Origin of the sequence: Roseovarius sp. 217 (genome assembly GCF_000152845.1) — a bacterium.
Taxonomy (GTDB): Bacteria; Pseudomonadota; Alphaproteobacteria; order Rhodobacterales; family Rhodobacteraceae; genus Roseovarius.
This window is the reverse complement of record NZ_CH902584.1, coordinates 1,851,815-1,909,485: the sequence shown is the minus strand read 5'-3', so window position 1 is coordinate 1,909,485 and position 57,671 is coordinate 1,851,815. Positions and strand designations below refer to the sequence as shown.

The following is a 57,671-nucleotide window of genomic DNA, read 5'->3' as shown; positions in this document are numbered from 1 at the left end:
GGAACTAACATTCAGACCCTTGCCGACTTCCACGCAACCAAGGAGATTTCCCACGCATTCCATAACGGCCAAGGGCCTTCCGCGCAGTTGCCGTGAAAGTCTGATCGCCGGCACCGCATTCGCAACAAGCCTGGCCATTCCATCGGGCTCGGCACTGGCTGCAGGGCCCGCCATTCACGATATCCCGCAAGGAGAAAACGCCATGGGCTATATCACAACTAAAGACAACGTCCGGATCTTCTACGAGGACTGGGGCCCTAAAGACGCCCTGCCGATCGTCTTTCATCACGGTTGGCCGTTGAGTTCCGATGACCGGGACGCGCAGATGCTGTTCTTCCTGTCAAAAGGGTATCGCGTCATCGCCCATGACAGGCGCGGTCATGGCCGCTCCGAGCAGGTCGATGACGGTCACGATATCGACCACTACGCCATCGATGCCTTTGCCGTGGCAGAAGCGCTGGACCTGCGAAACGCGGTTCACATCGGTCACTCCACCGGCGGTGGTGAAGTGGCCCGCTACGTGGCGCAGCACGGGGAACCGGTGGGACGGGTGGCCAAGGCCATTCTCATTGCCGCCATTCCGCCACTGATGCTCAAAACCAACGACAACTCCGAGGGCACGCCGATGAAGGTCTTCGACGGTTTTCGAAAAGCATTGGCCGCCAACCGTGCGTAATATTTCCGCGATGTCCCGGCGGGGCCGTTCTACCGCTTCAACCGCGATGACGTGGAGCCGCAGGAAGGCATGATCCAGAACTGGTGGCGGCAGGGCATGATGGGCAACGCCAAGGCGCATGACGACGGCAACAAGGCCTTTTCGGAAACCGACCAGACCGAAGACCTGAAGGCGATCACCGTGCCGACGCTGGTGATGCACGGCGAAGACGATCAGGTTGTTCCGATTGCCGCGTCGGCGGAGAAGTCGATCAAGCTGCTGGCGAACGGAACGCTGAAAATCTATCCGCGTCTGTCTCACGGAATGTTTGCCACGCATCCTGATCTCATAAACGCCGACCTGCTGACCTTCATAAAGGCCTGAGCCGCGGCGGCTCTGCAAAACCTGCTCGGCCTTATGCCCGCTCTTTCAAGGTGGCAAAGTCGAGCAGGACTCAGGATTTCACTTCAAACAGCGGTCGCAAAACGGTACCGAATCTATGCGATCCGTTCCCCTTCTCGCCCCGAATTTAAATCTCTGCCCGCGTCGAGCCCGGATTCATGTCGCGGCGAGCGACCCGGCCCTTTGGGGCCGAAAAAGGCCTGCCATGAGCGCAAGCACGGCGAATACCGTTACGGTCGGCCCCGCGCCAAAGGCTGCCAGGAAAACCCCGAAAATCGGTGCGCCGGCGGTTTGCCCTACGGCAATCGTCAAAAATCCCACCATCAGCCCTGTCGCCGGACGATGCGGCAGGACCCGTAGGCCCCAGACCAGGTAGACCCCCGTAAGCATCAAATAGGACGCCCCAGAAACCGCGCCGCCCAGCATCGCCGTCGCTGTGGATGCCACGGTGTAGCCAACCGCCGGGATGCTGGCCGCCATCATGGCAAGGAACGCGCAGTGAACGCGCTCCAGCCCTAAGCGGTCGATCAGGCTCCCGGCCCAGGCCCCGGCGATTCCGCCGGCACCGATGCAACTCCACAGGAAGCTCGATGCGGTTATGCCCCAATCCAGGCGCTGTGATATCAGTTGGCTGCCGAAAGACCACAGCGCCGTACTCGCCGCGCCCATCAGGAACGCTGCCGCGACCAGCCGGAACAATTGCCCCGTAATGGCCGGAACCCCGCCCGGCCGCGTACCGCCGCGGGATGCAGGCAACGAGATCACGGCGATTCCCGCGAGGATTGCCGCAAGGGCCGCGAAGCAGGCGAAGGCAAGCCGCCACTGCCCTGCCATTGCCAGCGCGATCGGCCCGGACAGGGCGACACCCGCGCTGGTCCCGGCATTGATCGTAGTATTTGTGGCGTCTTGCTGCCTCGCGCGAACGGTTGCCGCCACGGCTTCGGCCATCGGCGGAGAGGCCAATCCGGTGCTTAACCCGGCCACGATCACGGCGACAGCTAAAACCATCGGCGACGGCGCCAGCGCGATGCCTGCCATGCCGACGGCTGCAACGATGGCCGCCGTGGTGGCAACGGCCCGCGCGCCGATCCACTCGGTCAGCACGGCCGAAACGATGATCGCGACGCAGTAGCCGGCGAAGGACCCACCTGAGATCACGCCGCTCAATTCCGGTCCAAGGCCGAGATCGGCGTCGATCTGCGGCAGAAACAAACCAAAAGCGAAGCGGGCGAACCCGTAACAAACAGCGATCAGGCCAAAGCCCGTGGCGCCGATGCGCAGGGCCGGGCTTATGATCGTGCTTTTTCGACAAAGACAGCTGCCGCCGATCTCGCAGCTGTTATCGCCGCCGCGCCCCGATAAACCGTTGCATGTGTCGCACCCTCGCAAAGCAGAAGCACCTGCTCGGCCAGGTCGGGGTTGTCACGTCCAAGCTCTTCGGAAACGATTTCACGCACCCGCGCCCGGAAGGCTGTTTTGTGCGGTCGCAATGAGCTTGCGTGTCAAATCCATGGGGTCCCCTTTCCAGCGCTCGCGTGCCCTAATGTAAAACGATCGATTTACATTGCAAGTCCATTGACTGCCAGGGAGCATCCAGCTCTGTCCCGGTTTTCGCAAAACCGGGCATATCGGCTTCGGGATCATTGCAGGAAGAGTAGTCGCCTGCCGTCCTTCAAACCCCAATATTTCGTGTATTTTCGGTGGTCGCCCGACACCCGGACACCCGGTCTATCCGCACAGGTCACAGGGTTGTGTCCCGGATCGCTGCACACAGTGTACCGGCGCACGGCACTATCGCCGCCAGGTGGGAACCGGCAATACCGCCGCAGGCAGACGCGCAGTTTGCGCCCGCCACACTGAGAGAAACCATTGCTGAGTACAGCACATGAAAAGGAGGCACCCATGACCTTTCGCAACGGACTCGACTCACTTCTACGCCCCGAAGACTCCGTCCTCGTTCTGATCGACCACCAGCCCTATCAACTGGCAAACCTGAACAGCCATGATCCCCACATGGTGGTCAACAACTCGACGGCGCTGGCGAAAGCCGCAAAGGCATACAATGTCCCGACAATCCTGACGAGTGTCATCGCCAGTCGGGGCGGAGCAATCTTTCCGCAGATCACCGATGTATTTCCCGGCCAGGAGGTCATCGACCGGACCTTGGTCAACACCTGGCAGGACGAAAAGGTCGTCGACGCGGTAAAGGCCACGGGTCGCAAGCAACTCATCATCGCCGGTCTCTGGACCGAGGTCTGCGTGGCGATGCCAACAATCCATGCACTGGGTGATGGCTGGGACGTGACGGTCGTCACGGATGCGTCCGGCGGCACTTCAGTCGAGGCCCACGAGGTCGCCATCCAACGCATGATCGGCGCGGGTGCGAACATGATGACCTGGCTGGCGGTGGTCGCCGAATGGCAGCGCGACTGGGCCTGGACCGAGCACGCCGAAGAATTGGGGCAACTCCTGATCCAGCATTGCGGAGGCAGCGGCATCGCCCTCCTGTGGGAACAGCAATTGCTGAATACACCGGTTCCGAAAGAAGCCTGACCCAACCGGGATGGCGGCACGTGTCCACGCGCTGCCATCCCACCATGTCGGACCTTCACAGCGTTCAACACGCGGGAACCGATGCCGCCTGAACGGGTTCTTGCGCTGCGCCATCGGCACCTCCATCATCATGAACACACCAAACCTGCGACGACAGGTTAGTTAATGCAACAGACCCCCTGAAAGTCTGATAGGAAAGGCGCTTACGACACGCTCAAAGGCGAAATCTCTGCGGCCGCAGCACGGTGTTTTTCAACAGAATCCGCCCTCACTGCCCAGATGACTGGCGGGGCACCAAGTCCGGCATAGGGGAAATCAAATTCCTGCCGGTTTGTCCTTCAATTGTCTGGATCAACAGATCAACGGCCAGTTTGGCGAGCTCGTCCAAATGCAGATCCACCGCGGTCAGGGGCGGATCAGCCAACTTTGCACGTGAACCGTCATATCGAGTGGCCAAACGCAAAGTTTCCGGCACAGCCCGATGCAGTGATTTGGCTGCTTTGGTGGCGCCGGAGGCAAATGCGTCGACGGGCACATAGAGGGCATCAAGGTCGGGATGATCCGCCAGCAAGGCAGTACAACATTGTTCGGCTTCAGTTTCCCCTCCGGCTTCATCTACGCGGACAAGAGTTAGCGGGATGCTGTGGTTCTCACAAAAGGCGGTATAGGCCGCCTCGGTCTCCAGATAGGAATTGCGGCGTTGTGTGCCCGTGATCAGGGCGACCTTGGTGGCACCGGCATCGCGCAGGTGGTTCAGGACCATAAGGGCGGTCGCATAAGAGTGTAGATCGACGAAAGGAATGTCATCCCGCCCCGGCACGCGTCCGATTGAAACGACCGGGATACCGCTGTTAAAAAAGCGGTCCACCATGGGGTCGTCCGCAAAGGGTTCGACCAGAATGGCACCATCCATCGCAATGGCATCAAGCTCGCTGTCTGCCTCCATCGGCGGGATCAGGCAAAGTGCCTGATTGCGTGTCAACGATGCGACCGCAGCGGTCGCTGCGATTTCCATAAAGAACCCAAGCCGCGATGGCCCGGCTGCAATCGAGAAGGGCATCGAAGATGCAAGTGCGATCATGCCTGTCCGTCCGGTGCGAAGGGATTGCGCCGACCGATTAGGGCGATAGCCCATTTCCCGTGCCAAGTCCTTAATCTTCTTGCAAGTCTCGGGGTCAACATGCCGCCGACCACTGAAGGCGTGGGAAACAGTTGTCTTCGAGACTGCAGCCAGACGGGCCAGATCGCTTATTGTCGGTTTGCTCATTTCACCCCGAGATCAAGAACGCTTCTCTTTGACCAAAGTTAAACGAATGGCCGAGATTTGCAAATCGATTTGCACGAATCACATTTTCTGCTAGATAAAGCTCGTGCAAACCGATTTGCATCGCCACGTTTCGGGCTGCGTTCCTGAATTTTGCGACAACAGGGAGAAAAAAATGACAACACTTGATGAACCACACGACCCAACCGATGAGGTGCTGCCGTTGCGCAGCCTGATCCTGTTTGGTCTGCAACATGTGCTAGTGATGGCGGCATCGCCGATCACCGCGGTATTTCTCGTTGCAAAGGCGTTGAATTTTGATGATGCGGTAACCGTTTCACTGATCAGCGCGACATTCCTCATCTGCGGCTTTGGTACGATCCTGCAAAGCTTTGGCCCTGCGGGATTTGGTGCGCGCCTGCCTTTCATCATGGTGCCGGGTGGCGCGCCAATCGCGATCTTTCTGGCGATTGCTATGCAAACCGATGTCCAGACCGCTGTCGGTGCAGTGATCATGACGGCGATCTTCTATTTTATCGCATTGCCGGTGTTCCGCAGGCTGTTGGCCTATTTTCCGCCAATCGTCGTGGGAACCATGTTGCTTCTCGTTTCGATCAACCTTGTGCGGATCTACGGAGGCACGATCACGGGAAAACCCGGATCGGAAGGGTTTGCTGACCCCGTGAAGATCGGACTGGCCTTGGCCACCATTGTTTTGACAGTGCTCTTTGCCCGATTTTTCAAGGGCACACTACAACGCCTTGCGGTTATGCTGGGTCTTGTCGGTGGTACGCTGATTGCGATGGCGCTGGGACAGGTCAATCTGTCCGGTGTTCTAACCGGTCCAGCGATTGCCGTCCCTCAGTTGTTTCCCTTTGGCATGCCCACGTTCAACCTACTTGCCGCCCTGCCGCTGATTGTCTTTTCCATCATTTCGATGGCCGAAGCGACAGGGCAGACCATTGCAACAGCTGAGATTGTCGGTCGACGTGGGGATGCGCACGCAATCGTGCCCAAAACGATCCGTGGTGATGCGCTGACATCTCTGGTTGGTGGTTTGTTTGGCACATCCTTAATCATCACATCTGGCGAAAACATCGGTATCGTGCGCGCCACCAACGTGAAATCACGGTATGTGACTGCTGTTGCCGGCGTCATTCTGGTTGTAATCGCCTTGATCGCGCCAATCGGACGATTGGCGTCTGCCTTGCCGGGGCCGGTCGTCGGGGGCACTGCAGTCATCGTATTTGCCATCATTGGTGTTATCGGTATCGATCTGTTGCGCCGTGTCGACCTGCGTGAGCATGGCAATATGTTCACCTTGGCCACAGCCCTGTCATTGGGCTTGCTGCCCATCCTGGTGCCCGGCGTCTACAGCCAGTTTCCACAATGGTCCCAGATGATCCTTGGAAACGGTCTGGCGATGGGAACGATCACAGCCGTGATCATCAACGCCCTGTTCTACCATATCGGCGCAGGGACGTTGAGTGAGACCGAAAAGGCCGTGGCCGAAGCGGAGACAGGCGTATGACTGCCCTTCGCGAGCGTCTGGCCGCCCAAGGCGATCTGTTGTTGTTGCCGGGACAGCTCTATGCTGACGGCGCATGTCAAAGCGGGAAAGGGGTGCTTATCCGAAAGGGTAAGTACCACGAAATCGACGATGCAGCGGCGCTTGCCGCCTGTCATCCTGACCTGTCGCCGGTTGACCTTCCCGATCATCTGATGATGCCGGGTTTCATCGACACCCACACGCATCTGACACAGTCTCTTGGAAAGTCGCTGGTGTTTGGCGAGCCGTCCGAGATTTTCCGCCGTATCTGGGTGCCGCTTGAATCCAGCCTCTCCGAGCGGATGGTTTATCTATCGACAAAACTATCTGCGTTGGAGTGTTTGCGCGGAGGCTTCACCACCGCAGTAGATGCAGGTACCCGTTCGAGAGGATGCATCGACGCACTGGCACAGGCGGCACGGGAAACCGGACTGCGCAGTGTGATCGGATTGATCTGCAACGATCTGGGCGGTACTGCACATATCCCTGACCGGGCGGACATTCTGGATCGGGCGCAGCGCCATCTGGACGGGTGGCAAGACGATCCCTTGATCCACCCTTCGTTGGCAATTTCCATTCCCGAAGTCGGAACCGATGAGATGCTGTGTGATGTGTCGCAGATGGCTGGTCAGGCTGGGGCCATTTTCCAGACCCATGTCAATGAACACCTTGTCGCTGTCGAAAGGTCTCTTGTGGATCGTGGCATGCGTCCGCTGGAACATCTGGCGCACATCGGTGCGCTGGGACCGCATGTTCTGATTGCCCATTCGACATTGGTCACACCAACTGAACTGAACCTGTTACGCGACAGCGGAACAGCGGTTGCCTACAACCCCGTCGCCAGCGTCTGGAAGGGGAATGCCATTGCACCGGCCCTGCAGATGGAGGCCTTGGGCATTCGCTTTGGTCTGGGGACTGACGGCACACGGGCAGACGGGTTTCGCCTGATGGATGCCGCCGAAAGCCTTCAGCGTGCAGGCTTCGGTCTGGCGACTGGCGATTCATCCTGTGGCGGCGGCTGGCTTTGGCTGGAAGCTGTAACCAGCCGTGCCGCCGACAGTGCGGGATTGTCTAAGGTCACGGGGGCGGTGAAAACCGGCCTTGAGGCGGACTTTCTTCTGGTTGATCTGGATCGGCCCGAATTCACGCCGACCTATGATTTGATCTGGGAGTTGGTGCGTTACGGAAACCGCGACCAAATCGATGCGGTATTCACCCAAGGCAAGCTTCGGCTGTGGCAGGGCTGGCCTGTCGATTGGGATGCCCGCGCATTGCTGGCAGAGATCCGCGCGCATGCGGGCAACGCGATTGAGAGGTCTGACATCAAACGCATTCATCCGGTTGCCGCAGCACACAAGAAGGCACGCACATCGTGACCGTTGAATTGCTTCTCATTCTATCTTTGATCGTGTTTGTCTCTGCGTTCGTTCAAGGTGCAATCGGCATCGGTTTTGCACTGATTGTGGCACCGATCATCGGCCTGATGCGACCCGACCTGCTTCCTGTCACGTTGCTCATCCTGATGCTGCCGCTGAACAGCCTTGTCGCGTGGCGCGAGCGGCCACATGTGGACTGGAACGGCGCAAAGTGGATCACCGTCGGGCGGTTTGCGGGCACATTTGCCGGGCTCTGGCTGTTGGCCGCACTGTCTGCAAGTCAACTCGATCTGGCCGTTGGCTGGTTCACTATTATTGCGGCTGGTGCAGCGCTGTTTGCACGCCCCTTTGATCCAAACAAGCCTACCGCGCTTGGGGTCGGTTTGTTTACCGGCATCACCGAAACCTCGACAGGAATCGGGGGGCCACCGCTGGCCCTGCTATATCAACATGCGTCAGGACCGGTTTTGCGCTCGACCGTTGCCGTGTGCTTTCTGGTGGGCGAGGTTCTTTCTTTGATTGTGCTCGCAGGCGCGGGACGGATCGGTCAGGAGCAACTTCTTGCCGCCTTGTATCTGTGCCCCGCTGTGCTGCTTGGAAGTGGCCTGTCGCGGCTGACCCATAGCCGCATCAGCGGGCCGGGGCTTCGTCTGGCCGTGCTTGTCTTTGCAATTGTCAGCGGTCTCTTTCTGATCTTCAGGTGAGGCCGCACAGCACCCGGTATCGTCGTCGCCCGGGCTATGAAGCCGGGCGATGGCTGGCTTCATAGCTTGCGCGTCGACAATAGTAGTGGCCATTGGCGCAGAGCGCAGCGAACTTCCACTCTCCGCCGTCGATCGACTTCAACGGCCCTAACTGGACCTTCGCGAGGTTTGTCATCGCTGCTGCGCAGCTTCCCCGAACCGGGCCTTCGCGGCATCGTGCAGCATTATCGGCACCGTAAACTTAATGCACGGCCTCCATTGATGTGCGATGGGGCCGCATGATCACAACCAACACCGCACCGCTTTATCACCGCCACCGATTTCCACCTGAGGTGATCGCCCAAGCGATCTGGCTGTATTTCAGGTTTCCGCTCAGTTTGCGGATGGTCGAGGATATTCTAGCCGAGCGAGGTATCATTGTTTCGCACCAGACGATCCGAACCTAGGCTGAGAAATTTGGACGTCATTTTGCCGCCGACATTCGCCACAGATCGGCCGGTAAATTTGATGGCAAGTGGCACCTCGACGAGGTCGGGATCACGATGCGCGGCAAGAAGCATTGGCTGTGGCGCGCGGTTGATAAGGACGGATTTGTTTTAGACGTTTTGGTACAAAGTCGTCGCAATAGGGCCGCAGCTAAGCGCATCATGCAAAAACTTCTGAAGCGGCAAGGGGCAGCCCCGCGTGTCATGATAACGGACAAACTCCGGTCATACGGAGCGGCAAAACGCGAAATCATGCCCAGTGTTGAACACCGATCGCACAAGGGTCTGAACAACCGATCTGAGAATTCGCACCAACCGACGCGACAACGGGAGCGAGGGATGAAGACGTTCAAATCACCTGGTCATTTGCAGCGGTTCCTGTCCATCCACGATCCCATAGCCAACTTGTTCCATCTTCCGCGCCACGAAATGCCGTCCACCGACTTCCGCGAAATGAGATCGCTCGTCATGCAAATTTGGCGCGAAATCGCTCAGGTTGAAGTCGCGTAAGGATCAAACTGCTAGATTCCCTTGGCTGGAGTCAGTTAACTTTACGATACCCGCGTCGTCACTCTGGCTGGAGCGGCCTTGTCTGCACGACAAGATTGGTGACAAAGCGCTGAACGGGATCTTCGTTCTGGTTCAGAGTCACAACACGCGCCTTGATCAGGCCTTGCGTCGAACGCGATCTCGATTGCCGGGCCTCAAGAATCTCGCTGTCGGCGCGCAACGTGTCGCCCGGTCGAACCGGCCGCAGCCAGCTGAGCTCGTCGACACCAGCGCCGATGATTCCGCCGGCGGGTGACATCTCCGATCCGATCAGAAGACGCATCGTCAGTGCCACGGTGTGCCAGCCGCTGGCGGCGAGACCGTGAAAGAACGTCGCAGTCGCGGCCTCTGGATCTAGGTGAAAAGGTTGTGGGTCGAACTGAGTGGCGAAGGCGATGATGTCGTCTTGCGTCACCGTCAGGCTGCGCGTTGTGAAGGTCCGGCCAGGCGTGAAATCCTCAAGGTAAAGAAGTGTCATTGCGGTCTCTCCTGCCAGCGGTTCAGTTTAATGGCGATCCCGATGACCAGCCCGTAGACCAGCATTGCGAGGCCAATCGCGGCAAAGACGCCGCGGACCCCGAGCGGCGTCACTTGGATTAGAACGAATGCGCCAAGTACCGCGACGGTTACGCGGGTCAGGCTGCTGATGATGGGCCAGAACATGCGGCCAGCACCTTGAGATGCGAAATAGAGCGCGAGGCCTACGCCGAAAAAGGCGTAGAAAGGGGCTACGATGCGGAAATAACTGCGCCCGACGGCGAGCGCGGCCTCGTTTGACGGATCAAGGAACAGGCCGAGCCAGAGGTCCGGAACGATCGCTAGGATCAGCCCAATACCCCCGACGATGACTGCCGCTGCCAGTGATCCAGTCCACGCCACCCGCAGGGCACGGTCGGTCTGACCTGCGCCTACATTCGCCCCGACCATCGCGGTCATGGCTGCGCCGATGCCGAAGATCACGGGGATCATCAAGAACTCAAGACGGGCCCCGAGGCCATAGCCTGCGAGGGCCGCTTCGCCGAACTGCCCGACGAGGCCGACCATGACCACCGTCGTGAAGACAGTCAGAACCGTGTTCACCGATGCCATCATTCCAACGCGCAGGATGTCGCGGAACATACCGACGTCAATCCGTTGTGCCGCGCCAGAGAAGATCAGTCCGGTCCTGCCCGTGGCAATCAGCGTGATGGCGACAAGCGCCCCAATACTGTAGGCCACGATCAGGCCCATCGGCAGCCCGACGATGCCAAGGGCGGGGAACGGGCCCCAACCGAACGCGAAGGCGCCTGTCAGCGGGATGGATCCGGTTGCAACCAATAGTAGCATGAGGGAAGGCGTCTGCATGTCACCAGTCCCGCGAATGACGCTGAGGGCCGTGTTGAAGAGCCAGATGGCGAGACAGCCCGGAAAGAAGACGGCGGCATAGGTAGATGCTGCCGTGATGGCGTCAGAGCCACCGCCCAGACGGGCGAACACCGCTTGCCCAGCTGTCGCCATCAGCGCCGCCGACACAAGTGCAAACCCGACGGCGATCAGGCCGGCGGTCAACGCTAGCGTCGCGGCGCGCTGCTGCTGCGATGCCCCGAGGGCGCGCGCAATCGCGGCGGAAACCGCCCCGCCGATTGCCCCCGCAGACAGCATCTGCGTTAGCATGACGAGAGGAAACACCAGCGCGAGCCCCGCAAGGGCCGTAACCCCCAACACACTGGCATAATACGCCTCTGCGACGCTCTGGGCGGCTTGAACGAACATTGCCAAGACGTTCGGCGCGGCCAGTTTCAGCAAAGTCGGTCCGATCGGGGCAGTCAAAAGCGCGCGCGTGCGAGAGGCCCGCAGCGTGGCAGCGGCACTTGGAGCTTCAGTGTTTTCCGAAAGAGAAACCTCGCTCATTGCCGCTCTCTCACGCGAAAACAGGATGCAGGCGAGCCGCATAAGGCATGTTGTCTCGCGAGGCAGAACCGTTCTTTTATTTGCATGCTGCCCTCTTCAGACGCGCCCAATACGGCTTTTCAGCCAATAAGTTCCAAAAGGGAACTCTATATGTGTAAGTTCCCTTCCGGAACCTGTCAATTCCTGATACGAGAGGGGTATGAAATGGAACGAGCTTCACTCAGATGCATGCCCAGTTGCCCGCGGATTGTCCGTCATTGGCGACCGTTGGACGATGCTGGTTGTTCGGGAGTGTTTCTTGGGAATTCGGCGCTTCGATGCGATGCAGAGCCGCTTGGGCATTACGCGTCATGTCCTTGCAGATCGTCTAAGAACTCTCGAGGCCGACGGCGTTCTGCGGCGCGAGGCCTATCAGGATCGCCCTGTGCGGTACGAATACCGGCTCACGGACAGAGGCAAGGCGCTTTATCCCATACTCGTTTCTCTGATCGACTGGGCCAATGCGCACGTTCCTTTGGAAGGTGAATCGGCGGTGACCCTTCTGTCGCGCAGCACCAATCAGCCGATCGCACCGATGCTGATCGACCGGAACACGGGCGAAGATATTACGACCCGCACCGTGCGCGCCGTCATGAACGAGCCTGTCCCGCCTCAAGATGGCTGAGGGCGGGGCGGCACCGTAAAGTTAACTGACTCCAGCCAAGGGAATCTAGCAGTTTGATCCTTACGCGACTTCAACCTGAGCGATTTCGCGCCAAATTTGCATGACGAGCGATCTCATTTCGCGGAAGTCGGTGGACGGCATTTCATGGCGCGGAAGATGGAACAAGTTGGCTATGGGATCGTGGATGGACAGGAACCGCTGCAAATGACCAGATGATTTGAACGTCTTCATCCCTCGCTCCCGTTGTCGCGTCGGTTGGTGCGAATTCTCAGATCGGTTGTTCAGACCCTTGTGCGATCGGTGTTCAACACTGGGCATGATTTCGCGTTTTGCCGCTCCGTATGACCGGAGTTTGTCCGTTATCATGACACGCGGGGCTGCCCCTTGCCGCTTCAGAAGTTTTTGCATGATGCGCTTAGCTGCGGCCCGATTGCGACGACTTTGTACCAAAACGTCTAAAACAAATCCGTCCTTATCAACCGCGCGCCACAGCCAATGCTTCTTGCCGCGCATCGTGATCCCGACCTCGTCGAGGTACCACTTGCCATCAAATTTACCAGCCGATCTGTGGCGAATGTCGGCGGCAAAATGACGTCCAAATTTCTCAGCCTAGGTTCGGATCGTCTGGTGCGAAACACTGATACCTCGCTCGGCTAGAATATCCTCGACCATCCGCAAACTGAGCGGAAACCTGAAATACAGCCAGATCGCTTGGGCGATCACCTCAGGTGGAAATCGGTGGCGGTGATAAAGCGGTGCGGTGTTGGTTGTGATCATGCGGCCCCATCGCACATCAATGGAGGCCGTGCATTAAGTTTACGGTGCCGTGACCGGTTGAAAGAGTGCATTGTTTGTCATGTTCAGACTTTCGGTTGGGAATTGCGTTCGTTCAGCACGGTTGCTGTGGCGTGTTCGTTCAGGCCGACTTGCGGTAGCGTTCGGCGGGCTGGGCATTGCGAAAACCGGGCAGCATCGCTTGGCGGGTGGCGTCATAGGCTTCCCATTGCCCGGCATCAGGCAGCGGCGGGATGGTGACGGTTTCGCGGCGGTCAAAGCCGACCAGCGCCGCGTCAACCAGATCGCCCACCTCCATCACATTGGACAAAGTGTTGACGTCAGCCCCGACATGATCCCAGATCTCGGTGCGCGTCGTGGCGGGAAGCACGGCTTGGACGTAAACGCCCTTCGGCCCAAGTTCGAGGCTAAGCCCCTGCGACAGGAACAGCACGAAAGCCTTGGTTGCCCCGTAGACCGTCATGCTGAACTCGGGCGCCAGTCCGACCACCGAGCCGATGTTGACGATCGCGCCCTCGCCGGATTTCGCCAGACGCGGCGCAATCGCGCTGGCCAGCCGCAGCAGCGCGGTGGTGTTAAGCGCCACAAGCTGCGCAACGGAGTCGGTGCTTTGCTCGATGAAGCTGCCGCCGATGCCGGTTCCGGCGTTGTTGACCAGAATCCCGATGCTGGCGTCGTCGCGCAGCCGCGCCTCGACGGTGGCGAGCTCGGTGGCTTGCGTCAGATCCGCCTGAAGGATGTCGACCGCTACGCCGGTTTCTTGACGCAAACGGGCAGCCACAGCCTCCATCCGCACCTGGTCACGGGCGACCAGCACAAGGTCATGGCCGCGGCGCGCGAAACGGTCGGCATAAATCGCACCAATTCCGGTCGATGCGCCGGTGATGAGGACTGTGGGTTTGGTCATGGCATTGCTCTCTTCCTGGATCGGGGCTATATTCATGACGCGCATCATGATTGGTCTTTAATATGATGACCATCATGAATATGTCAAGAGCAGGAAACAGAGAGATCAAGCCATGAAAGTGTCCCGCGAACAGATGGCAGAAAACCGCCATCGGATCCTTGCCGAAGCCAGCCGCCTGTTTAAGGATCGGGGCTTTGATCAGGTGTCGGTGGCCGAGGTGATGCAGGCCGCTGGGCTGACCCATGGCGGTTTCTATGGGCATTTCAGCTCGAAAAGCGATCTGATCGCACAGACGCTGGAGCATGCCCTTGCCGGGGATTCGGGGGTCAGTCGCGGGTTTGACGCCTATCTTGAGTCTTACCTTTCGCCCCGGCACCGCGACCGCGCCGCCACAGGCTGCCCGACGGCAGCGCTCGCTTCGGACACCCGCCAACAGCCTGCCAAATCGCGCACCGCGATGGCCGCCGGGCTACAGGCGCAGATTGCCCGAATTACCGACTCGCTGTCCGATCAGTGCAGCCAAGACTCGCGTCGGGCGGCGATAGGCTCATGGTCGGCGATGGTCGGCGCGATGATCCTTGCCCGAGCCGTCGATGATGGTGCCTTGTCGGACGAGATACTGGAGCAGACGCGCGCTTGGATTTCAAAGGCGCAACAGCCCTGAATTCCGCCCTTTGACGGTCAGGGAACAGAGCGGGGGGCAGGACGGACCCGCCCCCCGCGTGTTTCGGTTCTGTCGCAAACTTTAGCAAGGCTTTGAAAAGGTTAACCTGCGGGCATGATTGTGCCGCAAGCGCAGCAAATTTCTGGAAGGGGGTTGTTCCGTTTGCTGCAAACTGGTCCTTTCGGATCATGTGAGCGACTTCGATACAGTGACAATGCCCTTCGTGATCTACTCGGTCGCCTCTTCGGTTGCGCGCAAAAACGATCCTATGGTTCCGGAGTTCTCGGATTGGCTGCACGCGCAGGTGCAAGCCGATGGTATATCGGCGCGGCGCGACGTGGCAAATGCACTTGCTCGTCCAGACTGATCTCGTTTCCGTCATGGACCTTGTTTTGAACATGGGTTTCCACCCGGCAGGCCCATTTGCGAGGGATACCAGTCAAGCAATGTGGTTGGAATGAGGGTCGGCCGAGGGCCGGTTTTTATCTGGCACCCCAGCTACTTCGCCGTTGTAACTGCAGGGCCCGCACCTCCAACTCAGTCAAAATGGGCTCACTACTGGCATTCACCGCAATTGGCTCGAAGGTTGGCTGTCATGAACCAACCATGCCTTTGCAAACTCCGCTTCCTGCGCGTAGCAGACTTTGGTCCAAACCGCAGCATCGTGGTCGTGCCTCTCGGACTTTGAATGGTTGCTTTGCTGCGCTCTAGCTTGGTCTAATTGGGTGCCGCGAATGACCGGAAATCGCCCATATTGTGGAAAAATTGACGTTTGCGAGCGCAGAAATTGCGGCTCTCTTCCCGAGCCTTCTTGAACTCGGATAACTCGAGTTTACTGCAGCGCCAATTTGCAGCGCAGAAAATTGTCCAACAGTCGCGAGACATCATTGTCGAACCCGTTCCACGGCAAGCTGCCGCAAAAGGTGATCGATCCGACCGAAAAGACCGATCCGCCTTTTGGCAGGTCGAAATAGATCAGATCTGCGTGTTTGGCGTCTTCCTCCGGCCCGCCGGTCAGGTTCGTCAGGTGGGTAAGCTGCTCTTCGGGGACCAGCATGAAGGCCTGATTGTCGCCTGCGGAGCGTGCCAGCAAAACGTGGTCCTGCGGCGAGCCGATGCGATGATCGACATGGTCAAGCTCGAAGCCTGCGGCACCGTTGCCGCTGAACCCGTAATCGCCGAACAGATCATCGGTTACGCCCTCAAAGAGCCAGTCGAACCTCGGATCGAAGCACATCCGCTGATAAGGCGCACCGTGAAACTCGCCCTGCGCGGCAAAGCCGATCCCGACGAGGGCCTGCGGTGCCCGCCCGCTGCGCCGCCAAAGGCCCCCGTAGGTGCCATCGAAGGCGTTGTAATACTCGCCCGGTTCCGCCGCCCATGCGCGGATGCCGTCCTCGGCTCGGCGGATTTCGAGCAGGCTGTCATTCTCGGCATGCCGGGCGATGCGCCAGTAGAAGCCGTTGCCCCCCAGATAGAGCAGATTGCCACCCGAATCGCGATAATCGCGCAGTGCGTCCAGAGTCTCGGCGGTGTGGTATTCGGGGTGGGTGGTGGTGGTGACGGCCTTGTACCCGGCCAGAACCTCAGCCCCTTCGGCATGCAACTCGTGGTCGGTAATGATATCATACTCCATGCCCTTGGCATGCAGCCAGCTGATCAGGTGGCTGTCAGCCGGGAAATGCCGCAGGCCCGAGCAGGTAGTAGCCCCGAAGGTAACAAAACCGGGCCGGAAATTGAACAGCGGCCGCCGGTGCGAAGCGTGGCAAATGCCCGACCCGTCGGAATGGGTGTTGTAGGTCGACAGGCCATACTCGCGATATTCCGCCGGATTATGCGGATAAGCGCCCCAGTCGCGCATGCGGCTCTGCCATGCCGGGTCGTAATCGGGCCGGGCATGGTTGCCGTAGACCACATAGGTGAAGGTCGGGATCAACACGCAGAGATCGGCGCGCCGCATGCCCTTAGGTGGACAGACATAGAACGGTAAGGCGTCGCTGCCATGATCGCCTTCGATGTGCATGACATAGACGCCCGACGGCATGTCATCGGGTACGGTCAGGGTGAAATCGGTCTGCCAGCCGAAATCATAGATATCGTCCTCGTGGAAATGGATAGCGCCGTAATGCGCGGGCTTGTGCCGCCAGCACATTTCGGAGGCGTCCCAGTCCGAGCCGGTCATCGCACGGGTGGGAAAGTTGACAAGCTGCAACGCCGGTCCGGTCAGGGCGGGCACATGGGCCGACGAAATCGCGAGCGCCAGATCCCAGGCCGCGATCATTCCTTCCGGGCCTACGATGGCCGGGGCCTCGATCTTGCCGTTGAAGAACTCTGTCGCCCGGGTATCAGCCAAACCTGCGGCAAGGACGACAGGGGCCGTGATCGCGGCGCGAGACAGCGCACCGCTTGCCTCATGCGTCTCGCGGCTGTGGTGTCCAAGAACCGTCTGGACAAGCGTCGCGTGACCATCCGTCAATCGCGCCTCGATCTGCGTCCAGCGATGCGTCGGCAACGGCACCGGTGACGTGACCCGCGCCGCCCCCGCTGTTACGAAAAGGCAGCCCTCTGCATTGAGCCCCATTGTCAGTGGACCGCAGGACAGAACCGCCTGATCACCTCCATTGAGGTACGTGGGTTGGATCGTGGCAGACAGAGTGACGTTGCCCTGAGCGGGCAGCGTGATTGCCGCGTCGCTAAGTCCGTAAGAGCCGGGAAAGAACGGCTGATGCCGGGCTGGCAGATCGCGCGGTGCGAACCATGCGCTTGCATCCACTTCGGTGATGCCCATGCCCACTGGGTTCGGATCGGCGCAGATCGACCTGGCCAGTCGTGCGCGATAGCGGCCACCACTGGTCGACGAGACCTTGAAGGCGATATCTTCGCCCGGCCGCGCCGAGAGACGGTCGGTATAGCCGGTTAGGGGGACTTCATTCATGCGCTTACCTCAGTTGCGGGCCGTAGACGAGATCGGGGAGCCAGGTGACCCAGTCCGAGAAAAAGACGAGAAGCAGGATCATCAGCATGTAGGGGATGAGCAGCGGCAGCACCCCGACTGATATATCCTCGATCGAGATTTTGCTGATCCGAGCTGCGACGAAGAGATTGACGCCGATGGGGGGTGTCAGAAAGCCGATCTCGCAGGTCATCACGGTGAAGATGCCGAACACCACCGGGTCGATGCCGAGGCTGGTCACGAGCGGAAAGAACACGGCGGTGAAGATGATGATCTGCGGAATGCTCTCCAGCCACATGCCGACGAGGATGTAGAAGATCCCGATGGACAGCATGATCATCCACGGATAGGCGATCAGCCCCTGAAACAGCGCGAGGATATCGCTGGGAATGTCGAAGATCGTCACCAATTGGCCGAACGCCTTGGTGGAGCCGAGGATAAACAGCACCGTGCCGATGACGATGGCGGTGAACTTGAACGCGTGTAGCAGCTTGGCCCATGTCAGGCCCTTGTAGACGAAAAGCCCAACGAAGAGACCATAGGCAACTGCCACCGCCGCCGCCTCGGACGGGGTGAAGATGCCGGCATAGATGCCGCCGAGGATCAGGATCGGTGCGAAAACCGCCCATTTGCCATCCCATAACGCCCAGAGCAGCGGGCCCCAGCGAAACCGCTCTTCGCTGCCGCCATAGCCGTTCTTCCACGAGATGACGAAAACCACGACCATCAGCATCAGCCCCAGGATAAGACCCGGCAGGATTCCCGCCAGAAAGAGCCGCGGGATGGAAACATCGGTGACCAGCGCAAAAATGATCAAGAGATTGGAGGGCGGGATCATGCTGCCGAGTGCGCCCGCCGAAGCGGCGATGGCCCCGGCAAAGCGCGAGCGATAACCTTCCCTCTGCATCGCCGGAATGGTTATCGAGCCGATAGCGGCGGTGGTCGCGGGGCCCGACCCCGAGAGCGCGGCGAAGAACATGCAGGCCACCACCGTCACCAGCCCCATGCCGCCCTTGTAGGCGCCCACAAGGCGCTTTGCGATGGTGACCAGCTTTTCCGACATGCCGCCCTGTTCCATCAACTGCCCCGCAAGGATGAAGAGCGGGATGGTCACCAACGGAAACGGCTCGAACGCTGTCCAGGCCGCCTGCGCCATCAGGGTGAGGGGAATGTCCGCGATCAGCAGGCCCGCGACCGTGGCCAGCCCGGCGGCGAAGGGAATGGGCACGCCGATCGCCATCGCAAAGACGAAGACCGCAGCCATGACAAGGGGGCCATTCATAGCGGCAGATCCTTCCAGCCGTCACGCGCCCACCGCCAATAAACTTGCAGGATACGAAAAAGCATCAGGCTGAACGCCATCGGGATGATCATCTGCACCCATCGCTGCTCGATCCCCAAACCGGGGGTCATGTAGGTGACGTTGAACAAAAGCTGCGTGTAGATCGTGGTCTGCACGATCATGAAAATCACGAAGCCGGCCCAGAGCGTATCGGCCATCACCACGGCCCCTACCTGCAAGGCGCGCGGCAAGCGGCTGACCAACAGGGTGATGCGGATATGCGCGCGTTCGCGGACCGCCATCGTGGCCCCGAGATAGACCGCGAAGATCATGCCGTAGACCGCGGTTTCCTCGGCCCAGGCGGCGGCGGTCGAAAAGAAGTAGCGCAAGATGACCTGAAGCAGGACAGACCCCACCACAACCGTCAGGCAGATCGTGCAAATCACCTCTTCGAAATACCTGTCTAGCTTGGACAGCATGGTCCCGCCTCCGCCCTGAAGGTGTCAAATGGCACGGAGTAGCGCTGCCCCCCGTGCGGTGGTTCAGAAGGAGTTACTCGGCTTCAGCGCGGATAGCTTCCACAAGGGCAATGAAGGCATCCCCCTTGTCGGCGGCATAGCGATCCTGCACACGCAGTCCCGCCTCGATAAAGCCAGAGCGGTCGACGTTTGTTGTTTCCATGCCGCCCTCGCCAGTCAGGAAGGCGCGGATTTCGTCGGTCTGCTCTGCCATTTCCTTACGGTGATAAACACCCGCCTCGGCGGCCGCCCGCATCACAGCGGCGCGCTGCGCCTCATCGAGCTTGTTCATCACGCGGTCGCTGGCAAAGAGCGGTGAGAAATAGGTGAAATGCTCCAGAACCGTGAAATAGGGCATGATCTCGTAGAACTTCTGCGATTTGATGAATGAGGTGCCGTTATCCGCCCCTTCCACCGTGCCGGTCTGAAGCGCAGTTGGTGTATCGGCCCAAGGCAGCGGAATGGGTGCCGCGCCGAATTCCTCGTAGGTGTCGATCATCACCTGGTTTTTTGGGACACGCACCTTCAGCCCCTCCATGTCTTCCACCGAGGTGATCGGACTTCTGGAATTGTAGAAATCGCGATCCCCGACAAAACCGTAGGTCAGCAGATGCACGTTTGTCGCCGCTTGAAGCTGCGCGGCGAAATCGCGCCCGACCTCACCTTCGAGCACGCGGTAAGCATGCTCCTTGTTTTGAAAGATGTAGGGCAGAACGAACGCATCCATCAGCGGAAAATGCGGCGAGATGTTGTTACCGGTGATAACGAACATGTCCACGGTTCCAAGCTGCATCGCCTTGAATGCCTCGTCCTCGCCCATGAGCTGACCACAGCAGCGCACCTTCACGTCGACGCTGCCTTCGGTATATTCCTCGACCAGTTCCTCGAACTTGTCGGCGAGCACGGCATAGGTGCTGGTCTCGGAGGCCGCATAGCCGAGATTGATAGTGACATCTTGCGCCGAGGCCGTGCCCGCGACGAGGGTCAGGGCCGCAAAGGGCCCGGCGAAGATCTGAAAGGGTGAATGTGACATGATCGCTCCCGGTTGCATGTGGAATTTTTGTTTTTGTTATCCGGTCAGGGTAGCCGGGCCGGACCTGCAAGTATAATATCAATTGATTAGTTTCTGATGCATAAAAGGTATCATGAAAATTGGTCTGCGCCATATCCGCTATTTTCTGGTCCTCGCCGAGGACCTGAATTTCCGACGCGCCTCGGAACATCTTCACATATCGCAACCTGCCCTCACCCGCACGATCCAGCACCTCGAGGCGGAGTTGCACGTCACGCTGTTCGACCGTTCACAGAACTTCGTCCGCCTGACCGATGCGGGCCGTGCCTTTCGCGAGGGCGGTCAGCGCGTACTAAACGGAGTGGAGGCCACCATCGACCTGACGCGCCGGGTCAGCATCGGCGAGGCCGGTGCGCTGCGGGTGGGCTATACTGATTTCGCCATCGCCGATGCACTGCCCGAATTGCTCAAGCAGTTTCATCAAAGGCACCCCGGCATCACCGTGCGCCCGCATCACGGGGTTACTACCGCACAACTTCAGCAGTTGAGGGACGACAAGCTCGATATTGGATTTGTTACCGGGCCGGTGCGACAACCAGGGTTTCGCAGCCGCGTAGTGCAGACCGACCGTCCGATCTGCATCGTGCCGGAAGGCCATCGCCTGGCATCGCGTTCCTCTGTTGAGCTGGCCGAATTGGCTGATGAGGATTTCGTGCATGGGCCGACCGAAGCCTGGGCGCATTTCTACGACTATCTCTTTCCGCATTGCCGCAAGGCTGGCTTTCAGCCGCGCATCGTGCAGGAGGCTTTCAACTCCGTTGGAATTCTTGGTCTTGTGTCCTGCGGAATGGGCATCACCATCTTGACCGAAAGCATCTACGACTTCGCCACTGGCGGTTTGGTGCCCTTGCCGATCTCTGACATTGACGACGTAATGGTCACGGAGGCTGTCTGGGCATCCGAAAACCTGCGCCTCCCGACCCAACACTTTGTTGATTTTCTTGAGCAGTCGGATAATCACTGACTTCAAGGAGCTCAACAGCATACATAGAAGACGATGCTTGCAGAAGCCGGTCGAATGCATGCGCCGACCGATCGCGAACATTTCCAGACCTGGCTAGGCGGTGTTCGAGCTCTTCATGAGGTATGGCACCACGCTGATCGCGGCCGAGACCACCGGGCAGGTGCCCCCGCCTATCCCGCCAGTTCCGCCGAGATGTGGCAGGAACTGACCGACGCCCGGACAGACGAGTTTCGCAACAGCCGCCTGCGCGACGATGGTGATGTCGAGGGCGCGCTGGACGGTGCCACTGTGATCGAGGCAGGCTTCAGTAACCTGTTCTTCAGCCAACCCGTGACCACATCCAGCGCCCCGAACAGACCGCCGAGTCGGGACCCGACGCCGAGATCATCCCACTCACCCTGCGCGAACCGTGCCCCTGTTGCTACGGCCCCAGGCGCATCATCGAGATCTTCCGCGGGGCCAAAAACCGATGTCGCGGGCACCACCACGGAAGCAGGCCGCATGACAAGCCGCCTCTCAGATTCCAGACAACGCCAACGGCGCCCCCCCCCCCGCAGGCCCGGTCCAAACAGGCTGGCCGCACTTGTCGCGCGCAAGCCGAAGATGGTTGCTGCCGTTGCCTTAGCAAACAAGATGGCCCGGATGATCTGGGCAGTTACAACAAAGCAGGAGAATTATCGAATGGCGTGACCTGAAACTGAAAGGGGAAAGGGCACGACATGGCCGCAAGGCCAGGGTGAGCGATCGTCGAGGAGTACGCGATACGGACTTCGAAGTTCAAGGCAGGGAAATTCAGACCCGGGGCACGAGTGCTGACAGCTCTCTGAATCGATGTTAACCCAGCCTTCCGAACAGCATACCGGCCCGTGGCGTCATGAAAGGCCACACTCAGAGGCCTGACACACGTCCGATCGAAGACCCCGCCGAAAATCGAAGATAACGCTTGCCAAACAGGGGGCATCCACACACGTCATGGTATACGATGCCGGCCGGTGGGGGCATCCACCGCATCAATTCAGACTTCACGATCTGCAAGGCAAGCTTAGTCAGAAAATGCGGATCACGAATGTGACGGAGGGAGGGGCTGCGAACATGACCAGCCAAAAGACGATGAACGTTCGAAGTGCGCTGATCCATGTACATGTGGCACCACAGATGGAAATGGCTGAGGGAATTCGCATGAACGAAGTCCATGCCATTTTTAGCCAGTGATGGCTTCCGATCAAGCTCGGCCGTTGTTCAAAGACCTCATGCGGAGAATAGCCGCGCAAATCTCCGCACTTTTTGCGGAGTTAAGTCTTGCGGATGCGGCGAATGAACTGCATAATCGCCGCATATAGCGCGGAGTTTGCGATGTACATCTGGGAGAGGCCAGACTGGCCGACACTGACCTGGCGCGACAGCAGCATCGCGACACCGCTGGCGGCAGTGCGGCACGATCAGGGCCGCCTGATTGGCCGGATGGAATCCCTTGGGTTCAAGCTGCGCGAAGAAGCAGTGCTGCAGACGCTCACACAGGATGTGCTCAAGACCAGCGAGATCGAAGGCGAGGCGCTGGACGCCACACAAGTCCGGTCATCGCTCGCACGACGCCTTGGTATCGATATCGGGGCCCTGCCCCCGATCGACCGCAACGTCGAGGGCATCGTCGAGGTGATGCTGGATGCGACCAGGAACTACACCGCACCCTTGACGGCGGAGCGTCTGTTCGGCTGGCATGCCGCCCTGTTCCCCACCGGACGCAGCGGCATGACACGGATCCGCGTCGGTGATTGGCGCGACGACAGTTCGGGGCCGATGCAGGTAGTGTCGGGACCGATCGGCCGAGAGCGCGTGCATTTCGCGGCCCCTCCGGCCGACAGGATCGCCGCGGAAATGGACGTCTTCCTTACATGGTTCAACGCACCTTTGGCCACCGATCCGGTGATCAAGGCGGCTCTGGCGCATCTGTGGTTCGTGACGATCCACCCGTTCGAGGACGGCAACGGCCGCATCGCCCGCGCCATCGCTGATCTGGCGCTTGCGCGATCCGAGGCCAGCCCGCGGCGTTTCTACAGCATGTCGGCGCAGATCCGGATCGAGCGGTCAGACTATTATGATGAGCTGGAGCGCACCCAGAAGGGCCCGACGGATGTGACGGATTGGCTGACCTGGTTCCTTGCCTGCCTACGCCGGGCAATCCATGGCGCCGATGGTGTCTTGGCAGCAGTCATCGCCAAGGCCCAGTTCTGGGAACGCGCCGCAGCGCTGGCGCTGAACGAGCGCCAGATCAAGATTCTGAACCGACTGCTTGACGGTTTCGAGGGCAAGATGACATCGTCCAAATGGGCGACCATCGCAAAGTGCTCTCAAGACACCGCGAACCGCGATATCGCGGCATTTCTGGATCTGGGGCTTCTTCGCAAGGGCGAGGCTGGTGGTCGCAGCACAAGCTACGAGCTCACCCTGTGAGCGTGTCTGCGTACACACTGCCTTGACAGCAGCCCGCCAGTTTGGGCTCAGTTGTTTGGCAATGACCACACGGAAAAGAAGCGTTGGATTATGCATTCTTGGGAGGCGAAAGAACGACTCCACAACCAGGTCTTGTCGGGCAGAGCGCCGTGACAAGCCAGCGGCACGGCGCTTCTTCCGGCGCGCAATTGGCACCAACGGCGTCCCCGACCGTGTCGTCATCAATAAAAGCGGTGCCAATCTGGCGGGGTTGGAGGCTGTGAACGTGATCCTGAAATGCACTGGAACAGGGCAGAGCATCAAGATCCTGCAGGTCAAATACCTGAACAATATCCTCGAGCAGGATCATCCGTTTATCAAGGGCGTCACCGAGCGCACCCTCGCCTTCAAAGCGTTTCATCCCGCCTCGGCCACGCTCGAGGGCATCGAGACCACGCACTTGATCCGCAAGGGCCAATTCAAAGCCAAAGGCGCGACCGCATTCCAGCAGTTTGCTCAGCTCGCAGCATAATTATGTCCAGCGCAAGCCTACTCTCAAATCATCTGAAAATTTGCAACAGAACCGTTTCCCCGCCCAAGGAAAGGGCCCGCCCCGGTATCCGGAGCGGACCCGCATCTCATGTCTCAGAGCATGATCTCGTGTGACTTGAACGAGATGTTCCGTGTCTGGGCCGTCGCATCCGAGATCTTGCGGATGTCGCCCCAGCAGTGCTTGTAATCCGGCAGCACCAGTTCGTTCACGCCGGCGTTCACGACGTTACCTTGGCTACCCGCGGGCGAGCCAAACACCATCGCCACCGTGTTTTGCTTGAGCGTCGGCATCGGATAGGCCATGCCCTGAGTCACGCCGTTGTCGTTGATGATCTCGAGCAGATCTCCGGGGTTCAGCCCTAGGTCGACCATGTCATCCGGATGCATTTCGACGAACGGGTGCGGATAGCGGTCCTGCACGAAATCGTTGTTCTGGTCGAGGAACTGGTTCTGCCAGAAGATGTTGGCGCGGACGTTGTTGATCCAGAACCGGTGCGCTGCCTGTTCGCGCGCCTTGCCCGGAGCCTGCCATCCACGCCAACCCGCCGCGCAGAACAGCGCCTTGCCGTCCTCGCGGCCGTGCCGTGTGAACACGCCATCGGTATAAAGGCGCGTCGTGCCGACAAGCTGGCCATTCTCATAACCCGTGACCGGTTCCTGCACGCCGTTGTTTCCAGCTTCGCGCAAACGCACGTAGGTCACCGCCGTATGAGCAGCGCCATAGCCGTCCATGAAGGCGTCTTCTTCGGTCTCCCAGTCATAGCCTTGGAACTGGTCGGCATAGGCGTCTTCGCCCATCTCGCGCAGCACACGCTCCATGTGTTGGGCCATCCTCGCCGCGATGAGCGCATCGGGCAGAGAGTTGCCGAAAGGGTCCATGTACTTTTCGGACAACCGCAGACGTCGCTCGCCGTTCATCGAGGTGAGGTTCATCTCGCTCGCTTCGCAGGCGGGCAGGATGACATGGGCATTCTGGCCGATCTGGCTGTGGATGATGTCCACGTCCACCACGAAAAGACCGCCCGCATTGATCGCCGAGACGATGGCATCGACGACCTGTTCGCGGGTGCCACCCGCGGCCATGTCGATCGCATCCTTGACCATATCCGAACGCCTCTTGTGAACACGCTTGTATTCGGAGGCGTTCAGCGTCGTCTTGTAGTGGTCACAGGCCCAGATGTGATGCACGCCGCCCAGGCCACGGATCAGGAACTGGTCGACATACTCGGCCGGGCGTCCCACATGGCCGTCGGCCGGGCGGAAATACCCCTCCTGGTGGCCACCAAGACGGCAGGCGCCACCGCCTTCGCGGCCGATATTGCCAGTCGCCAGCGCGATGTTCACCAAGGCCCCGATGGTGCGATAGTTGTCGTTACCCCAGATGATGCCCTTTTCATAGCAGGTCACACATTTGCGGCGGCTGCCGTCGTCGTGGGGCTGCGCGATCCATTCGGCAGCCTTCTGGATGTCGGCAGCTGGCACGCCGCAGATTTCCGCGGCCTCGTCAAGCGAGGTGCGGCAGGTCTGCATCGCGTAGTCCAGACTGCCCAGACCCGCGGGGTGCGCCTCGTCCTGCGCGACCGCTTCGCCACTCTGAAAGGTCGAAGCGGCGATGAAGTCCGCATCGATCCAGCCCTGATCGACAATATGCGTCAGCAGTGCGTTGAACAGGACCATGTCCGTGCCCTCGGCGATTGCAAGGTGCAGCACGTTTTCCGGCCCGGCATATTGCTCGGACGACGCGATGGTCAGCGTCCGACGCGGATCGACGACGATCATCTTCGCGCCACCCTGCAGGCCCTTGACCATGTGGTTCAGGTAAAGATTGGTCTGGGTCTCCATCGAGTTTGCGCCGACCATGAAGATCGTGTCGGTCAGCTCGTAGTCTTCATAGGCGTAGTTCAATTCGTCCACGCCCATGTCACGCGAGGAATGGACCTCGGAGTTATAGGCGGGGCGGTTGTGGATGCGGCAGTTCTTGATCTTCATGCTCTCGAAGTAGAGCTTGCCGGTACCCCAGGTGTTTTCGTAACCGCCGGCGCTGCCGCCATGGTCGAACATCGAGACAACGATGTCGTCCTCCGAACCCTGCAGGACGACCTTGGCCGTGACCCGCGCCACGAGGTCGAGCGCATCTTCCCAGGACGTCGGCTGCCAGACGCCATTGCGCCAGACCAAGGGGTCAGACAGGCGCTGCTGTTGCGTGCCGGTCACTTTAGAAGGCCGGTTTTCCGCCATGCGTGCGCCGCGGATGGACCCAAGGCCCGAGTTGACGACGCAATTCGTATCAGGCTTAACCACCAGATGCACATCTCGACCGTTCTGGCGGACGACGTTGTACATCGATGGGGCATACCACGCCTCGGTTTCCTGATATTGCTGTTCGCTCAGGTCCACGCCGAACTTGTTCTGGCTTGACGCCGTGCCGCCCTGACGGTTCATCGGCCAAGTGTACGCCTTGTAGCCGCAGCCAACGATGCAGTAGTGGCAGGTCACGTTGAATTCGTCAGCGTCCGCGGGGATGATCGGCAGACGGTCGATCTGTCTTTTGTAAGCCATTTATCTCTCTCCCTCAGAGCACGTTGGACAATCGGCCGTAGATCAACTCGTCTACGCCGTTAGCATGGATGTCACCGTTGTCGTCCACGCTCAGCAGGAACTGGGCGAGGTTGCTGGTGGCGTGGCCCCAGATTTGCTGGCCGCCAGATTCGCAATCGAACCGCGAATGATGCCCGGGACAGTTGAGCGTCTTGTCCTCGGCGGCGTAGCTCATCAGCCAGCCCTTGTGCGGGCACAGGACCGAAAACGCCACGATGTCGCCGTCCGGCCCGACCCCGCCCTCGACCGCCTGTCCGAGCTTGAGCAGCACACCGGGGCTGTCGGCGTCAGGATAGGCCACGTCCATCGGTTCGTTCACTGTCAGATCGGCGATATTGGCAAGTCGGTTGGCCGGATAATCGACACGGGCAAGCGCCTGTGCCTTGGCTTGTTCCGGCGTCATGACGGTGGCCGCAACGGCGCCTGCCGTGGCCATCATGCCGCCTCTCATGAACTGTCGACGCCCCGCGTCGACCAATTTGGTGCACTTCATTGGCTGGTTTCCTCCCTGGCTCATCAAGTGTTGGATGATGACCAGTATCGTACGGAACCCAGTTACGGCTTGCGACGCCGTCCACGGACCTGCTGCGTTGCGGCAATGCGATGAATTTCAATGAGAAAATTCCGTGTTCGGAAATCCGAACATACGGTGCGACCCTTCAGGAGCCAGACAGGTCGAGTTTCTGCATCTTTTCCCAAAGCGTCGTTCGGGCGATGCGCAAGAGTTTTGCTGCCTCTCCGATCTGCCCCCCGGTCCGATCCAGGGCGGCGATGATCTGCACCCGTTCGGCTGCATCGCGGGCCTGGGCGAGCGACATCATGTCATCGGGATCAGCAAGCCGTTCGGGGAACAGATCGGACGGTTGCAGCAATGGCCCTGCCGCCATGGTCAGGCCACGCAGCAATCTCGCGCGCAGCTCGCGTCCGCCGCCGGGCCAGCCATGGCCGCGCACGGCCTCTTCGGCAAGCGCACTTATCCCTTCGATTTCAGGCCCATGGCGCGGGGCCAGTTTGCGAAAAAGCTGCTGCATCAGCCAAACCGCGTCATCGGGCCGGGTGCTGAGCGGAGGTATTGGGATTTCGGTGCGCACCAGACGGTAAAACAATTCAGCGTTGAACTGGTCTTGGGCGATCAGCGCCTCCAGATCGTGACCACCGGCTGCGATCAGCCGTCCGTCGAACCCCTGGTCGATGCGGTCCAGCAACCGCGACTGGATCTGTGGGCCCGCCTTTCCGATGGCGTTGATGAAAAGGGTGCCTTCGCCGACCCTGTCAAAGCCAGCCCCGTCACCGAACAAGGCGTCTTCGGCGCTGGCTTCGCGGGCAAGGTTGACGGCGACGAAGGGTGCGGCCGATCGGTCGGAAAGGTCGTGAATGCGCCGGGCGACCAGATCCTTGCCCGTGCCCGGACCGCCCCGGATCAGCGCGGGATGGCTTTCAGTCGCCGCTTTCGCAATCATGGCTTCGATCGTCCTCGCCGCGACAGAGATCCCCATCAAGGCTGGAAAGTCCTCATTCCGAACCGGATTCTCCCGATCTCCCAGTAGCAGGCCAAGCCGTTCCAGGAACACGGACATGTCGAAAGGCTTGGTTACGTAATCCGCGGCGCCCGACTTGATCAGCCGAACGGCTTGGCCTATGCCGCCTTGCCCGGTGATGAACAGAAAGGGGGGCGGGGTGCCGGTGCGCACCAGTGTCGAAAACAATTCCTCACCCGACCCGTCCGGCAGGCCGATATCGCAGATGACCGCGTCGATCACCTTTTTCGGAGTTCGGATCGCGCCAATGGCCCGCCCCATTTGCTTGAGCCAGAGCACGTGCGCGCCTTCCAACTCCAACCTTTGCGCCAACGATGCGCCCATGATCTCGTCATCCTCGACAAGGACGATGTATCTATTCCTCAGCATTCGCCGCTCCTTGGGACATTGGCAGGCTGACCGTGATAAGCGTCACATCGTCTGGCCGCGCATGACCGACACAGCCGCCCAGCCCCCTGGCGAGCTCTCGCACCAGCCGCAACCCGACGCCCCCTCCGGGCGACAGGGGACCATCCGCGAGCAGCCTGTCCAAGGCGGCCTGCGGCATGTCGGGCCCGGTATTCGTGACCTGAAGTGTCAACGCGTCTGCCTGCAGGGAAACGTGCAGGCCAACGCGCCCGGATTGGCCGGACGCCGCGCAGGCGTTCAGCAACAGGTTCAGCGCGATCTGGCGCACCGGCCCGGCCGGTGTGCTGCAAACGGTTGGTGCCGCAAGGTCGACGCACCAGTCGAGATCCAGCCGCTGCCGTGCTACCTCGGGCTGGATCAGCAGTTTTAGATCTTCGAAGTCATCAGCGGACAGACCCCGGCTTTCAGGATCAATCCGGTTCTGGTCGAGCGTCACGCGGGTCACGTCACGCAGATGGCGCAGGCCCCGATCCAGGAGGTCGGCGGACTGCCGCACCACATCAGGGCGATCGGGATAGCTGCGTATCGTATCCGTCGCATTCAGAAGCCCGCCAAGCGGGTTGTTGATCTCGTGCGCCAACGACGAGGACAGGCGCCCAAGCGCGACGAACCGTTCCCGTTCCGCCAACCTCCGCTCGGCTTCGGCCTTGGCGGCCACGGCGCCGACCATCGAGTTATAGGTGTGCGCCAGCCGCGCCAGTTCGCCATCGCCGCGCGGAATGTCCGCGGCCGGGATGGGATGCGGCTCCCCTTTCGTCTCGGTCATCTGGCGTGCCAGCGTCGTGACCGGCTGCAGCATCCTTCGTATCGCCAGGAACCCCGTCATCGACAGAAAGCCGATGGCAATCGCATTGCCCATAATCAAGTAGAGCAGCGCCTGCCTGCGTTCCGACAGAAGGTCAGCGACGTCCAGTTCCGTCGCGATCTGCCCTACGGTGCGTCCCTGATAGGTCAAGGGCGCAAGCAGGCTGAGGACGTTTGACGCGCCATCCACCGACAGGTCATCCAGCGCCACCGCATCAGCGGTAAGCGCTGCGATATCACTGTCCATGGGAACACGCTTGGGGTCGGTCGCGGCCAGAACCTTTCCGCGCTCGTCGGCCACGGCGGTCAGGACCATCCGCCGCCCCTCGCTCCCCTGGGCCGCCCGGTCGAGCGTGTCGTAGACCTCCCATATGTCATGGCGCAGGACAAGCGGTCCGAGAGCCACTGACAATCCCTCGACATGCATCCGCGCGAGTTCTTGAATCCGTGCGTCCTGAACCTGCGCCAGCGACCGCAGGACCAGTTGGGATGCCACCGTGCCCACAAGGACCATCATAGCCGCCGCAAGAAGCGGCAGCTTGATCGACAGGGGGCTGGGGGCAAACCACTTCATGACTCAGGGTTCCAGATCGGCCATGCGGTCCGCGATTCCGTCGAACAGACCCGCCGTCGCGTTCTGAAACCCGTCGAGTTGCAGCGAGGTGAGCGCCTTTTGGCCTTCCTCCGTCTCAGCGAGGCTCATCAACGCGGTTTGCAGGGCCTGAACCGGTTCGGTTGCAAGGCTGTCGCGCCGCGCGCAGACCGGGGGAAAGCCCAACCATTCCGACCGGGCGATCACGCGTGTGTGCGCCGTGAGACCCGGCTCGATCACTGCAAGCGCTTCCCAGACATAGCCATCGACGCTGCCGGATCGCACTAAGCCATCCGCCACCGCGCGCACTACATTGCGGTGGCCAAAGGTGAAAATGGATCGGCTGAAGAAGCCCTCGACCTGTTCCCCCATCCGGCGCAGATCGGTCGCGGTCACAAGGTAGCCAGAGTTCGAATCCGGGTCGGAAAATGCATGAGTGCCACCGCGCAGGTCGGTCAGGCTTTCTGCTCCATCTTCGGCCCCCACAATAAGGTAAGACTGGTATCGCGGGCCACCACGCCACACAGGCACGGCAACAAGATCCAGCAAATCGGCGTGCTGGAGATACGGATAACCGCAAAGCCATGCCGCATCGACACTGCGTTCCAGCAAGAGACCGGTGATTTCCTGATAGGTGCGGCGCTGAACCAATTCGATCTCGCGCCCCATCCCGCGAGACAAGGCACGGCGCAGGCCATCAATTACGGCAGCATCGTTGTCGAGAAACACGGGTGTCAGCCCTAGGCGAAACACCGGTTGCGCCCATGCACGGCCAGCAATGAATGCTGCAAGTCCCGCTCCGACAAACGTGCGTCGGCTAATTGAATACTCCATGATCTCAGGCCCCTCCCCTGGCCGGGATCCAGACTGCCGCTGCCGATCAGATGGCCGATTGATTGACCAGCGCCGACAATTGGGCCGCGCCTTCGCCGCGTTCGGAATTGTCCATCGTTATATAAAATGGGACACCAGAGCGGCTTGAGCATTGGATACTCTGGTTCGTTTGTGTGATTGATTATGCGGCTTGTTTTTGATGTTGCAAGCGGCGTTGGCGGGTTGTCTGCGTCTTGATCCTCATCGTTATACACAAAACAAGCACCTCTGGAGTTCATTTTGGATAGAGGTCAAAGCGCCAAAGTTCACGGCCGTCGATCATGGTGACCATGAGTGACCCAGGGTATGACAGGGGATGAGGTGCGCCGGGCCGTGCAGATTGCTAATGAACGCCAAGAGACGTTTCTTGCCAGATGGAGGGAAATCCATGGCTGGACTGACGGAATCTGAAATCGGTGTCAATTCGTTGCTGGATCGGCTGATTCGTAGCGATATACGACAGGGTGCCGCTTTGGCAATCGGTCAAAGTTAGGCTTCGACGCGTCATAAATGTGGCCAAAATCAGGCAGTGATAGGCACTGTTTCCAACTTGACCTCAATACGCGGCCAAATCTGCATAACCCTTTCGGAAGTCTTTGTGCGGAGTCACCATAGCTCAGAAGTTTGAACCTTTGGAAGCGATCCGCTTAGGGGAAACCGAACTGAGACGAATGGGTAACGGCTGCAAATGGCACGGGATTTCAAAGCGTCAATTTACAGTTTAAGCGTAGGCGCATTCCTGATGACGATTGTGCCAGCCAATGCAACGACGGTCATTCTGTCCGATCCCGCCGCCCGGCGTGGAGGTCCAATTGCGCAGAGCTTTCTTGATACTCATGGAGACAATGTCAGCCTTCTGAGCACGCGCAATGGTCTGTCCTGTGTTGCAAGTCAGCCTCTGAGGATTGACGAGTCGCTGTATCTCGCGCCCGATGGCACTGCGATTGCATATTCTGATGTGATGCGCAGTCCGGCCAGCTCCATACAGGCCGTTGCGCGTCCCGACTCACCTGTCGCGTTTCGCATCCAATTGAAATACTCGCCCGACGCGGCAAAGCCCGTGATACTGCAGATCGGCGACCAGATACTTAACATCGTGACTGCACTGGAAGCCAGCACAGACAGCCTGTGGCTGACAGGCGATACTGCCCGGATACTGGCCGGGGCATTAAGCCGTGGTGACAGCCCAAGCCTGCAGGCGACATCGGCGGGAACCGGACGGCTGATTACGGACCAGATCCCTTCGCCGGATATGGCTGGCCTGGATGCCTGTCTGGTCACACTGGAAGTGCGACTGAACGATAAGGGTGCTCCGGAGTTGGATATGTCAGATGTGGATATGCCAGATCTGGACAGTGCGGATGTCCCCGTAAGTGACGAACCAGACAGCATCGGGACGCAAGGAACCGAGGCATTGACTGTGGCTAATACGGCACCGTCTCAACCAGAATGGCCCGTTCCGGTTTCAGGCTTGCGGGTTGAGTTTGTTGCGCGTCCCGACCCCGAGACCCGCGTGGCAGCAAGTGCGTTGGAGGGTTGCCGCATGCGTGACATTCCCGAAAGCGTGTTTCTGGGTCGGCTGAGAGCGGTGACTGGCTTTTTCTCGCAGACCCAGGATGTCTATGTCGCCTTCGATGGTCAGGGGAAGTTGCAAAGGGCCTATATTCCGGGGATTTTTGATTCTGACTTGACCACGAGTACGAACAGCGCACGCGTCAGTCTGGCCGCCGATTCCAATCTTCCCGACCAGCCCAACAAAGTGAGCGGATGCTTGGGGGACGCGCTGCTTGAAGCTCCAATCTGTGTCTTTTCTAACGAAGACGACGATAGCTACACTCTGGCCGAGTGCGGCGTGCTGGGCATGTCGGAGATGCGCGAGGACTTCATGGACTCTTTTTGGGAGCCGTCATTCTTTGGCTCAGATGAGTTCAAGCCGGTGTTGATTTCCAACATTGGCAATACCGATAGCAGGCCTGACGTTATCAGCTTTGGCGGCCATAATTTTGGCACCTTTTCTGGGGGCAACGACCGCAGCACTCCTGACGGCAACGGCGATGGTAACATAGAGGGTGGCGACAAGGTTCCGCACGTTCCTTTGCCCGGAGCAATCTGGCTGCTGCTGGGGGCACTGAGCGGATTGTACGGTCTTCGTGGATCGTGGCGAGGCCCGTTTCATCGCCTTCGCCTGAAACTGTGAACGCGAAAAGCAGGTGCGCCTAGGTGTTCGTGATATCGTGGCGGCACGCGCGTCAGACACTGGTACGGTGCCGGAGTTCTGGCGCTGTAGAGGGATAGTTTCCGGCCCAACCCGCACACCGAGTCATTTGCGCAGGGGCGGGAAATGGAGCATGATGGATAGCATGACTTCCTGCACGCGGTCTCTGGTCCTGTCCGTCATCCTTGTTCTATTTGCTGTGATGCCAACTATGGCCTGCACTGTGCCGCCGAATTACATCGAACTTGCACGTCAACTCATGCTTCAAATCAATCAGGAACGCGCCCGTTTCCATCTACCTGACTTTCGGATGTCATCCCAGCTCACCGAGGTTGCGCAGGCGCATGCCTGCGATAACGCCAGTCACAACCGGCTTAGCCATATTGCCACAGGTGGCAGTTCGCTAGGCGCTCGCGTCATCACAAAAGGCTATGACTTTCGTTTCATTACAGAGAATGTGGCGCTTGGATATTCGACCCATGAACAAGTACTCAAAGCCTGGTTGCAGTCGTCATCGCATAGGAAAAACATCCTTGATGGGCGCACGAATGAGCTGGGTGTTGCGGTCGCTCTCGGCCGCGACGGAAGAATGCACTGGGTGATGAATGGGGGCGTGCGTTGACCTGCGGGCGCGTCGACCAGGCCTAGGTCGTAATCGAGATATAGCACCCGGCCCTGCAGGTTGGGCAGGTTGTTGAGTGTCACGGAGACCTGAGACCTGATGGGGTGGATACCCCCTCCCGACGGCATCGCAATGTGCCAAGGTGATGTGGGTCACATCACACAAGGAAGAGGAAGGATCCATGACAGAAGTTACCATCGTTGGGCTGGATTTGGCAAAGCGGGTTTTCCAAGTTCACGGTGCCACGGCCAATGGCAGCGTTGCTATTCGCAAGAAACTGTCACGGGGTCAGGTGTTGGATTTTTCGCAGATCTGCCGCCCTGCATGGTTGCTATGGAGGCCTGTGCCACAGCCCATTATTGGGCGCGTGAGATAAATGCTCTGGGGCATACCGTCAGGTTGGTGGGGCCTGCCTACGTCAAGCCCTTCGTCAAACCCAAAAGAAGGATGCGGCTGACGCCGAGGCCATGGCTAAAGCAGCCAGCCGCCCGACCATGCAATTTGTCGAGCCGAAGTCACCCCGACAGCAGGCGCGTGCGATGATCTTTCGATCCCGCGATCTGTTTGTCCGCCATAGGACACAAACCATCAACGCGCGTCAGGCTCATTTTGAGGCGACGGCCGAAATTGTACGCGTCGCCGCATGAGATGGTCGCCCAAGGGAGCCCACCGCGTAGCCGTTGTCCGCGCCGCCGTTCTTTCCGGTCGGCTAACCGGCGCGGACCAAAGAGCAGCCGCATGATCCCAAGTTTTGCCCACTCGCCTCTCAGAGTTATCATCAATGATCGGCGTGATACGGAACCATGCTGCATAAAGGGCGGGAAGGAAGAGCAGGACCAGCACCGTGCCGACGGCCGTTCCACCAATGAGCGTATAGGCCATGGACCCCCAAAAGACCGAGTGCGTCAGAGGGATGAAAGCCAATACGGCCGCAAGTGCGGTCAGGATCACAGGCCTCGCACGCTGTACTGTAGCTTCGATCACCGCGTGATAGGCGTCCAGACCGGCGGCCCGGTTTTCCTTGATCTGCTCAGTCAGGATCAGTGTGTTGCGCATCAGGATACCGGCCAGTCCAATCATGCCCAGAATGGCATTGAACCCAAAGGGCTGGTTGAAAGCCAGCAAGGCAGGTACGACTCCAACAAGCCCAAGCGGTGCCGTCAGCACGACCATGGCCATGGTCGAGAAAGATCTCACTTGCAACATGATTGCGATCAGCGTCGCCGCAATCATGATCGGGAAGACTTTCGCCAAAGCGGCGTTGGCCTTCACGGATTCTTCCATCGATCCTCCCAGTTCGATGCGATAACCGGCCGGAAGGGATTTAATCAGCGGCTGCAGGGCTGTCATGATCTCCTTCGAGACCTCCGGAGGCTGAGTTGCCTCATTGATGTCCGAGCGGATTGTAATAACCGGGGTGCGGTCCTGACGCTTCAGGATCGGTTCCTCCAGGCGCACTTCGGCATGGCCAATCTGGTCGAGTGGAATTTGTCGACCGTCTCGACTTATCAGGGAAAAATCTGCCAGATGCGACGGGTCCAGTCGCGCGTTCCCGGCGCTACGAGCCACGATGGGGACATTGCGGATGTCTTCGCGTAAATATGTTATCGGGATGCCACTCAGGAAGAATTGCAACTGTTGGCTTACTTCCACCGGCGAGAGACCGATAAGGTTCAGGCGATCCTGATCTGGAACGAAGCGAAGCACGGGTGTGCGGTTGCCCCAATCCCGGTTGGCCTGCCGCACATCCGGGACGTCCCGCATGATATCGAGGGCCTTCTGTGATATCTCGTAGAGCTGCGCGGGCTCAGGTCCCATGACCCGGAACTCCACCGGAAAGGGCGTATACGGCCCAAACACCAGTTGAGTGATACGCACATAGGCCTCAGGCGCAAGCCCCTGCGACACGGCCTCTCGGAGGCGGTGCTTTAACGCTTCGCGGGCTTCCGCATCCGGTGTCAGTACAACGATCTTGGCAAAGGCCGGGTCGGGAAGTTCCGGTGCCATTGCAAAGAAGAACCGGGGAGCGCCCTGGCCGACATAGCTGGTGACAACCGCAGCTTCGGGCTGTTCGTCCAGCCAGTTTTCGAGCGTCTCGACCGTGGCGGTCGTCGTCTCAATGCTGGTGCCTTCCGGCAGACGGACTTCCACCAGCACTTCGGGGCGGTCAGAAGTCGGGAAGAACTGCTGCTTGACGCCCCCCATGCCGACGACGGAGAACGCGAAGGCGATACCGACGATGGCGCAAGTCAGGACCTTGTGCTGCACGGCAAAAGTGATCAGACGCCGCAGACGCCGATAATTCGGTGTGTTGTAGATCGCTGCGTGGCCACCCTCGACAGGCTTGATCTCGGGTAGCATCTTGACGCCAAGATAAGGCGTGAAAACGACCGCAACGATCCAGGATACGATAAGAGCGAACCCCACAATCCAGAAAATGTTGCCGGCGTACTCCCCCGCCGCCGAGCGGGCAAAGCCCACCGGCAGGAACCCCGCAATCGTCACCAGTGTTCCTGACAGCATCGGCGCTGCAGTGTGACTCCACGCATAGGCGGCCGCTTTGATGCGATCCATGCCCTCTTCCATTTTCACCACCATAACTTCGATGGCGATGATCGCGTCGTCCACGAGAAGTCCCAAGGACAGGATCAAGGCCCCGAGAGTGATGCGGTCGAAGAACCTTCCAGTTTCCAGCATGACGAGGAACACAACGGCCAGCGTCAGCGGGACGGCGGCGGCAACGACGATGCCCACGCGCCAGCCTAGGCTGAGCAGGCTGACCAGCAGCACCACGCCGAGGGCCATCGCGAATTTCAACATGAACTCGTTGACGGCGTGACTTACGTTTACCGCTTGATCACTCACCTTCTGAAGCGATAACCCCAGCGGCAGCGTCTGCTCAATGGCCCCGATTTTGTCCTCAAGCGCTTTTCCGAGTTCCAGGGCATTCCAGCCTTCCTGCATCACCACTGCGAGCATGATCGCGGGCTCACCCTGATGCCGGATCACATAGGTCGGAGGATCTTCATAGCCACGGCGGACTTCGGCGATGTCGGAAAGCTTCAGCGTCCGCCCCGCTGCGATGATCGGCGTGTCGGCGATCTCCCGGATACTCCCATAAGCGCCGTTGATCCGAATGAAGACCTGAGGGCCTTGCGTGTCGATGGAGCCCGCTGGTGTAAGGGTGTTCTGCCGTTGCAGGGCCGCAATGATATCCAGAGCCGAAACGCCGAGCGTTGCCAACTTGGTATACGAGAACTCCACAAATATTTGCTCAGCGCGCTCTCCGAGAATGTTGATCTTCTTGACGCCCGGCACATGCAGCACGTCCTGGCGAATTGTTTCGGCCTGCCGGGCCAGCTTTCGCATCGGCATGCCCCTGGCCTCTAGCGCATAGAGTGCAAAACTCACGTCCGAATATTCGTCGTTGACGAAGGGACCAAAGACACCCTGTGGCAGGTTGCGGGCTTCATCCCCTAGCTTCTTGCGGGCTTGATAGAATTGCTCTTCGACGGCAGATGGCGGCGTGTCGTCTCTCAGCGTCACCGTCATATAGGCATAACTGGGACGTGTTGTCGTCTCGACCCGATCATACCATGTCAGCTCCTGCAACCGCTTCTCCAGCGGTTCGGCGACAAGATCCTGCATTTCCTGCGCTGTCGCACCGGGCCATGCCGCCGTGACCGTGAGCGTCTTGATGGTGAAGTTGGGATCTTCTGCCCGCCCCAGTTTGAGGAAGGCAAAGGCCCCGGCGGCCACGAGCAGGAGGATCATAAAAAGGGTGACGGCGTGTTCGCGAACGGCGATCGCGGAGAGATTGAGGTTCATCAATTATCTCCGCTCTCAGTTTCGGGTCTGACAGAGGTCCCTTCTTGCAAGAGATGGGCGCCCAGTGAAACTATCGGCTCACCCGGTTCCAGACCGGAGACAACGGCATGCTCGCTGGTTAAACGCACAAGCTTAACGGGACGAAAATGTACGGTCGATGTCGCTCGGTCCAGCATCCAAACGCCGGTCTTGGTGCCATCATCCAGCAGAGCCCCCAGTGGCACTTGTATCGTCGGCTGGCCGGTCCGCCTTGCAACCCGGATGGTGACCGTCGCGCCAAGAGGTGCTGTCGCTGCCTCACCACCAAGCACATAGCGAGCCTCGTAGGTGCGGGTCCGGGGATCAGCCGAGTCCGATAATTGCCGCAGATGTGCGGAGTGGCTGCGTGCCTCGGTGCCATATACGCGGGCCTCTGCCACAGAACCGATGTCTGGCCGTATTGTTTCGGGAAGTGCGATCAGTGCTTCGCGAGGGCCGGTCTGTGCAATCCGGATCACGGGCTGCCCGGCTGCAACGACCTGGCCAGGCTCGCCGACCGTTTCAATCACAATACCATCCGCGTCTGCCACAAGGGTGGAATATGATGCCTGGTTCTCAGCAAGCTGTGCTTCGGCCTCGGCCACGGCAAGCTGTGCCTCTGCGGTATCCAGCGCGGCTTTTGCCTGTTCGTAGCGCTGCGAGCTTGCAGCCAAGCCATTGTCCGACAGAGTCGCATAGCGCTTTTCATCTGCACGGGCCTGCATCAGAACAGCGCGCGCTGCGGCGACAGCGTTACGTTTTGCGATGAGTGCGAGCTGCAGATCGGTCTTGTCGATCCGCATCAGCGGCTGCCCGACGGAGATTTTCTGACCGGTGTTCACGAATCGTTCCTCGATTTTTCCAGACACGCGAAAACCGAGATCACTTTGCACTCGTGCCGCAATAATCCCTGTGAAGCTGAGTTCAGCATCATCCATAGGCACCGCTTTCGTCAGCCTGACAATCGGCGGCATCTGCCGCGGGTCGCTCTCGGCGGAGGCTTCCTGCGTGGGAATGGCAAGCGTGGCAAACGCAGCCGCCCCCAACACAGCGATCAGGATGCTTCCCAGCACAATGACGCGTTTCTTATTCATGACCATCGCCTTGCTTCAAAATAGATTGCACTCACACTCTATATAGTATATAGATTACGAACGCAATCTTTAATGGAGAGTAGCCATGCGAGTGAGCCGCAAACAGGCTGAAGAAAACCGCGAGAACGTGATCAACGTGGCGAGCCGCCTTTTCCGGGAGAATGGCTTTGACGGCATCGGCCTTAAGGACCTGATGAAGGGCGCCGGCCTGACCCAGGGTGCCTTCTACAAGCAGTTCGCGTCAAAGGAAGACCTGGCGGTGCAGGCATCCAGCCGCGCATTCGAGAGCGCCACCCGGCACTGGGCTTCCGCAGTCGAGGCGAATCCCGAGGACCCGCTTGGCGCCGTCCTCGCATTCTATCTCAGCATGGGCCACCGCGAGGAAAAGATGGACGGTTGCCCGATCGTGGCGCTCGGCTCGGATGCGGCTAGACAGGGCAGCGATGTGAAAGCGTCGTTCGAAACTGGAATCAAAAGACATCTCGACATCCTCGACAACCTAGCGGGCAAGCCGTGCGGCGAGAATCCAAGCGCGACGTCTATGGCCGTCCTGTCGACCATGGTCGGAGCACTGGTTCTCTCACGGGCCGTCAATGACAAGGCACTGTCGGCAGGATTTCTCCAAGCGGCTGCCGCCAACGCTCTGAAAGTGGCCGGCAGGGATACTGAAACAGGAGCAAACCAGTGATATCGCAGGGATCGGTTGAAGCCGACACCGAATCGACCTCGCCATCTGAACCGATGGAATACACCGGGTTTGAGTTGGTTTCAGCTTGGGCGAACGGCAGCATCCGCCCTCCTGCGATGGCGGATGTGTTGCCCTTCACATTGCTGCCGCCTCAGGAAGGCGAGGTCACTCTTCGGGCTAGACCCGAAGCACGTTTCAGCAACCCGATGAAGACAATGCACGGCGGCTGGATCATGACGATGCTCGACACTGCCATGGCCCTTGCGGCACAAACCACTCTCGCACCGGGCGAAGCCTGTCCATCACATGAAACGACCACGAAATTCGTCCGACCAATTCTTGCAGAGTCGGGCGAAATGAAAGTCATTGGCCGAGTTCTGTCGCGTGGCCGGATGGCGATCACTCTAGAAGGTCGAGTTGAGGACGCCGGAGGCAGGCTTCATGCACATGGGACGTCGACATGCCTGATCGTGCGCAGCAGGCCATGATGTCCACATCGTCGTCCAACGCACCCACGCTACACCCCGAAGAGATGCCCCGGCGGTGTTAGCCAAGCAAATCCCAACCCAAAGAGTGTGGGGCGAACGGCATTATTCCGGACGAGATCCACAAGAACCGAAAGAGGTAAGCCCATGAATGAGACCACCAAGAAAGTCGCGCTGGTGACAGGCGCATCCTCAGGTATTGGAAAAGCGACCGCCAAGGCCCTTCAAACTGCGGGATACCGCGTATTCGGAACCAGTCGCCGGGTCATCGCCGATATATCTGATGGCATCACCATGCTGAGTTGCGACGTCACCGACGACGCATCAGTGACAAGTGTTGTCGCAAAGATCCTGGAACAGGCCGGGCGCGTTGATTTGGTGGTCAACAACGCCGGGGTGGGACTATTGGGCGGCGCGGAGGAGTCCTCGATCACTCAAGCTCAGGCACTGTTCGATGTGAACGTCTTCGGTGTTTTGCGCGTGACAAACGCAGTCTTGCCGACGATGCGTCTCCAGAAGGGGGGGCGGATCGTCAACGTAAGCTCGGTACAGGGGTTCATCCCCGCGCCCTACTTCGCTCTCTATGCATCCACCAAGCATGCGGTCGAAGGTTATTCCGAGTCACTTGATCATGAAATGCGGACATTTGGCATTCGCGTGACGCTGGTCGAACCCGCTTATACTCGCACATCGTTCGAAGAGAGCCTCACCAGCCCAGACAATCAGATTGATATTTACGATGCAGGCCGTGCAAGCATGAATGTGACTGTGCGCAAGGCGATGGAGAAAGGCGATAATCCGGAAATCGTCGCCAAGACTGTACTAAAGGCCGCGACCGACGCCAATCCGAAGAAGCGATACGCAGCAGGAAGAATGGCGCGGCGAGTCAGTTTCCTGCGGCGCTTCGTCCCCACCTCCGCATTCGACAAAAGTCTGCGCAAGCAGATCGGGCTACCTGTATGAATCTTGGAAACGTCGAGGACAGCAGGACATCGCACCCCGTTAAAAGTGGGGCGATTACCCTGGGACTGCCATGATGGCCATGGTGGGTATCAATATTGGTGCCGGTCCAATGGTGCGTGCGCGCCGTATTGCCTAGTTTGATACAGGCCGTTCCAATCTATCCCAGATCGTCGCTTTGGCCGCCATCGTTTATGGCGTCCTTCCTGCGGCGACCGTATTCGGACAGGCTTGGACTCCACGTTCATTTGATCCTGTGTAGTACAACAGGTACTCTTCATCTAGAGCACCCGCCATGGCCCAAGCGGTTGGAAAAACTCTCTGAGCCGTTTGACCGTATCCGTCAAATCTGACAGTTGCGAACGGCTGTCGAAGGAGCACCAAAACCGCGCAGACCGCAGGATTTCCTGCCTATCAGTTGATTGGCGCGTTTCTTGCTTCTGCGGGCGTCATGCCCGTCCACACCTGGAAGGCGCGATAGAACGAGTTCGGATCTCGGTAAGCGAGGAGATGGCTGGTTTCCTCCGCACTCAGTTTCTGATCCCGCAGATAGGTCAGGGCCAGCGATGCCCGCGTTTCGTTCAGCACGGCCTGGAACGACGTGCTTTCGTCCCGCAGCTTGCGTTGCAGACTGCGTTTGCTCACTCCGAGCCGCGCGCTGACCTGGCCTGCCGAAACTGTCCCGGCGGGAAGCATTTCGGTCAGAACTCGCCTGACGCGGTTGCTGATCTGGTTGCCGCCCGTCAAATTCTCAAGCTTGACCAGAAGGTCCTGCTCAACGATTCTGTAGAAATCGGTATCGGCCGAAATCAGTGGTCTGCGAGCATCCTCCATCGTGAAGATAATACCCGGCAGGCGACCTTTCTCGATTGGAGCGCCGATATAGTCCCGATAGGCTGGCGTTACATGTGTCGGATCGGGAAGGTGAATAACCTGAGGTACGACGTAATGCGCAGTGAAGGTTCGGGCGAGATCGAGGAAAAATATCACCTCGGTCATGGCCATGACAGTCGGCATGGTATGATCGTCTTCCGTAGCAAAGGCGGCGGAGAAGCATGTGTCCGTTTCGCTCAGCTCCAGGCGTATCGGCGCGCAGAGCGGCTTGAACACGGCAAGCCGTTTCAGTCCGGTATAGATGTCGGGGCTTGCCGAGAACGCCAGCAGTGCCGGCTGAAACGGCCCATGTGATACGCCGCATCCCAGTGTCAGCGGCAGCTCAGAATCCTCGCTTTCGGTAGCAAACGCAGTCCAGAGCGCGAAATAGGTTGATGCGTCTACGCCGGTGTCTGTCGAATCCAAAAAACCTGCGTCCAGCCCGCAGCGGGCCAGCACCCGAGCAGGCGACAGACCGAGGATATTGCAGGTCTGACGGACATGCGCAGCAATGTTGTACTGTCGGGAGTTGGACATCGGCGTTCCCTTCTCTGGACCGTATCGAGACATCTTCTTACCAGCCTTGCACCTCGGCTCGAAGGCGCAACGATCAGCTTTTGTCATCTTATGTTATAGATTTGGCGTCATATGCAAGTGACGATCCGCGCCAAAATTGCGACTATGTACCAGAGCCTTGCGATACGGCAGGGCGCAGTATTCTCAGCCATACTGAACACGGAGATGAACGTGACGCGCGAACTTAAATTCAATGGCCAGACCGTCATGGTCGATGCCGAAGACGGAACCCCGCTTTTGTGGGTGATCCGCGATGACCTCAAATTGACAGGAACGAAATTCGGCTGCGGGGTCGCTGCTTGCGGGGCCTGCACCGTACATATCGACGGGCAGCCGACGCGATCGTGCCAGACCTATGTCGAGGATGTCGAAGGGGCTGAGATCACCACGATCGAAGCCATCGGCGGCGACCGCATCGGTGCCGCCATCCAGCGAGCCTGGACCGAACTTGACGTGGTACAGTGCGGTTATTGCCAGTCCGGCCAGATCATGTCGGCGGCCGGTCTCTTGTCGGAGAATGCCAGGCCGACGGCAGAGGAAGTTGATCAATACATGCAGGGCAATGTCTGTCGCTGCGCCACATATCCGCGCATTCGCGCCGGCGTTCTGCGTGCGGCCGAGATATTGGAGGGCTGAGATGACCATGACCACATCCCGGCGCGGCTTCCTCAAAGGGGCCGCAGCCGCCACCGCCGTTCTGCTTGTCGGAGCCCGGCCCGATGGCACCCTGGCCGCCGGATCGGACGCGATGCAGTTCAATCCGTTCGTCCGCATCGCTCAGGATGGCCGCGTGACCGCCATCGTCAAGCATTTCGAAATGGGACAGGGAACATCGACCGGTTTGACCACGCTGGTCGCCGAAGAACTGGGCATGACAATGGAGCAGATCGACTACGAATTTGCCCCGTCCAACCCGACGCTTTATAATAACCTTCTTTTCGGGGCGTTCCAGGGCACTGGTGGGTCAACGGCCATGGCAAACAGTTTCGGGCAGTATCGTAACGCCGGTGCCGCCGCGCGTGAAATGTTGATCGCGGCTGCCGCTGATGCCTGGGATGTCGATGCGGCCAGCTTGGATATTATAGACGGCCAGATCACCGGAAGCGGTAAAGCCGCCCCGATTGGCGATTTTGTGGCGGCCGCCGCCAAGCTGGAAGCTCCCGCAGAACCGCGCCTGCGCAGGCCCGAAGAATGGCGCCTGATCGGTAAGGAAAAGGCCGTTATGCGCAAGGACACGCCGGTTAAGATTGACGGCTCGGGCCAGTTCGCAATGGACATGCAGTTGGACAACCAGCTTGTGGTCGTCATCGCCAGAGCGCCCCAGATGGGTGCCAGACTGGCCTCTTTCGACGCGGGTGACGCCGAGGGGATGAAGGGTTTTGTCATGGCGAAGGCGATGCCGGACAAATCGGGCGTCGCAGTCTATGCCGAAACCACCTGGCAGGCGATGACGGCGCGAGATGCGCTCAGCATCGAATGGGATGCGTCCGAAGCCGAAACGCGGTCCTCTGACGTGATCCGCGAAGAGCTGATCGCCGCCGTGAACGCAGACAGCACCTATCAAGCCAAAGGGGAACAGGCCAAGACCGCCGCCCTGGTGGACGGTGCCGCGCACATCATCGACAAGACCTTCTACTTTCCACTTCTGGCCCATGCGCCGATGGAACCGCTAACCTGCACGATCGAACCTACCGATGACGGCGGTGTAATCTTGCATGACGGGGCGCAGTTCCCGACATTCGGCCACAATACGTTGAGCCAGGTACTGGAACTGCCGATGGATAAAATCCGGATCAACACGATTCTGGCTGGCGGCTCCTTCGGGCGGCGCGCCAACCCGACTGCGGACTACAACCTCGAGTGCGCGATGGCCTTCGGCCTGACTGACCGCAGCCGACCGGTGAAGCTGGTTTGGTCGCGCGAGGACGACATCAAGGGTGGCTACTACCGCCCAGCCTTCGCCCATCGCGTCCGGGTGGGGATCGACGATGGCGGCAAGATCGTCGGCTGGGATCACCGTATCGCCGGCCAGTCGATCATGAAAGACACCCCGATGGCGCAGATGATGATTCATGACGGTGTCGACCATTCTTCGGTCGAGGGCGTGGCAGACACGCCCTATTTCATCCCGGGTATGGCTGTGGGGTTGACCGACCATAAAAAGGCGACAAGCGTCCTTTGGTGGCGTTCGGTAGGGCATACGCACACCGCGTATGTGATGGAATCCATGATCGACATGGTGGCCGAAGAAACCGCTGCGGATCCGTTGGATCTGCGCCTGTCCATGCTGCCGGGCGACACGCCCGCACAAGTCCGCATGGCCGGTGTCCTGCGCAAGGTGGCCGAGATGGCCAGCCGACAGGGCACAGCACCTGATGGGCATGCGCGCGGCTTGGCCGTACACCACTCGTTCGGCTCTTTCGTGGCTGAAATTGCCGAGGTGTCCGGCGGCGGCGTTGCGCCTGTGAAGATCGAGAAGGTCTTCTGCGCGGTCGATTGCGGCGTCCCGGTGAACCCGGACGTGATCAGGGCACAAATGGAAGGTGGCATCGGGTACGGTATCGGCCACGTCATGCGCGACAAGATTACCCTGACTGACGGCCAGGTGGATCAGTTCAATTTCCCGGATTACGAACCCCTGCGCATATCGGACATCGGCGCGATCGAGGTGGAGATTATTCCGTCCACCGAGGCACCCACTGGCGTCGGCGAACCTGGGACACCCCCGTCGGGGCCCGCACTGGCCAATGCCATAGCGCGTGCAGGGGGGCCGAGGCTGATCGAGCTTCCGATGTCGGATCACATTGAGTTTGCCTGAGGATATGCGAGCGCGGCCCCAAGATTATCGGGGCCGCGTTTTTATCACTCCATCGCACGTATCTCCGTCACGAATTTCCGCTGTCCGCAATTCGTCAAGGGACCGCTCAAAACGGTTCTGTCGCAAAGATTCTTGGGTTGCTGTTGGCGCCGCGGACGCATCGCATTCGGAGATCAGCTCGCCGCGAAGGTTGGTACGGCGCTTGCAAGACGTTGGCATGGCGTTGACACAAAATGCGCAAGCAAAAACCCGACCGTTTAAGTCGGGTTATATCTATTTGATATCGTGGTAAGATTTGGTTGCGGGAGGGGGCGCAGGACAAGCTCGTACCGATAGACAGATTGCAATATTAGTCTAAAATTTGCCTGTAACGTTAACAATCAGATGGACAAAAGCGGACCCACTAATTACGAATTCTGCCGTCCATATGTTGGACGCAACCGGACGAAGCTGTCTGAAGTTGCATAACTCATTACGATCGCTTGACTAATTCTCAACTCGATCTTGGACGTTGCCGGACGACGCTAGAGAACGTTTGGCGTACATCCCCTACTAATCCCCTACTAGTGGAGACCGCCGCGTCCCACACTGCCGCCTCTTCCGGATGTTGGAACCCAGGGTCGGTGGGCCGAAAGAACAGGTTAGCTGTGGCGCACCAGGTTGGTTGGTGCCAAGGCCAGCAAACCCTGCAAACCGGTCAAACCCGGTACACCCCACCCCAAGCACGGTTTATGCTGTTGGGAGGCGTTGGCCGCTCCCGGTCCACCCCCTCTCGCGAGCTAACTTGGCCCCCGTGGAGCGAATGCAGAGAACAGAGGCTCGACACGCGGCAGGCCGAAAAGATTCATTGCCCAAGCCTAGAAAGAGCAGCCATAGTCTAAGAAACTCGCTCTTCATGGTATTAGCTATTGTTTTCGCTCCCGAATTGGCTCCGTCCAAAGCCACAGAACATTGACCAGCCTAAGGCCACTCAATTGGCCGAAACCGACCTCGCGGCTGCGCCCAAGGTCGGGACCAATATCGACCGTCCTGTCATTGGCCTCTACCGGCCGCACCTCACGTCTGGCGACTGCCTGATCGTGACTGGCTATCAAGACTTCCTCTCTTCGCTCGCCGTCCTGATGAAAGAGGTCAAGGAGCTAAAAGACCCTGACACAGACCCAGACATCCGCATTCGGATATCATTCGGTATCGATACCGGGAACTCTCGACGGTTGGCAAAGCCGAGACCTGTAACTGAAGAAATGAAGCTCTATTGGCTGGAGAAGTCCGGCCTGCAGGTCGAAGACGACGATGACCTGCTCGCGGTGCTGGCAAAGCGGGCGATCCAAACTGGCAAGATTGAGCTTCGCGTCTTTGACCCTGTGCTGGCCCAGACCCGCTTGGGGATCAACGGGGATCGTCGGATGCATTCCAAGATTGTGAGTTCGCCAATAGGCGCCGTGGCTGGCTCGGCGAACTTCTCTCGCTCAGGGCTCTATAGCAATATTGAGTATGCGGATGGGCTCGACGCTGGATCTCATGAACTTGAGATCGAGCGCACCAGGGCGGCTGAGCAGATTTGGGAGGTTTCGACCGACTGGACTGCCGAAGCCCTGGAGATCCTCGACAAGCTGATAAAGCCCGCCACCGCCGAAGACGCCATGGCGCGCATGATCTCAGAGCAGAAGGGCTTTGAGCCCTGGCTCACAGGCAGTCGCCGAGAGATCACCGGGCACACCCTCTATGAATACCAACAGGAGCTGACTTACGAGGCCTGCTCTATCACGTATGATAACGGTATAGCCTTCGTAGAGGCGCCTACAGGCTCCGGTAAAACCGAAATCGGATGCCACCTCGCCGAGGCCTTATCGGAAACCTTTTCTCGGGTCATTCCACGCTCTCCTGTGCACGGAGTCGCCAGGAAGAACGCGGCTGTAATCGCGCCACCGAAGGTCATCCCGAGCTGGGAAAAACACTCCACGAACTCTTTGGAGGCCATACCAAACACCAGTCTTTCAAAGAAGCGCCTGAGAGGAGCTGGCGACGACAACGAGACCGGTCTGAGACTCGATCAGTTCGGCATACTCATCATCGACGAAAGCCATACGGTTACGCCCGGCTTCGAACAGGCATCCCAGATGGCTGCAGCGGTCGAGCTCGCACCACCGAGCTGGAATGTCTGCTTGTCCGCCACGCTGCTGGGCAATCGTGACGTGGACTGGCTCACCCATATGCAGGAAAAGCGCGCCTCTATCTTCATGACCCCAGACTACATCCAGGCCATGGGTGAGCTGTTTGACCGCGAAATGCAAAGTCCGGCTGACATTTTCGATCAGAAGGCACCACTTGCTGTCCTATCCGAACCGGAAACCGCTCTTTCACGGCAGGCCCGCACGGAACTCTCTGAGCTGATTTCGCCTTTTCTGGCGCGCCGCCAGCGCCGATGCATTGGCGAGGACGAGGACCGCTCCAAGCATGGCTACCCCAAGCTTGCCAACCATGGGCGACCCAAAACGCTGAAGCTTACGAAACCTCAGAGAGCACGCCTCGACGAAATCGTGGCACTCTGCAATGACCTCGCGCCCGGCGGGCGGGTTACGGCAGTCGAGAAGAGCCGTTTCGGCCACGTCAAGACGCAGCAAAGTACTCAGGATCAGCTCCATATCCGAAACCTGCTGAACATACTTAGAGTGAACGCGGCGCAGGCAGCTTGGGAGATGTCTCACGGAGTTATCGGGAAATGGCTACGGGAGTTTGAGCAAGGCTCAAAGAGGGGGCGCAAAGCGCCACACCCAAGTCAGTCCGACATGTTTGGTATGCTTGGCATCGACGCTTTGGCGGAACCCGAAAAGTGTGACGCTCTAGCCCAAAAGCTCAACTCACATACGCTACGGGAGGTTGACGAAAAGCGGTATGAAGCTTGCCACTGCATCCAGCAACAGGTGGACCGGGTTGTCTTTCTCGCAGAGCGCACTGACACGCTCGAAATCTTTGCTGAAGCGCTGGCACGCCGCGGTCACCACACGAACTTCGTTGTGGGTAACCAGACGAAAGGTGATGATAGGGCCGTGAAAGCCATCTTTGGCAACAGACCGGATGGCTTCCGACGGATCACGAACGGCAAGTCTGTAGAATCTTACTTCCGTCCTGGCGGGAAAAACGCCCCTGAAGGGCCAGCTTCGGTCTTCCTAACCTACAAGATGGCCGAGGGTATCAACCTCCAGTCAGCCGATACGCTTGTTCTACTTGGGGTGACCTCCAACCTCAAGGAACTCATCCAGGGATTGGGGCGCATCGACCGCATCGACAGTCAATTTGGGGTTGTGAACTACCACCTTGTCGATATTCCAGTCGGTCAGTTTGCTTCAGATGAGAAGGTGACCAACCGCATCGAGAACTATCGAACACTCGCAGGCGAAGAACTGATTGACGCTGTGCAAGAGGTTGGCTCGGACGACACCGAAGTAATCTTAGAAAGCGTGACGAGATACCTCGGATCGGTCAGGCGCTTGCGAGACAACAACTTCCACGACGTTCTAGCTCGGGCCAAAGAGACGATCTCTCCGGAGCGTTACGGCCTCATCAGTAAGGCAAAAATCGAAGGCACCTGGGGCGCTGAATTAGCTCTCTTGTCCGCCAGAGAGAGCTTCACCGCACTGCATCTGAAGGGCGTCGACAAGCCGACCAACTTCTTCCCTCCGCGTCTGCTGCTGCTACGTGCTTCTGAGATTGGCCTGACTTTGGAGCGAGGTCAGCTGGCCTGCGCCAAGACCCTTGATTCAGCATACGAGCAGACCAGAAGCCTGGGCATGGAACATGCCAGGATGACAGAGGAGGATCTGGCAAGTGCGCTTGAGACCGTCTCTGGCCAACTTAGAGTGCTTACGGAATGGGACCTACGCCCGGCACGCGTTGAAAGCTTGATGAAAGCGTGCGCTGAGTTCATGAGCCAGCGGAGCGACAAGGACCACGATGATCAAGAGCTGTTCGGGCACCTATCCCTCCCCGCCATCGAAATGATCTGTGAGTCGTGGAGCAGACTGCTCGATCCCTTCTGGGAGCAAGCCAAGCAAGAGGTGCGGGACAGCTTCGCCTATGAGGACCTGCCGAAAGGGTACATCGCGATCCAGGCGATCCTAGAGAAGCTTGAAAATGACGCTCATCACGCTGACGAGGTGCACCGAAAGATGTCCAAGGTCATCGAGGAAGCAGAGCTTCTCTCACGCGATCATGAACCGGAGATTGGCCGACGGGTTTCGGTGGTCTTCTTTTCGGGTGGTGCAGGCGAGCATTGAACTTAGAGTTGCATACGGCTCACGCCCGTGGTGCGAGCCTGGACGGCCGTGACACGAACGAGACAGACTGGAGTAAACAGATTGAAAAACAACTATATCTTGATCGACTTTGAGAATGTTCAGCCAAAAAACCTAGAAATCTTAAATGGCCACACGTTCACGTTGATTGTTTTTGTTGGTGCCGGCCAAAAAAATGTCCCATTTGAATTCGCGGCAGCGCTTCAAAACTTGGGGACGAACGCCAACTACCAAAAGATTTCGGGCAGCGGCTCCAATGCGCTGGATTTTCACATCGCCTTTTATGTCGGTGAGCTAGCTGCCAAGGACCCCAACGGCTATCTCCATATCATCTCGCGTGACAAAGGTTTTGATCCACTGATCCACCACTTACGTGAGCGCAAGATTCACGCACTCCGAAGCTCAGATCTTTCGGAAATCCCGTTTGTTAGGATTTCGAATGCCAAATCACTCACGGAAAAGATTGAAGCGATTGTTGCCAGCCTAAGATCTCGCGGAACTTCGCGACCCAGGAAGGTCAAGACGTTAGCCAACACAGTAAACGCGCTTTTCATGAAAACCTTAAATGAAACCGAACTGAGCAGCATCGTAGCGGAGCTGGAAAGTCTCGGGCACATTTCTGTCAATGACCAATCCATCAGCTATGGCCCTTCAATTATGGGTCATTAATGCGGCTGTGGTCGAATTTATCACCATCAAGATGGTAACCAAGGGGCAGGTTAGCGGGCGAGTCGGCCTAGCCTATGAATGCCTACAACATCCGCAATTTCCATCGGTAAAGCGGGTAAGGTCCATTATGTTAAGAGCAGGTAATGGGTCGAATTGCGCAGAACTCAACTGACAGGGCTTTCAGAACTGCGAAATGCTGTAGAGCAACTGTCGAAATTTTGATTGGAGTGATAGTGCAGTGTTTGGGTTTGAATACACAGATGTGAATTGTTCCACATGATAATGGTTCGCGAGCGATTGAGCACCGTTCTGTGCAGCGCCTTCGCGGATAATTCCAAATACTCCCTTCGCGAAAAAGGCCACATACTGCGAGCTACGCCGGCCCCAAGTCGAACCAGTTCTAGGCAGCACACTCATTAATTCTTGTTTAGAAGCATAAGTTTGTGATTCACTCTCGCACAAAACTGGGCGGGAGAATGCAAATGGCGCGATCAGATATGAGCGATCTGGAATGGGAGTTCATCAAAGCTGTCTTGCCCAACAAAACACGTGGCAAGAAGCGGGTTGATGACCGCCGCGTGATCAACGGCATTTTCTACGTCCTGCGCACCGGCATCCCTTGGGCTGATCTACCAGAGCAATACGGCCCACCGACCACGGTCTACAACCGCTTCAACCGGTGGAGCTATGCAGGCCACTGGGACCGGATCATGGAGGCCATCGCCGACGCGCATAACGTTGACATGGTGATGGTCGACGGGACCAGCGTGCGTGCGCATCATTCCGCCACCACGCTCAAAAAAAGACCCACGCCGCTGTTTAGGTCGTTCACGGGGCGGATTAGGGACGAAAATACATGCACTTACCAATCAGGATGGGCTGCCGATCCGATATGAATTGACACCCGGTCAAGCCCATGACGCGCCGCCGTGCAAGACGCTACTGGACAACTTGCAACCTGGACAACATGTGCTCGCGGATAAAGCATATGACGCAGACTGGATCAGGGATATGATCTGGGAACAGGGGGCTATCGACGTGATCCCTCCCAAGGCCAACCGTAAACTACCCGCCGAATTTGATGCTGAAATCTACCGGGAACGCAACAAAATCGAGCGCTTCTTTGGCAGGCTGAAAGCCTCGTTCCGCCGTATCGCAACCCGATACGAGAAGACCTCACGCAATTTCCTGTCGATGATCAAACTGGCATCGATCAGGCTGTGGATCGAGTTTTATGAGTCGGCTGCCTAGTTTCATAGATGCGGCATGACCAACCTGGCGCGGGCCGTGTTACCAATGCAAGGTCAAACATCCTGGCTATTGTTTGGCGGGTTGTTGATTGTCACTGAGAACTGACCCGGCATTTTCATCGAGATCTGACCCACCCAGTCGTTATGATCTGCTGATTATGATGGCGTCAATGCTGTTGCCTCCTTTCGCTTTTTCTTTGCCGTTTCGGAGCTGGCCTTGAAGCGGTAGCTGTCATTGCCGGTCTCGAGGATGTGGCAGCGATGAGTGAGACGATCGAGTAGCGCTGTGGTCATTTTGGCATCGCCAAAGACGCTGGCCCATTCACTGAAGCTCAGGTTGGTGGTGATGATGACGCTGGTGCGTTCATAGAGTTTGCTCAGAAGATGGAAGAGCAGCGCGCCACCAGAGGCGCTGAACGGCAGATATCCCAGCTCGTCCAGGATCACCAAGTCGGTCTTGACCAGCGCCTCGGCGATCTTCCCGGCCTTGCCGTGAGCCTTTTCCTGCTCCAGCGCGTTGACCAGTTCGACGGTTGAGAAGAAGCGCACGCGTTTACGATGATGCTCGATGGCCTGAATGCCGAGAGCCGTTGCAACGTGTGATTTCCCTGTCCCCGGACCTCCGATCAGCACCACATTCTCAGCCGCGTCCATAAACTCACAACGATGAAGTTGACGGACCAAGGCTTCACGGATCTCGCTGGCGGCAAAGTCGAAGCCAGAGAGGTCTTTATAGGCCGGAAAGCGCGCCGCCTTCATGTGATAGGCGATAGAGCGCACCTCGCGTTCGGCCATTTCCGCTTTGAGCAGTTGCGACAGGATCGGCATGGCGGCTTCAAATGCGGGCGATCCTTGCTCATGCAAATCCTGCACAGCCTGCGCCATGCCTGGCATCTTCACGCTGCGCAACATGATGACGATGGCAGCACCTGCGGGATCATGACGCATCGCGCACTCCTTTCTGGGCGCGCAACCCATCATAGCGCGCGACGTTGGCCTCGGGCTCCTGGCTCAGCGACAAGCGGCTGGAGGGTTCACGTCTGGCTGGTCAGTCAGCTTGCCATCCAGCAGCCTGTGCAGCAGATTCAGCACATGGGTTTTGGTCGGCACGCCGGCCTCTAACGCCAATTCCACTGCGCAGAGCACCGCCTGTTCATCGTGATGCAAGACCAGTGACAAGATATCGACCATCTCTCGATCTCCGCCGGGCTGTCGTAGCATCTTCGCCTGCAGCAAGCGGAAGGGTTCGGGCATTTCGACGAAGGGCGCGCCATTGCGCAGCGCCCCGGGTTTGCGCTGAACGACCGCCAGATAATGGCGCCAGTCATAGATGACGCGCCTTGGCTGACGATGGGATCGTTCAATGATCCGCTCATGCGTGCAGATCACATGCCCCTCGGCGACAACGACCAGACGTTCGGGGTAGATGCGCAGGCTCACCGGCCGGTTCGCAAAGCTGGCGGGCACGGAATAGCGGTTGCGATCGAAAGTGATCAGGCAGGTGGGCGATACGCGCTTTCTCTCTTCGACAAAGCCATCAAACATCGTGGGCAGGGGCATCAGGGCAGACTTCTCGACCCCCCAAACATCAGCAATGCTGCCAGGCAGTGCGCCATGTGCCGTCTCCGCCCACAGCAGCTTGCAACGGTCTTCCAGCCATTCATTCAGTGCAGCAAGGTCTGGGAAGACAGGAGCGACCTGCCAGAGGCGATGTCGGGCATCACGCACGCTCTTCTCAACCTGACCCTTCTCCCAACCAGCCGCCGGATTGCAGAACTCGGGATCGAAGACGTAGTGGCTGGTCATGGCCAGGAACCGCGCATTCACATCGCGCTGTTTGCCGACGCCAACCCGGTCGACGGCTGTCTTCATGTTATCATAGATGCCGCGCCCAGGGACGCCTTCGAAGACGCGGAATGCATGCCAGTGGGCATCAAACAGCATCTCATGTGTTTGCAGCAGATAGGCCCGCACCAGAAACGCGCGGCTATGTGACAGCTTGATGTGGGCAACCTGCAGCTTGATGCGCTCACCGCCGATATAGGCCCAGTCCTCGCTCCAATCGAACTGGAAAGCCTCACCCGGCGCGAACACCAGTGGCACGAAAGTCCCGCGATCCGTCGTGTGATGCGCACGCTGCCGTTCACCCTTCCAGTCCCGCACGAAGGCCGCAACACGCTCGTAAGAACCGTCATATCCAAGCTTCACAAGATCGGCGTGCATCAGCTTCGCCGTTCGGCGTTCCTTGCGTGATTTGCGCTGATCAGTCGTCAGCCATGCTGTCAGATGCTTGGCAAAAGGGTCCAACTTGCTGGGGCGATCTGGCACCTGAAACGCAGGTTCAACAATCCCCTCCCGCAAATACTTCTTGATCGTGTTGCGAGACACGCCAGTCCGCCGCGCGATCTCGCGAATGGGCATCTTCTCTCGCAGCGCCCATCGCCGAATAACTTTCAAAAATCCCATGTCTATCACTCCATGCGCCCCCAGCTGATTCAAGCCGGGGCAAGGTTGCACATGGGTCAATTCTCAATGACAATTTCTGCTGTTGCCGGGTCAGTTCTCAGTGACAATCAACAATCCTGAACAATGAGATGTATGTCGGGCGTCTCGTCTGGAACCGGCAGCGCTTCGTAAAAGACCCCGACACCGGCAAACGCCAGTCGCGTCTGAATCCTGTCGAGGCGTGGGTTACAACGGATGTTCCAGAGCTTCAGATAATCGATCCTGCGACGTGGGAGCGGGCGCAAGCCCTGAAGTCACGCTATGCCAGCCACGCCGGCAATAAACGCCAGACCAAAAAGCGCCTACTCACCGGTCTTCTCAAATGTGGGTGCTGCGGCGGCAATATGACCATCGCCCGCAAGGATCGTTACTATTGCGCGGCACGCCGCGAGAAAGGCACCTGCGAGGCGGGTTTTGGCATCGCCGCCGCGGAGGTCGAGAACCGCGTGCTGGACGGCTTGCGTCGAATCCTTGTCGGCAATGACGCTTTGATCGCTGAGTTCACGACCGAACTGAAGGCCGAACTTGTGCGCCTGAAGAAGGCCAGGCAGAGTACACAGCGGGATTTCACAAAAGAGTTGGCGGACGTGGAGCGCGGCATCGCTCGCCTTATCTCCTTCATAACCTCGGGAGATGGGGCACCAGAGTCCGTCCGTTCAGAACTCACGAAGCTGGAGGACCGCAAGGCGCACATTCTCGCCCAGCAGAAACGGACGGCAATTTCACCGGTCGTGGATTTTCATCCTAATTATGCGGAGCTGTACCGCAAGAAGGTCGGTGAACTGGCGCTGCTGCTGTCAGGCGAAGACACTCGCGAGGAGGCGATGACATCCATCCGCAGTCTTGTTGACCGCATCGAGGTGCGCGCTGGTATCAAGCGGGGTGAGACAGACGTGACGCTGGTGGGGGCATTGGCAGGGATTTTGGCGCTTGGCACAAACAAGAACGCCACCCCTGAGGGTGGCGGTACGTTCTTGTTGGTTGCGGGAGTAGGATTTGAACCTACGACCTTCAGGTTATGAGCCTGACGAGCTACCGGGCTGCTCCATCCCGCGACAGTGTTTTGCCTGTTTTCCGCGTGTGGAATTGGGCGATTGTTTTGGCTTTGGGCGATATTGATCGCCTTGGGCCTATAGTATGCCCCAGCATTGTTTTGTTGTGGGGCGTTTTATCGTGGTCGAGAGATACAGTTTGATGTCTTGAGGTTTTTACCAGGTTTGGCAGCGACCTACTCTCCCACGTCTTAAGACGCAGTACCATTGGCGCGACAGCGCTTAACGGCCGGGTTCGGGATGGGACCGGGTGTTTCGCTTGTGCTATGACCACCAAACCGGGAAAAAACCTCGAGACATATTAGGTGTCCTACCGCCTATCGGCGACTTGAGGACGTTTGTTTGTCCTGACGGCGCTCGGCGTCATGAGGACAGGTATTGCCCAACCGTCTTTCTCCGATTGGGCAGTGTTCCAAGTCAAGACATTGTGTTTTGTGTATGCTTTTGAGTTTGTCCGTAACAATCTTGCTATTACTGGATCAAATCAAGCCTATCGAGCCATTAGTACCAGTCAACTGAACGCATTGCTGCGCTTACATCTCTGGCCTATCGACGTGGTGGTCTACCACGGCTCTCAGGGATACCTTGTTTTGAGGGGGGCTTCCCGCTTAGATGCCTTCAGCGGTTATCCTGTCCGAACATAGCTACCCTGCACTGCGGCTGGCGCCACAACAGGTCCACCAGTGGTTCGTTCACCCCGGTCCTCTCGTACTAGGGGCAACTCCTCTCAAGTATCCTACACCCACGGCAGATAGGGACCGAACTGTCTCACGACGTTCTAAACCCAGCTCACGTACCTCTTTAAACGGCGAACAGCCGTACCCTTGGGACCTGCTCCAGCCCCAGGATGAGATGAGCCGACATCGAGGTGCCAAACACTGCCGTCGATATGGACTCTTGGGCAGTATCAGCCTGTTATCCCCGGCGTACCTTTTATCCGTTGAGCGATGGCCCTCCCACTTGGGACCACCGGATCACTATGGCCGTCTTTCGACTCTGCTCGACTTGTCAGTCTCGCAGTCAGGCTGGCTTCTGCCATTGCACTCAACGAGCGATTTCCGACCGCTCTGAGCCAACCTTCGCGCGCCTCCGTTACGCTTTAGGAGGCGACCGCCCCAGTCAAACTACCCACCACGCAGGGTCCCGGACCCGGATAACGGGCCGCGGTTAGACATCAAGAGTGCGAAGGGTGGTATCTCAAGGGAGGCTCCACAGGGACTAGCGTCCCTGCTTCAAAGCCTACCACCTATCCTGCACATCACAATCCTGATGCCAGTGCGAAGCTATAGTAAAGGTGCACGGGGTCTTTCCGTCTAACCGCGGGAAACCTGCATCTTGACAGGTAATTCAATTTCGCTGAGTCTATGTTGGAGACAGCGGGGAAGTCGTTACGCCATTCGTGCAGGTCGGAACTTACCCGACAAGGAATTTCGCTACCTTAGGACCGTTATAGTTACGGCCGCCGTTTACCTGGGCTTCAATTCAGAGCTCTCACCCCTCCTTTTAACCTTCAGGCACCGGGCAGGCGTCAGACCCTATACGTCGTCTTGCGACTTCGCAGAGCCCTGTGTTTTTAGTAAACAGTCGCCACCCCCTGGTTTGTGCCCCCAGCCTCTAGTTGCCTAGAAACCGGGCCTCCTTCTCGCGAACTTACGGAGGTATTTTGCCGAGTTCCTTCAACATAGTTCTCTCAAGCGCCTTGGTATTCTCTACCAGTCCACCTGTGTCGGTTTAGGGTACGATCTAGCGATGGAGCTATTTCCAGGAACCAGTCAGCGGCCCGTTCAATCCGATAAGAACGAACAACCTCTCTGATCCGTCACTTCCATCTGGCCCAGGAATATTAACCTGGTTCCCATCGACTACGCCTTTCGGCCTCGCCTTAGGGGTCGGCTTACCCTGCTCAGATTAGCTTTAAGCAGGAACCCTTGGACTTTCGGCGAGGGTGTCTCTCACACCCTTTATCGCTACTCATGTCATCATTCTCACTAGTGATCTCTCCACGGGATCCCTCACAGGCCCGCTTCATCGAAGATTTCTTACCCTCCATGATGTCCCGAGGGACACTAAAGAGGATAGAAACCATGTCACACTACGCTCTGCTACCATGCCTTACGGCATCCTAAGCTTCGGCTCATGGCTTGAGCCCCGTTACATCTTCGCCGCAGGACAACTTATTTAGACCAGTGAGCTGTTACGCTATCTTTAAAGGATGGCTGCTTCTAAGCCAACCTCCTGGTTGTTTTGGTCGTCCCACCTGCTTTCCCACTTAGCCATGAATTAGGGGCCTTAGCTGTAGGTCAGGGTTGTTTCCCTCTCGACTACGGACGTTAGCATTCGCAGTCTGTCTGCCATCTAGTACTCCTCGGTATTCGGAGTTTGGTTAGGATCAGTAAGCCTGTGGGGCCCCATTACCCATCCAGTGCTCTACCCCCGAGGGTATTCGGATGACGCTCTACCTAAATAGATTTCGCAGAGAACCAGCTATCTCCGAGTTTGATTGGCCTTTCACCCCTAGGCACAACTCATCCCGACCTTTTTCAACAGGTGTGGGTTCGGACCTCCAGTTGGTGTTACCCAACCTTCATCCTGGTCATGCCTAGATCACTCGGTTTCGGGTCTGATCCATCTAACTCAACGCCCTATTAAGACTCGCTTTCGCTGCGCCTACACCTAACGGCT

The 57,671-nt window shown here is 58.6% G+C and carries 39 protein-coding genes, 1 tRNA gene, 2 rRNA genes and 10 pseudogenes (1 of these 52 cut by a window edge); 27 read left to right on the top strand and 25 right to left on the bottom strand.

Annotation, left to right across the window (positions count from 1 at the left end):
• The first annotated feature begins 202 nt into the window (after window positions 1–202).
• Entirely contained in the window at window positions 203–676 is a 474-nt protein-coding gene (locus tag ROS217_RS25110) for an alpha/beta fold hydrolase (RefSeq protein WP_009817430.1), read from the top strand.
• A gap of 69 nt (window positions 677–745) precedes the next feature.
• Window positions 746–1,039: an alpha/beta fold hydrolase gene (locus tag ROS217_RS25105; RefSeq protein ID WP_302621682.1), complete on the top strand. Its 294-nt coding sequence runs from the start codon at window positions 746–748 to the stop codon at window positions 1,037–1,039.
• A gap of 174 nt (window positions 1,040–1,213) precedes the next feature.
• On the opposite strand, the gene ROS217_RS09120 is transcribed toward ROS217_RS25105, so the two are convergent.
• A complete protein-coding gene (locus tag ROS217_RS09120; RefSeq protein ID WP_009817428.1) occupies window positions 1,214–2,446 on the bottom strand; it encodes an MFS transporter in 1,233 nt (410 codons plus the stop codon).
• A gap of 513 nt (window positions 2,447–2,959) precedes the next feature.
• Between ROS217_RS09120 and ROS217_RS09115 the strand changes: the two genes are divergently transcribed.
• Window positions 2,960–3,610 carry a hydrolase gene (locus tag ROS217_RS09115; protein ID WP_009817427.1) on the top strand — a complete coding sequence of 217 codons (651 nt, stop codon included), beginning with the start codon at window positions 2,960–2,962 and terminating at the stop codon, window positions 3,608–3,610.
• A gap of 268 nt (window positions 3,611–3,878) precedes the next feature.
• Here the strand turns inward: ROS217_RS09115 and ROS217_RS09110 are convergent, their stop codons facing one another.
• Entirely contained in the window at window positions 3,879–4,625 is a 747-nt protein-coding gene (locus ROS217_RS09110; protein WP_254656477.1) for a substrate-binding domain-containing protein, read from the bottom strand.
• Window positions 4,626–4,739: 114 nt separating this feature from the next.
• Window positions 4,740–4,877, bottom strand: a pseudogene (locus ROS217_RS24675) (LacI family DNA-binding transcriptional regulator); the annotation flags it as partial.
• Window positions 4,878–5,049: 172 nt separating this feature from the next.
• Here ROS217_RS24675 and ROS217_RS09105 point away from each other — a divergent pair.
• The 4 genes and pseudogenes from ROS217_RS09105 (at window position 5,050) to ROS217_RS09090 (ending at window position 9,498) form a co-directional block, all read left to right on the top strand.
• Complete coding sequence (locus ROS217_RS09105; protein WP_009817425.1) at window positions 5,050–6,405, top strand: uracil-xanthine permease family protein; 1,356 nt, start codon at window positions 5,050–5,052, stop codon at window positions 6,403–6,405.
• Window positions 6,402–7,799: an amidohydrolase family protein gene (locus ROS217_RS09100; RefSeq protein WP_009817424.1), complete on the top strand. Its 1,398-nt coding sequence runs from the start codon at window positions 6,402–6,404 to the stop codon at window positions 7,797–7,799. The genes ROS217_RS09105 and ROS217_RS09100 overlap by 4 nt, the downstream gene beginning before the upstream one ends.
• Window positions 7,796–8,503 (top strand): sulfite exporter TauE/SafE family protein, encoded by a 708-nt coding sequence (locus tag ROS217_RS09095; RefSeq protein WP_009817423.1) that lies wholly within the window; start codon window positions 7,796–7,798, stop codon window positions 8,501–8,503. The genes ROS217_RS09100 and ROS217_RS09095 overlap by 4 nt, the downstream gene beginning before the upstream one ends.
• A gap of 278 nt (window positions 8,504–8,781) precedes the next feature.
• Window positions 8,782–9,498 (top strand): annotated as a pseudogene (locus tag ROS217_RS09090) (IS6 family transposase).
• A 58-nt stretch (window positions 9,499–9,556) separates the two neighbouring features.
• Here the strand turns inward: ROS217_RS09090 and ROS217_RS09085 are convergent.
• The gene (locus tag ROS217_RS09085) at window positions 9,557–10,015 is read right to left on the bottom strand and encodes a MaoC family dehydratase (protein ID WP_009817420.1); all 459 of its coding nucleotides are present in this window, start codon (window positions 10,013–10,015) and stop codon (window positions 9,557–9,559) included.
• Window positions 10,012–11,427: an MATE family efflux transporter gene (locus tag ROS217_RS09080; protein ID WP_009817419.1), complete on the bottom strand. Its 1,416-nt coding sequence runs from the start codon at window positions 11,425–11,427 to the stop codon at window positions 10,012–10,014. Before ROS217_RS09080 ends, ROS217_RS09085 begins: the two co-directional genes overlap by 4 nt.
• 199 nt (window positions 11,428–11,626) lie before the next feature.
• Here ROS217_RS09080 and ROS217_RS09075 point away from each other — a divergent pair, with 199 nt between their 5' ends.
• Window positions 11,627–12,091 carry a winged helix-turn-helix transcriptional regulator gene (locus ROS217_RS09075; RefSeq protein WP_040650478.1) on the top strand — a complete coding sequence of 155 codons (465 nt, stop codon included), beginning with the start codon at window positions 11,627–11,629 and terminating at the stop codon, window positions 12,089–12,091.
• A 60-nt stretch (window positions 12,092–12,151) separates the two neighbouring features.
• On the opposite strand, the pseudogene ROS217_RS09070 reads toward ROS217_RS09075, so the two are convergent.
• Both ROS217_RS09070 and ROS217_RS09065 read right to left on the bottom strand, forming a co-directional pair.
• Window positions 12,152–12,865: pseudogene (locus tag ROS217_RS09070) on the bottom strand (IS6 family transposase).
• Window positions 12,866–13,007: 142 nt separating this feature from the next.
• The gene (locus ROS217_RS09065) at window positions 13,008–13,793 is read right to left on the bottom strand and encodes an SDR family NAD(P)-dependent oxidoreductase (protein ID WP_085978790.1); all 786 of its coding nucleotides are present in this window, start codon (window positions 13,791–13,793) and stop codon (window positions 13,008–13,010) included.
• Between the two features lie 112 nt (window positions 13,794–13,905).
• Between ROS217_RS09065 and ROS217_RS09060 the strand changes: the two genes are divergently transcribed.
• Both ROS217_RS09060 and ROS217_RS23895 read left to right on the top strand, forming a co-directional pair.
• A complete protein-coding gene (locus tag ROS217_RS09060; RefSeq protein ID WP_009817414.1) occupies window positions 13,906–14,457 on the top strand; it encodes a TetR/AcrR family transcriptional regulator in 552 nt (183 codons plus the stop codon).
• A 190-nt stretch (window positions 14,458–14,647) separates the two neighbouring features.
• A complete protein-coding gene (locus ROS217_RS23895; RefSeq protein WP_157046572.1) occupies window positions 14,648–14,824 on the top strand; it encodes a hypothetical protein in 177 nt (58 codons plus the stop codon).
• Between the two features lie 465 nt (window positions 14,825–15,289).
• On the opposite strand, the gene ROS217_RS09050 is transcribed toward ROS217_RS23895, so the two are convergent.
• The 4 genes from ROS217_RS09050 to ROS217_RS09035 all read right to left on the bottom strand — a co-directional run bounded on the left by ROS217_RS09050 (window position 15,290) and on the right by ROS217_RS09035 (window position 20,243).
• Complete coding sequence (locus ROS217_RS09050) at window positions 15,290–17,392, bottom strand: N,N-dimethylformamidase beta subunit family domain-containing protein (RefSeq protein ID WP_009817412.1); 2,103 nt, start codon at window positions 17,390–17,392, stop codon at window positions 15,290–15,292.
• 4 nt (window positions 17,393–17,396) lie between these two features.
• Window positions 17,397–18,692: a TRAP transporter large permease gene (locus ROS217_RS09045; RefSeq protein WP_009817411.1), complete on the bottom strand. Its 1,296-nt coding sequence runs from the start codon at window positions 18,690–18,692 to the stop codon at window positions 17,397–17,399.
• Window positions 18,689–19,171: a TRAP transporter small permease gene (locus ROS217_RS09040; protein ID WP_009817410.1), complete on the bottom strand. Its 483-nt coding sequence runs from the start codon at window positions 19,169–19,171 to the stop codon at window positions 18,689–18,691. Before ROS217_RS09040 ends, ROS217_RS09045 begins: the two co-directional genes overlap by 4 nt.
• A 73-nt stretch (window positions 19,172–19,244) precedes the next feature.
• Complete coding sequence (locus ROS217_RS09035; protein ID WP_254656394.1) at window positions 19,245–20,243, bottom strand: TRAP transporter substrate-binding protein; 999 nt, start codon at window positions 20,241–20,243, stop codon at window positions 19,245–19,247.
• Window positions 20,244–20,355: 112 nt separating this feature from the next.
• Here ROS217_RS09035 and ROS217_RS09030 point away from each other — a divergent pair, with 112 nt between their 5' ends.
• The gene (locus ROS217_RS09030; protein ID WP_009817408.1) at window positions 20,356–21,246 is read left to right on the top strand and encodes a LysR family transcriptional regulator; all 891 of its coding nucleotides are present in this window, start codon (window positions 20,356–20,358) and stop codon (window positions 21,244–21,246) included.
• A gap of 93 nt (window positions 21,247–21,339) precedes the next feature.
• On the opposite strand, the gene ROS217_RS24360 is transcribed toward ROS217_RS09030, so the two are convergent.
• Window positions 21,340–21,573, bottom strand: coding sequence for a hypothetical protein (locus ROS217_RS24360; RefSeq protein WP_009817407.1), 234 nt, complete (start codon window positions 21,571–21,573; stop codon window positions 21,340–21,342).
• 44 nt (window positions 21,574–21,617) lie between these two features.
• Between ROS217_RS24360 and ROS217_RS24670 the strand changes: the two are divergent.
• From ROS217_RS24670 to ROS217_RS09015, 4 genes and pseudogenes are all read left to right on the top strand, one after another.
• A pseudogene (locus tag ROS217_RS24670) lies at window positions 21,618–21,751 on the top strand (IS91 family transposase); the annotation flags it as partial.
• A 68-nt stretch (window positions 21,752–21,819) separates the two neighbouring features.
• Window positions 21,820–21,936 (top strand): annotated as a pseudogene (locus tag ROS217_RS24665) (IS110 family transposase); the annotation flags it as partial.
• A 663-nt stretch (window positions 21,937–22,599) separates the two neighbouring features.
• Window positions 22,600–23,697: a Fic family protein gene (locus ROS217_RS09020; RefSeq protein ID WP_040651286.1), complete on the top strand. Its 1,098-nt coding sequence runs from the start codon at window positions 22,600–22,602 to the stop codon at window positions 23,695–23,697.
• Between the two features lie 139 nt (window positions 23,698–23,836).
• A pseudogene (locus ROS217_RS09015) lies at window positions 23,837–24,208 on the top strand (DDE-type integrase/transposase/recombinase); the annotation flags it as partial.
• A 113-nt stretch (window positions 24,209–24,321) separates the two neighbouring features.
• Here ROS217_RS09015 and ROS217_RS09010 read toward each other — a convergent pair.
• The 5 genes from ROS217_RS09010 to ROS217_RS08990 form a co-directional block, all read right to left on the bottom strand.
• On the bottom strand, window positions 24,322–26,787 hold the full coding sequence (locus ROS217_RS09010; RefSeq protein WP_009817403.1) for an arsenate reductase (azurin) large subunit: 2,466 nt from the start codon (window positions 26,785–26,787) through the stop codon (window positions 24,322–24,324).
• Window positions 26,788–26,800: 13 nt separating this feature from the next.
• Window positions 26,801–27,319: an arsenate reductase (azurin) small subunit gene (locus ROS217_RS09005; protein ID WP_009817402.1), complete on the bottom strand. Its 519-nt coding sequence runs from the start codon at window positions 27,317–27,319 to the stop codon at window positions 26,801–26,803.
• Between the two features lie 166 nt (window positions 27,320–27,485).
• On the bottom strand, window positions 27,486–28,733 hold the full coding sequence (locus ROS217_RS09000) for a sigma-54-dependent transcriptional regulator (RefSeq protein WP_040651282.1): 1,248 nt from the start codon (window positions 28,731–28,733) through the stop codon (window positions 27,486–27,488).
• Complete coding sequence (locus ROS217_RS08995; RefSeq protein WP_009817400.1) at window positions 28,720–30,150, bottom strand: sensor histidine kinase; 1,431 nt, start codon at window positions 30,148–30,150, stop codon at window positions 28,720–28,722. The genes ROS217_RS09000 and ROS217_RS08995 overlap by 14 nt, the downstream gene beginning before the upstream one ends.
• A 3-nt stretch (window positions 30,151–30,153) precedes the next feature.
• Window positions 30,154–31,002 carry a substrate-binding domain-containing protein gene (locus tag ROS217_RS08990; protein ID WP_040650476.1) on the bottom strand — a complete coding sequence of 283 codons (849 nt, stop codon included), beginning with the start codon at window positions 31,000–31,002 and terminating at the stop codon, window positions 30,154–30,156.
• A 781-nt stretch (window positions 31,003–31,783) separates the two neighbouring features.
• Here ROS217_RS08990 and ROS217_RS08985 point away from each other — a divergent pair.
• The 3 genes and pseudogenes from ROS217_RS08985 to ROS217_RS24660 form a co-directional block, all read left to right on the top strand.
• The gene (locus ROS217_RS08985) at window positions 31,784–33,238 is read left to right on the top strand and encodes a hypothetical protein (RefSeq protein ID WP_009817397.1); all 1,455 of its coding nucleotides are present in this window, start codon (window positions 31,784–31,786) and stop codon (window positions 33,236–33,238) included.
• A 151-nt stretch (window positions 33,239–33,389) separates the two neighbouring features.
• Entirely contained in the window at window positions 33,390–33,878 is a 489-nt protein-coding gene (locus ROS217_RS08980) for a CAP domain-containing protein (RefSeq protein ID WP_009817396.1), read from the top strand.
• A 181-nt stretch (window positions 33,879–34,059) separates the two neighbouring features.
• A pseudogene (locus ROS217_RS24660) lies at window positions 34,060–34,510 on the top strand (IS110 family transposase); the annotation flags it as partial.
• Window positions 34,511–34,697: 187 nt separating this feature from the next.
• On the opposite strand, the pseudogene ROS217_RS08975 reads toward ROS217_RS24660, so the two are convergent.
• Both ROS217_RS08975 and ROS217_RS08970 read right to left on the bottom strand, forming a co-directional pair.
• Window positions 34,698–37,706 (bottom strand): annotated as a pseudogene (locus tag ROS217_RS08975) (efflux RND transporter permease subunit); the annotation flags it as partial.
• On the bottom strand, window positions 37,706–38,818 hold the full coding sequence (locus tag ROS217_RS08970) for an efflux RND transporter periplasmic adaptor subunit (RefSeq protein ID WP_040651276.1): 1,113 nt from the start codon (window positions 38,816–38,818) through the stop codon (window positions 37,706–37,708). The gene ROS217_RS08970 and the pseudogene ROS217_RS08975, both read right to left, overlap by 1 nt.
• An 85-nt stretch (window positions 38,819–38,903) precedes the next feature.
• On the opposite strand from ROS217_RS08970, the gene ROS217_RS08965 reads away from it, so the two are divergent.
• The 3 genes from ROS217_RS08965 to ROS217_RS08955 all read left to right on the top strand — a co-directional run bounded on the left by ROS217_RS08965 (window position 38,904) and on the right by ROS217_RS08955 (window position 40,954).
• The gene (locus ROS217_RS08965; protein WP_009817393.1) at window positions 38,904–39,506 is read left to right on the top strand and encodes a TetR/AcrR family transcriptional regulator; all 603 of its coding nucleotides are present in this window, start codon (window positions 38,904–38,906) and stop codon (window positions 39,504–39,506) included.
• On the top strand, window positions 39,503–39,994 hold the full coding sequence (locus tag ROS217_RS08960) for a PaaI family thioesterase (protein ID WP_198134879.1): 492 nt from the start codon (window positions 39,503–39,505) through the stop codon (window positions 39,992–39,994). Before ROS217_RS08965 ends, ROS217_RS08960 begins: the two co-directional genes overlap by 4 nt.
• A gap of 144 nt (window positions 39,995–40,138) precedes the next feature.
• A complete protein-coding gene (locus ROS217_RS08955; protein WP_009817391.1) occupies window positions 40,139–40,954 on the top strand; it encodes an oxidoreductase in 816 nt (271 codons plus the stop codon).
• A gap of 411 nt (window positions 40,955–41,365) precedes the next feature.
• On the opposite strand, the gene ROS217_RS08950 is transcribed toward ROS217_RS08955, so the two are convergent.
• The gene (locus ROS217_RS08950) at window positions 41,366–42,361 is read right to left on the bottom strand and encodes an AraC family transcriptional regulator (protein ID WP_009817390.1); all 996 of its coding nucleotides are present in this window, start codon (window positions 42,359–42,361) and stop codon (window positions 41,366–41,368) included.
• A 204-nt stretch (window positions 42,362–42,565) separates the two neighbouring features.
• On the opposite strand from ROS217_RS08950, the gene ROS217_RS08945 reads away from it, so the two are divergent.
• The 5 genes and pseudogenes from ROS217_RS08945 (at window position 42,566) to ROS217_RS23480 (ending at window position 51,433) form a co-directional block, all read left to right on the top strand.
• Window positions 42,566–43,036, top strand: coding sequence for a (2Fe-2S)-binding protein (locus ROS217_RS08945; protein WP_040651272.1), 471 nt, complete (start codon window positions 42,566–42,568; stop codon window positions 43,034–43,036).
• Window position 43,037: 1 nt separating this feature from the next.
• Window positions 43,038–45,218, top strand: a complete 2,181-nt coding sequence (locus tag ROS217_RS08940; protein ID WP_009817388.1) for a xanthine dehydrogenase family protein molybdopterin-binding subunit — start codon at window positions 43,038–43,040, stop codon at window positions 45,216–45,218.
• Between the two features lie 974 nt (window positions 45,219–46,192).
• Window positions 46,193–49,495: a DEAD/DEAH box helicase family protein gene (locus ROS217_RS08935; RefSeq protein ID WP_254656393.1), complete on the top strand. Its 3,303-nt coding sequence runs from the start codon at window positions 46,193–46,195 to the stop codon at window positions 49,493–49,495.
• Between the two features lie 81 nt (window positions 49,496–49,576).
• Window positions 49,577–50,182, top strand: coding sequence for a PIN domain-containing protein (locus tag ROS217_RS08930; protein WP_009817386.1), 606 nt, complete (start codon window positions 49,577–49,579; stop codon window positions 50,180–50,182).
• Window positions 50,183–50,658: 476 nt separating this feature from the next.
• Window positions 50,659–51,433 (top strand): annotated as a pseudogene (locus ROS217_RS23480) (IS5 family transposase).
• Window positions 51,434–51,588: 155 nt separating this feature from the next.
• On the opposite strand, the gene istB reads toward ROS217_RS23480, so the two are convergent.
• Window positions 51,589–52,380, bottom strand: coding sequence for an IS21-like element helper ATPase IstB (gene istB, locus ROS217_RS08915; protein ID WP_009817385.1), 792 nt, complete (start codon window positions 52,378–52,380; stop codon window positions 51,589–51,591).
• A pseudogene (istA, locus tag ROS217_RS08910) lies at window positions 52,370–53,898 on the bottom strand (IS21 family transposase). Before istA ends, istB begins: the two are co-directional and overlap by 11 nt.
• Window positions 53,899–54,026: 128 nt before the next feature.
• Between istA and ROS217_RS24985 the strand changes: the two are divergent.
• Window positions 54,027–54,959: a recombinase zinc beta ribbon domain-containing protein gene (locus tag ROS217_RS24985; RefSeq protein ID WP_009817383.1), complete on the top strand. Its 933-nt coding sequence runs from the start codon at window positions 54,027–54,029 to the stop codon at window positions 54,957–54,959.
• On the opposite strand, the gene ROS217_RS08905 is transcribed toward ROS217_RS24985, so the two are convergent.
• The 3 genes from ROS217_RS08905 to ROS217_RS08895 all read right to left on the bottom strand — a co-directional run.
• Window positions 54,916–54,992: transfer RNA gene (locus tag ROS217_RS08905), tRNA-Met, on the bottom strand. The two genes, ROS217_RS24985 and ROS217_RS08905, sit on opposite strands and share 44 nt — an antisense overlap.
• Window positions 54,993–55,152: 160 nt before the next feature.
• Window positions 55,153–55,267: ribosomal RNA gene (rrf, locus tag ROS217_RS08900) — 5S ribosomal RNA — on the bottom strand.
• Window positions 55,268–55,469: 202 nt separating this feature from the next.
• Window positions 55,470–57,671 (bottom strand): 23S ribosomal RNA (locus tag ROS217_RS08895) (it continues 768 nt past the right edge of the window).

Excerpts from the sequence above, each read along its gene's own strand:
- ROS217_RS09035 (WP_254656394.1), bottom strand. The coding sequence starts at position 20,243 with ATGTCACATTCACCCTTTCAGATCTTCGCCGGGCCCTTTGCGGCCCTG.
- ROS217_RS08950 (WP_009817390.1), bottom strand. The coding sequence starts at position 42,361 with ATGTCCAACTCCCGACAGTACAACATTGCTGCGCATGTCCGTCAGACC.
- ROS217_RS09110 (WP_254656477.1), bottom strand. The coding sequence starts at position 4,625 with ATGGAAATCGCAGCGACCGCTGCGGTCGCATCGTTGACACGCAATCAG.
- ROS217_RS24985 (WP_009817383.1), top strand. The coding sequence starts at position 54,027 with ATGTATGTCGGGCGTCTCGTCTGGAACCGGCAGCGCTTCGTAAAAGAC.
- ROS217_RS08945 (WP_040651272.1), top strand. The coding sequence starts at position 42,566 with ATGAACGTGACGCGCGAACTTAAATTCAATGGCCAGACCGTCATGGTC.
- ROS217_RS09050 (WP_009817412.1), bottom strand. The coding sequence starts at position 17,392 with ATGAATGAAGTCCCCCTAACCGGCTATACCGACCGTCTCTCGGCGCGG.
- ROS217_RS09115 (WP_009817427.1), top strand. The coding sequence starts at position 2,960 with ATGACCTTTCGCAACGGACTCGACTCACTTCTACGCCCCGAAGACTCC.
- ROS217_RS09020 (WP_040651286.1), top strand. The coding sequence starts at position 22,600 with ATGTACATCTGGGAGAGGCCAGACTGGCCGACACTGACCTGGCGCGAC.
- ROS217_RS08985 (WP_009817397.1), top strand. The coding sequence starts at position 31,784 with ATGACGATTGTGCCAGCCAATGCAACGACGGTCATTCTGTCCGATCCC.
- ROS217_RS09000 (WP_040651282.1), bottom strand. The coding sequence starts at position 28,733 with ATGCTGAGGAATAGATACATCGTCCTTGTCGAGGATGACGAGATCATG.
- ROS217_RS09075 (WP_040650478.1), top strand. The coding sequence starts at position 11,627 with ATGAAATGGAACGAGCTTCACTCAGATGCATGCCCAGTTGCCCGCGGA.
- ROS217_RS09045 (WP_009817411.1), bottom strand. The coding sequence starts at position 18,692 with ATGAATGGCCCCCTTGTCATGGCTGCGGTCTTCGTCTTTGCGATGGCG.
- ROS217_RS09060 (WP_009817414.1), top strand. The coding sequence starts at position 13,906 with ATGAAAGTGTCCCGCGAACAGATGGCAGAAAACCGCCATCGGATCCTT.
- ROS217_RS09040 (WP_009817410.1), bottom strand. The coding sequence starts at position 19,171 with ATGCTGTCCAAGCTAGACAGGTATTTCGAAGAGGTGATTTGCACGATC.
- ROS217_RS09100 (WP_009817424.1), top strand. The coding sequence starts at position 6,402 with ATGACTGCCCTTCGCGAGCGTCTGGCCGCCCAAGGCGATCTGTTGTTG.
- ROS217_RS25105 (WP_302621682.1), top strand. The coding sequence starts at position 746 with ATGATCCAGAACTGGTGGCGGCAGGGCATGATGGGCAACGCCAAGGCG.
- ROS217_RS09085 (WP_009817420.1), bottom strand. The coding sequence starts at position 10,015 with ATGACACTTCTTTACCTTGAGGATTTCACGCCTGGCCGGACCTTCACA.
- ROS217_RS09065 (WP_085978790.1), bottom strand. The coding sequence starts at position 13,793 with ATGACCAAACCCACAGTCCTCATCACCGGCGCATCGACCGGAATTGGT.
- ROS217_RS08955 (WP_009817391.1), top strand. The coding sequence starts at position 40,139 with ATGAATGAGACCACCAAGAAAGTCGCGCTGGTGACAGGCGCATCCTCA.
- ROS217_RS08970 (WP_040651276.1), bottom strand. The coding sequence starts at position 38,818 with ATGAATAAGAAACGCGTCATTGTGCTGGGAAGCATCCTGATCGCTGTG.
- ROS217_RS25110 (WP_009817430.1), top strand. The coding sequence starts at position 203 with ATGGGCTATATCACAACTAAAGACAACGTCCGGATCTTCTACGAGGAC.
- ROS217_RS08995 (WP_009817400.1), bottom strand. The coding sequence starts at position 30,150 with ATGAAGTGGTTTGCCCCCAGCCCCCTGTCGATCAAGCTGCCGCTTCTT.
- ROS217_RS09005 (WP_009817402.1), bottom strand. The coding sequence starts at position 27,319 with ATGAAGTGCACCAAATTGGTCGACGCGGGGCGTCGACAGTTCATGAGA.
- ROS217_RS09010 (WP_009817403.1), bottom strand. The coding sequence starts at position 26,787 with ATGGCTTACAAAAGACAGATCGACCGTCTGCCGATCATCCCCGCGGAC.
- ROS217_RS08990 (WP_040650476.1), bottom strand. The coding sequence starts at position 31,002 with ATGGAGTATTCAATTAGCCGACGCACGTTTGTCGGAGCGGGACTTGCA.
- ROS217_RS09105 (WP_009817425.1), top strand. The coding sequence starts at position 5,050 with ATGACAACACTTGATGAACCACACGACCCAACCGATGAGGTGCTGCCG.
- ROS217_RS09080 (WP_009817419.1), bottom strand. The coding sequence starts at position 11,427 with ATGAGCGAGGTTTCTCTTTCGGAAAACACTGAAGCTCCAAGTGCCGCT.
- ROS217_RS08980 (WP_009817396.1), top strand. The coding sequence starts at position 33,390 with ATGATGGATAGCATGACTTCCTGCACGCGGTCTCTGGTCCTGTCCGTC.
- ROS217_RS08940 (WP_009817388.1), top strand. The coding sequence starts at position 43,038 with ATGACCATGACCACATCCCGGCGCGGCTTCCTCAAAGGGGCCGCAGCC.
- ROS217_RS08965 (WP_009817393.1), top strand. The coding sequence starts at position 38,904 with ATGCGAGTGAGCCGCAAACAGGCTGAAGAAAACCGCGAGAACGTGATC.
- istB (WP_009817385.1), bottom strand. The coding sequence starts at position 52,380 with ATGCGTCATGATCCCGCAGGTGCTGCCATCGTCATCATGTTGCGCAGC.
- ROS217_RS09030 (WP_009817408.1), top strand. The coding sequence starts at position 20,356 with ATGAAAATTGGTCTGCGCCATATCCGCTATTTTCTGGTCCTCGCCGAG.